This is a genomic window from Eremococcus coleocola DSM 15696, from assembly GCF_000428865.1.
In the GTDB taxonomy this organism is placed as follows: Bacteria; Bacillota; Bacilli; order Lactobacillales; family Aerococcaceae; genus Eremococcus; species Eremococcus coleocola.
The window spans coordinates 1-56347 of the sequence record NZ_AUAT01000005.1 but is presented as its reverse complement, the minus strand read 5'-3'; the positions used below and the strand labels follow the sequence as shown (position 1 = coordinate 56347).

Here is a 56347-nt window from a genome sequence, read left to right as displayed (position 1 = left end):
TTGAAAAGGTAATTGAGTTTCCGAATGCGGCTAAGGACCAACACGGACGTTTATTGGTTGCTGCCGCGGTTGGAATCACCAATGATACCTTTGAACGAGCTGAAGCTTTAGTTCAAGCTCAAGTGGATGCCATTGTTGTGGATACCGCTCATGGTCATTCTGCCGGAGTCCTCCGTAAAATTGCTCAAATTCGCAAAACCTTCCCAGAAGTAACCATTATTGCAGGCAACGTAGCCACTTATGAAGGCGCCAAAGCCCTATTTGAAGCAGGAGTAGATGTGGTTAAAGTTGGGATTGGTCCTGGTTCTATTTGTACTACCCGGGTAGTTGCCGGTGTTGGTGTACCACAATTAACCGCGGTTTATGATGCCGCCCATGCTGCTAAAGAATTTGGTAAGACCATTATTGCGGATGGTGGAATTAAATATTCTGGCGACATGGTCAAGGCTATGGCAGCTGGGGGTCATGCGGTGATGATGGGATCTATGTTGGCTGGTACCGATGAATCGCCAGGTGAATTTGAAATTTATCAAGGTCGGCGGTTCAAATCATACCGGGGCATGGGGTCTCTAGCAGCCATGGAAAAAGGATCAAGTGACCGGTATTTCCAATCACAAACTGAAGCCAATAAATTAGTTCCTGAAGGAATCGAAGGCCGGGTCGCTTATAAGGGAAGTGTCCAAGATATTGTCTTCCAAATGGTTGGGGGCATCCGGTCAGGTATGGGTTATGTGGGTGCGGCAAACTTAGCCGAGTTACGAGAAGAAGCTCAATTTATTCGGATGTCAGGAGCTGGACTCATTGAGTCTCATCCCCACGATGTTAACATTACCAAGGAAGCACCAAATTATTCACGTCAATAGATTTGGGAGCGGGCAAGCAGTAGAAAATCTCTGGTTTTCATGCGGTTTGCCCGCTTCTTTTTTGGAATTAAAGGCTAGATTTTGCCTTTTTATAACAATTTGAATAAAGCATGTTATGCTTTTGCAAAACATGCTACAATAAAAGTTAAGTAATTAGGAAAGAGAGGCTTGAAATGGCACGAATTTATCAATGGTTAACCCTTGTCAGTGTAATCATAACCATATTTATTTCCCCCCTTACAACATTTGCTCAAGCCCGATTTGATAACTTTAATGTGGACCAAGATCTATCTGCCATGGTCATTGAAGGCCATAATGGGCAGATACTTTTTGAACAAAACACAGATAAATTGGTTGAAGTTGGTGATTTAAGTAAATTATTAACTCTTTATTTGGTGTTGGATGCTGTCAAACAAGGGAATATTTCGATGGATACCGAGGTACCCATTTCTGATCAGGCATTTTATATTAGCCAAAATTACGATATTAACAATGTTCCCCTCCGTCAAGATTATCCATATAAGGTGGAAGACTTAATCCAAGCGGTGGTCATTCAGTCTGCAAATGGTGCCACCCTAGCTCTGGCCCAATTAATTGAGCCGGATGAGGGTAAATTTGTTGAATTGATGCGCCAGCAACTGAGTCAGTGGCATTTGAATGATTTTGAAATCTTCAATGCAACTGGTATGACCCAGACACAAATTAATGACTCGTATGCGCCTTATACAGATGACCGTGAGAAAAATAAAGAAGTCAATCGGATGTCGACCGAGGTCGTGGCGACGATTGTCTATCATTTGATGGATGTTTATCCTGATATCTTAAATTATAGTCAAAAAGATGTGGATGTCTTTGTGAAAGACAGTGATGATGCCTTTGATATGAATAATGCTAATTTACTGGTTTCGGGTGGTGAGTATAACTATGATTTGGCCGATGGTTTAATGGTGGATGACTCCCATGAAGCCCAAGCGTCAATAGTAGCCACTGCTGAAAAAGATGGCTTAAGAGTGATTGGAATCAGTTTAGGCCAAGAAGACCCAGTAGCTATGTATCAAGATATGATAGACCTATTTAATCAAAGCTTTTCAGCCTATCGTTTAGAAGCCATTGCGAAGGCGGGGGACCCAGCAGACCATATTAATCAGACTCGGGTCCAAGGTGGGGTCGAAACCACCACGGCTTTCAAATATGTCCAAGATTTTAATCTGGTGGTTCCAATTATTGATACAGCGCCTCAGTTAAGTTATGAATTTTTACCTGATTATCAATATTTTAATCCAGCTGGTTTCCTAGTCGCTCCGGTTAATCATAAAACCGTGGTAGGCCAGATGCAAGTCAAAGCCCAAAAGAGTGAGCCATTGGCTTCACTACCATCGGCTAAGGGAAATGCGACTGATATTGTGGTGGCAGAAGATATCGAAGAGGCCTCAGCTTGGATTAAATTCTGGCGGAGTTTGAAAGCTGGTTTTGATGACCTGATGCGGGAGCTGAGAGCCTTCTTCATTAACTTATTTAATTAGAGAGGATGATTTGATGAGTGACAAACAAGTTGCAATTTTTGCGGGAGGATGTTTTTGGTGTATGGTTCATCCCTTTGACCAATGGGATGGGGTAGAGTCGGTGCGGTCAGGTTATACCGGTGGCCATGTTGAAAATCCGACCTATGAACAAGTCTGTACGGGTAAAACAGGCCATACCGAAGCGGTAAAAATTGTCTATGATCCAGAAAAAATTTCCTATCAGACTATGTTAGATATTTATTGGTCGAGCATGGATCCTACCGATGCTGACGGTCAATTTGGGGACCGAGGCTCTTCTTACCGGCCAGTAATCTTCTATACCACCGAAGAACAAAAGGCCCAGGCTCAAGCTTCCAAAGAAGCCTTAGACCAAAGCGGACGCTATCAAAAACCAATTGTTGTACCGATTGAACTAGCCCAGCCTTTTTATGAAGCTGAAGAATACCATCAAAATTTCTACCAAAAAAATCGCGCCCATTACCAACGTTATTCCGTAGGGTCTGGTCGAGTTGACTTTATTGAACGTCATAAGGTAGATTAGGCTAGTTTATAGATTAATCATAAAAAGCCTTGACCAACAAGGCTTTTTAATTTATCATATATGAGTCGTAATTATTTAAGAGCTGTTAGCTCAGTTGGTAGAGCATCTGACTTTTAATCAGAGGGTCACAGGTTCGAGCCCTGTACAGCTCATTTGCTTTTTATATTACGCTTTTAAAATGAATGCCAACTTAGCTCAGTAGGTAGAGCAACGCACTCGTAACGCGTAGGTCACAGGTTCGATTCCTGCAGTTGGCATAAGTGACGACAAACACCTCTTCATAAAAGTGAAGGGGTTTTTTATTTGAGTTAGATTGGAGTCCCTAAATAAATTTATGAAAATTTTCCTTGACAATGATGATAAAAACCGTTAAATTTATAAGCATAAATTTAATATTTTTCTCATTGAAGAGATAAGTAGTTTAAGGCAACCTTTAGAGAGTCTGTGGTTGGTGGAAACAGATGGTGATAATTAAACGAAAATGGTCTTGGAGAGGTCATGCCTTGAGCTGCAGTAAAAGGTGTGCGGGTATTCCCGATATTGAATACGAGTATTAGCGATCTATGTATGATGGCAGTACTTAAGAAGGTTATAACAGTGATGTTATAATAAATTAAAGGTGGTAACACGAGAGATTCGTCCTTTTGGATGGGTCTCTCTTTTTATTTTCCACTTTTTGTTGTTTGTTGTTGAGAATAAAGAAAGAAGGATTAATATGAAAAAAATTATTTCATTTATTTGTAGTTTAGCTGTTTTAGTCTCAATTTTTGCGCCTGCCAGTGTCAAAGCAGCGGATAAAGAATTTGAGGGTCAAACCGTTAAAGTCGGTGTGGTAGGTGAACTGTACGAAGATATTTGGAAGTATGTCGCTGAAAAAGCTAAGGAAGAAGAAGGAATTAATATTGAGGTCGTATTATTAACTGACTATAATATTCCAAATACCGCCCTAACCGATGGATCAATCGATTTAAATGCCTTCCAACATGAAGTTTTCTTAGAAAATTGGAATAAAGAAAATGATGGTCATATCGTAACGATAGGTTATACAGTTGCGGTACCAACTCGGGTTTATTCAGAAAAATATCAATCCTTTGATGATCTTCCTGAGGGGGCAAAAATCGCTGTGAACTCTGCGCCAACTAGTCTAGGTTATAATTTACAAACCTTAGAAAGGGCTGGTTTAATTAGCTTAAAGGATAATGGGGAATTATTACCAACTGTGTCTGATATTGAAGAAAACCCTAAACATTTAGATATTATTGAATTAGATGGCGCTCAAATTCCAGCTTCTGTCCCAGATGTGGATGCAGCCTTTATTGATGATTCATTCCTATCAGCATCTAACTTTAAACCGAGTGATGCCATCTATGTTTATGGGGATACACCAGAAACTATAAATGTTGACCGGGTGAATATTATTGCAGCGCGGGAAGAAGATAAAGATAATCCCTTATATCAAAAAGTTGTTGAACTTTTCCAAACCGATGATGTGGCTAAGAAAATTGAAGAAGTTACCGAAGGTGGATCAATTGCGGCTTGGGATTTAGTGAAAGAAGTTCAAGAAAAGGCAGAATAAAAGCAAAATTACCTTAAATATATTTCTGTAATCTGCGAAAACTTATTGATTATTCAACGTAAATTGTTATAGTAATAGTGATAACTTTTATTGAGTTTAAGGAGATTACCATGAACCAAATTGCTATTTATCCATTTCCGTATGGGTTATTACAAATTGAATACACAGAGGATCAAATACTATCCATTGCGAATGTTGATAATTTTGATGGTTCTAGTCAAACGAGCTCCTTGTCTGATCAGGCTTTTATTGAGTTATCTGAATTTATGGAAGGAAAACGTAAAGAATTTAACCTACCTTACCTGTTAGACGGAACAGACTTCCAAAAGAAAGTATGGTCTGCTTTATTAGATATTCCCTACGGCCAAACAAAGACTTATCAAGAAGTGGCTGAAATAATTGGTCAACCCAATGCTGTTCGCGCGGTGGGTGCTGCTTGTCGGGATAATAAGCTATTGATGCTAATTCCTTGTCATCGGGTGGTTGGATCAAATGGTGATTTGAAGGGCTATGCTGGTGGGGTGCAAATGAAATCTGATTTATTAGCCATTGAAGGACCTAAATGTAAATGTTAGGCTAGAAGAGCTGGGCTTCCTTGTCCAGCCACAATTGATTTTGTTTTATTATTAATACTTTCTGATGGTGCATAAGCTTGGTAAAAGCAAGTTAAATGAATAAATTAAATAGACTTAAAGAGCTAGGGATAATGTATCCCTAGCTCTTTTTATATTACGAGTAAGAGCCTGAAAGTAAATTAGACTTCTAAAAATATTTTCCAAATTATTTATTAAATTTCAAGAAATTATTTTCATCAATTGTAAAGTATGGTATAGTATGAGTATCTTTGAAAGCGCTATTAAGAAAAGAGGTGGCGTATGGAAAATGAAGTGATTGAAAGTTTGAATACTGAGGGGAATAATCCGCGTTCGCGTGACCTAGATCAAATGACCAGTCAGCAAATCGTAGCCCTGATGAATCAGGAAGACCAGGCTGTCATCGATGCGGTCCATGAGGCCCAGGACCAGATAGGTCGTTTAGCTGAAGCGGCCTACCAAGCTTTACAGGCTGGGGGGCGGGTCTTTTATGTTGGCGCGGGTACCTCTGGACGGTTAGGTATTTTAGATGCTTCCGAGTGTCCGCCTACTTTTGGAGTGTCAGCTCAACTATTCCAAGGTGTGATTGCCGGGGGCAAGGAAGCGATTTTTAAAGCCAAGGAAGGCGTGGAAGACAGTCCCCAAGCAGGTCAAGAAGCTCTTCAGGCCAAAGGCATGACAGCTCAAGATATCGTCATTGGTATAGCAGCTAGTGGCCGAACCCCCTTTGTCCTAGGAGCCCTGTCTTATGCTAAAGAAGTGGGTGCTTCTACTGGATCAGTTTCCTGCGTGGCGGGAGCTAAAGTTTCAAGTTTGGTTGATTTCCCCGTAGAGGTTGTTACAGGTCCGGAAGTTTTGGCTGGCTCAACCCGGCTAAAGGCCGGTTCTGCGCAGAAAATGGTCTTAAATATGATTTCTACGGCAGCCATGGTTAGAAGTGGTAAGGCCTACCAGAATTACATGGTAGACTTAAAAACCTCCAACCAGAAACTTGAAAAGCGGGCCATTAATATTTTAAAAGCCCTGATTCACGAAGATATAGATTATAAGGCTTTACTAGAAGCAGCTGATTATCATGTTAAGACAGCCTTGGTTATGCATAAATTACAAGTAGATCGGGCCCAAGCCCAAGCTGAATTGGCGGCTAAAGACGGTCATGTTCGGTTAATTTTAGAAAATAGGTGAAAAAATGGAAGATATGGAATTAATTATTTTTGAAATTATTGCTAAGGGAGGGAACGCCAAAGGCTTGGTTTATGAAGCGATTGCTAAGTCAGAAGCAGGTGATTTTGCAGCTGCCGATAAGTTATTGGCTGAAGCTGATGAAGAGCTCAAGGGCGCCCATCAAATTCAAACCAATTTGATTCAAGAAGAGGCAGCCGGTAAACACCATGAGGTGACGGTCTTATTTGTCCATGCCCAAGACCATTTGATGACTTCTTTAGAAGTTAGATCTTTGGCTGAAAACATCATCAAGATGAACAAGCGTCTCTATGCCTTGGAGCAAGGACATGACTAAAAACACTGAGCCACAAGATAGGGCAAAAAATGAACTGCCACGTTTTTCTTATCAAAGTTCACTTTTAATGTTACTGTTTCTGATTTTAGCGGTTACCCTGGTGCCTTTGGCACTTAAACAAGTCACCTCAAATTATAATTGGTGGACGGTTATCCTAGGTGGCCTTTTGGCAGGGTTTGGAACAGTATTTAGTCAATACCGATTAGTATTAAAAAAGCCCTTAGATAAACAATTTTATCTGTTGGTTGGGGCGGCAAGTCTAGTGTGTGGTTTTATTTTATTTATCTTTGCCTTTGCGGGCATTATTATGTAGGAGGGATACAAATGAAGAAAGTATTATTAGCCTGTGCGGGTGGGATGTCATCTGCCATTGCAGCTAAATCGTTACAAGATGCGGCCCAAGCGGCCGGTAAGGATGTTGAAGTTCATGAAGCATCCAGTCAAGCCTTTGAAGATGAGATTACTAAGGATTATGTCTTAGCCTTAGTCGCTCCACAAATTCGCCATCGCTTTGATCATTTAAAAGAGTTGGCTGATCAAAATAATGTGCCAATTCTTCTTGTTGCCCCTAAGGGTTATACTCCAATTGGCGGCAAATTCTTATTAAAACAAATTACCGATGAACTCGGTGACATTTTAGATTAGGAGGAAAGTCAATGTTTGAAAAATTAGCAGATATTCTAGATTCTAAGTTTTCAACCCCGATGGCTAAGTTAGCGGAACAACGCCACCTTAGAGCGGTCCGGGATGGTATCGTCGCCACTTTACCTTTAATTATTGTTTCGTCTATGTTTATGGTTATCGCTTTCTTACCGAATTCATTACCGGCCGAGTGGGGTTTTACTCAATTTATTATGGAAAACCAATTTAAGATTCTTTTACCCTACCGGATGTCTATGTACATCATGACCCTTTATGCGGTCTTTGGCATTGGTTTCTCTCTATCACGCTCTTATGATTTGGATGGTCTTTCAGGTGGGATTCTTTCTGAACTAGCCTTCTTACTAACTATTATTCCTAAAATGAGTCCTGCTGTGACCGAAGGCATTACTAAATTAGCTGAGAATAACCAAGAGTTAGCTGATTTTGTGGCACAGGTGCCAGCTGGCTTAGTGATTCCGATGCCAAACCTAGGTTCAGCTGGGATGTTCATAGGGATTTTGGCGGCTTTCTTTGCGGTTGAAGTTTACCGACTTACGCAAACATCTGGCTTTAAAATTTCAATGCCACCGCAAGTACCAGCCTCTGTGGCGCGGTCCTTTGAATCTTTAACCCCAGCTGCAATTATCCTTTTAGTGGTTGCAACAATTACCATGTTCTTAGACATTGATGTGCATGGTATTGTGGCTAAGATAGTTACACCTTTAGTTCATGCCTCTGATACCTTGCCATCTGCCATCGTGATTGTATTCTTGACTACCTTCTTCTGGTCATTTGGGATCCACGGTGCTTCCATCGTAGGTTCGCTTGTACGTCCAGTTTGGCTCATTCTCTTAGATGAAAATATTCAAGCTTTTGCCGATAAAACAATGATTCCAAATATTGCCGCTGAACCCTTCTATCAATGGTTTGTTTGGATTGGTGGGGCTGGTTCTGCTTTAGGCTTGGCCATTCTCTTAGTCTTCATGGCCAAATCTAAATACTTGAAGACTTTAGGTCGGACAGCGATTGTGCCAGCTATCTTTAATATCAATGAACCAATTATCTTTGGTTTACCGATAGTTTTGAACCCAACCTTAATTATCCCATTTAACTTAGTACCCCTTGTTTCATTAGTTATTTCTTGGTTTGCCACTAAATTAGGTTTGGTGAATCCAGTGGTATCTAGTCCAGCTTGGACCTTGCCTGGTCCAATTGGGGCTTTCTTGGCAACCGGTACCGACTGGCGAGCCATTATCTTGAGTATCGTTTTAATTTTTGTATCCGTTGTTGGATACTATCCATTCGTTAAAATTTATGACCGTCAACTCTTAAAAGAAGAAGCCGGCCAAGATATCACGGCAGAATAAGCCGAGTAAGTTAATCGAAGTAAGAACGGGTATAAAAAGATAGTCCTAGACTCTTCTTTTCATTACCCGTTTTTTATCAAAAAGGAGTTTATTATGCGAAAATTAGGAATTTCAATTTATCCTGAAAAAAGTGAACCACAACGAGTGAAAGAGTATTTGGACTTAGCCGCCAAATATGGCTTTAGCCGGGTCTTTTCCTCCCTCTTACAAGTGGATGGTGATGTAGACCTTGTAAAAGCTAATTTTAAAGAAATTAATGATTATGCTAAGGCTAAGGGCTTTGAAGTGATTGTGGATATTGCCCCGCGGATTTTTAGTCAATTAGGGATTTCTTACCAAGATTTGTCCTTCTTTAAGGAAATTGGGGCGGATGGATTACGGTTGGATGCCGGTTTTTCTGGGGTGGAAGAGGCCATGATGACCTTTAATCCACAAGGGCTAAAAGTCGAAATAAATATGTCCAATGATGTTCATACGATTGATACGATTATGGATTTCCAACCTAATGCTTATCAATTGTACGGTTGTCATAACTTTTATCCCCATAATTATTCTGGTTTGGGACTAGATTTCTTTAAACGGACCAGCCAACGTTTCAAACACTATGGTCTGCGGACGGCTGCTTTTGTGACCAGTCAGGTAGAAAACAGCTTTGGTCCCTGGCCGGTGGAAGATGGACTACCTACTTTAGAAGGCCACCGTCATTTACCTTTGGATGTACAAGTAAAACACCTTTTAGCTATGAATGCGGTGGATGATATTCTGATATCTAATTGCTATGCTTCAGAGGAAGAACTAAAAGCAGTGGGTCAATTAGACTTGTCTTTGGTTACCCTCGATGTAGATCCCGTGGCTTCTTTAGGTGATATCGAAAGTAAGATTCTCTTTGATGAATTTCATTTCAACCGAGGTGATCAAAGTCAATACTTCTTACGGTCCACCCAAAGTCGAGTTAAGTATAAAGGCTATGACTTCCCTGTTTTTAACGCCGTGGATACCATTAAACGGGGCGATGTCATCATCGAAAGTTCTGAATACGGTCATTATGCCGGTGAATTACAGATTGCGCTGAAGGACATGCAGAATTCTGGTAAATCTAATGTGGTCGGTCATATTCGTCCTGAGGAAGTTTTTATTTTGGATGAAATCAAACCATGGCAGAAATTTAAATTGAAAAGAGCTTAGCTATGAAATATATCATTGGAGTGGATGGGGGCGGGACCAAGACTAAGTTTGTCCTCTATGATGTAATGGGGATTCCCCTAAAAACCTTTCAAAGTGGGTCTTGCCATTTAATGCAAGTGAGCCAAAATCAGGCCCGTCTCACCTTATATCAAGGCGTGCAAAACTTAATCAAAGATTTAGATATTTCACCGCAAGATTTATTTATCTCTTTAGGTTTAGCTGGTTACGGCAACCAAGTTATGAAGCGGGAACTTGAATTAGTTACAGCATCGGCTTTGTCTCCCTATTCTTATCATTTAGTGAGTGATGCTGAAATTGCCTTATATGGTGCTTTGGGTGGTCAAGACGGAATTATTGTCATTGCGGGTACAGGGTCAATCGCCTATGCCAAAGTCGGCCAAGAAATTTTAAGAGCCGGCGGTTGGGGATATTTCCTTGGCGATGAAGGTTCTTCTTATTGGATTGGCCAGCATTTGTTAGAACTTTTTAGCCAACAGTTGGATGGACGGCTAGAAAAAACGATTCTCCATGACTACTTATGGGATAAGTTTCAGTTGAATGAGCCTCTAGATTTAATTAAATACAGTAATGATCATTTTGTAGGTCATCGTAGTCAAGTTGCTCAACTCGCTAAAGATGCAGCCAAACTCGCTAAAGAAGGTGACCCACATATGCAAGACCTGTTTGAAAAAGCTGGTTTAGAACTGGGACGATTAGTCCAAGCCTTAGCCAGTCATTTTCCTCAGGGTTGTCCTGTCTCAACGGTTGGAGGACTTTGGGAAAGTAAAGACATCTTACGCCAAGCCTTTCAGACTAGTTTGGCGTCGAAATTTCAGTTACAAGCGCCATTACAAGCGCCTGAATATGGTGCTTATTTAATTGCTAAAGATTTAATTTAGGAAGGATGAGGCTGTTGAGCACAATTTACCGGATTAAACAATCCTATGATCAGTTGACAGAGACGGAAGTTAGAATAGCTGATTTTATTCTAGCTCAACCGAATCAAATCGTTGAGTCATCTTCAGCCGACCTTGCTCATCTAACGAGTACTTCTCCTTCAGCCTGGAATCGTTTTGCCCGCAAATTAGGTTATAGTGGCATTCGTGACTTAAAGATAGCACTCGCTCGTAGTGAACAAGTAAAGAATGATCCTGCTAATATGCTAGAAGCCAATGAATCGGTTACGAGTTTAATTCAAAAAGAGGGTCAATTAGTGGAGCAAAGTCTCCAAGGTACCTTATCCTTGTTAAACCAGAGTGACTTAGACCAAGCGATTACTTGGCTAGATCAAGCCCAACGTATCTATATGGTTGGGGTAGGCGGTTCCAGTGTGGTGGTGACAGATTTCTTGCATAAACTAACCCGCATGGGCAAACAAGTAATTCATAATCCAGACCATCATATCCTACTCGCTCAGTTTGCCCATATTAATCAGGATGATGTCTTGTTGGCGGTTTCTTATTCGGGTATGACCAATACAGTGACAGTGGCAGCTGACCAAGCTAAGGCTAAGGGAGCAAAAATAATTGCCGTGACGGGTTTCCATTTGAATTCTTATTTGGCTAAATTGGCTGATTGTTCCTTGTATATTCCAGCCAAGGAAGGTAATATTCGCTTAGGTGCCATTCAATCACGGTTTGCTTCCTTGATTATAACGGATATTTTATACTATGGATTAGTGACCCGGCATTTAGATGAGACTAAGGCCAGTTTACTAGCTAGTCGGGAAATCGTAAATAATATTAAGTGAGGTGACTTATGCTTGCTGCAGGGATTATGTCAGGGACATCCTTAGATGGCATCGATGTGGCTATCTGTGAGATTGAAGGTCTTGACCAAAAGACCCAGGTTAAGCTGCTGGCATTTGATACTATCGCCTTTGAACCACAAACTTTGGCTAACCTAAGCCAGGCATTAAATCGTGACCAAGTGTCCTTGGCTGATATCAGTCGGTTAAATGTTGAATTAGGACAAGTTTTCGGTCAAGCAGTCTTAAGGGTGTGTCAGCAAAATGACTTAGACAGTAAAAACTTAGATTTTATTGCTTCACATGGTCAAACCCTTTACCATGATACGTCTAATCAAAATAATATCCGCCATACCCTGCAATTAGGGGAGGCCAGTGAAATTGCGGCCTTGTGCCAGTGTCCCGTGATTAGTGATTTTAGGCCCATGGATGTGGCCTTAGGTGGTGCCGGTGCGCCCTTAGTTCCTTATGCTGAATGGGTCTTGTATCAGGATCCAAGTCGGACTCAAGCCTTACAAAATATTGGAGGAATTGGGAATGTAACGATTCTACCTAAGAGTGGGCGTTTATCGGATCTGGTGGCTTTTGACACAGGGCCGGGGAATATGGTGATTAATGAAGCCATGCAAATTTTATTTAATCAGACTTATGATAAGGATGGAAACCGGGCTAGCCAAGGTCAAGTACAAGAAGAATTAGCCCAGCATCTCATGGCGCATCCTTATTTGCAAGCCCCCTTACCTAAATCAACCGGGCGGGAGCTATTTGGTCGAGCCTTCACGCAAGAATTGATTGATGCTTTCCCTCAAATTAGTCCACTTGATTTTATTGCTACAGTAACTTGGTATAGTGCCGCTTGTATTGCTTTTCATTTAGATGGACATATTCCAGCGGTGCCTCAAGTTGACCGATTAATTGTGAGCGGTGGCGGTGCTTATAATCCGCAATTAATCCGGTATCTTAAAGAGCTAATGCCGAAAGTGGAAGTTATTCGGCAAGAAGACTTAGGTTATTCTTCTGAAGCTAAAGAAGCCATTGCCTTTGTGATTTTAGGTAACCAGACCTTCCATGGGCGGCCTTCGAATGTCCCATCGGTAACGGGAGCCAGTCAACCAGCTATCTTGGGCAAGATTACACCGTGGTTAGACCTCTCTAAAACAAAGAAATTTTCATAAAATTTATAGGTAAAGAATGGAAAAGATAGATGTTTTATATGCCTTTTCTATTCTTTTTTTGTGGAGGTTATCCTTGCCTTTAAACCATGAGTTTTGTTAAAAATAATTAGACAAGTCTTTGTTTTTTTTCTATTAAAATCCTGTTCTAAAGGAAGTTTGCTTGAAAGTGATTGTGAAAAAATTATACTTGTCTGCCTGAGTGGAAGTGCTATAATATGAGAGGAATTATTTATTTCATTATTTAAAAAAAGGAGGTAATTTGATGGTAGGAATTATCATCGCAAGTCACGGTGAATTTGCAGATGGCATTAAGCAATCTGGTTCAATGATTTTTGGTGAACAAGAAAATGTTGAATCAGTTACTTTTATGCCAAATGAAGGACCCGATGATTTGCAAAAGAAATTGTCGGAAGCAATCGACCGGATAGATGGTGACGAAATTCTGTTCTTAGTTGATTTATGGGGCGGCAGTCCTTTCAATCAAGCCAATATTTTATTTGAAAAAGATACAGAAAAACGTGCCATTGTCGCTGGTTTGAACTTGCCAATGTTAATTGAAGCCTATGCCAGTCGGTTCAGTATGAATACGGCCCATGAAGTTGCAAGTGCGATTCTTAAGACAGCGCGCGAAGGAGTTAAGGTAAGACCGGAAGCAATTGATGTGGTTGAGGCTGCCCCAGAAGCAGAAGTGGCTCAAGCTACAACAGCTGAAGGTGAAATTCCAGAAGGCACTGTTCTTGGTGATGGTCAAATTAAATTTGTCCTTGCCCGGATTGATACTCGTCTCTTACATGGTCAAGTTGCAACATCTTGGACAAAGACTACCAATCCAGACCGGATTATTGTGGTGTCTGACCGTGTAGCTCACGATGATTTACGTAAAAAGCTAATCGAACAAGCAGCCCCTGCAGGGGTGCATGCTCACGTTATTCCGGTCGATAAGTTGGTCCAAGTTTATAAGGACCCTCGTTTCGGAGCCACTCGTGCCATGCTTCTGTTCGAAACACCGCAAGATGCATTAGAAGCGGTAGAAAAAGGTGTTGAGATTCCAACGATTAATGTTGGTTCCATGGCCCATTCAACTGGTAAAGTCATGTTGAATAATGTTTTATCCGTTGATCAAGCTGACGTGGATACTTATAAGAAATTAAAAGACTACGGCGTTAAATTCGATGTTCGTAAAGTTCCAGCAGATAAATCAGGCGACTTATTCAAATTAATCGCTGATAAAGCTGGTTCTGGCTTAGCACTTTAGAAGGAGGATTAAAATGGACTTTAATTTACTATCCATTGTCTTAGTTTTAATTGTGGCCTTTTTAGCTGGGATGGAAGGGGTTCTTGACCAATTCCAATTCCATCAACCAATTATTGCTTGTTCTTTAGTTGGCTTAGCTACTGGTCATTTAGCTGAATGTATTATCTTAGGGGGCGCTTTACAATTAATCGCCTTAGGTTGGGCTAATATTGGTGCGGCAATCGCACCCGATGCTGCCTTAGCCTCTGTGGCTTCTGCTATTATTTTTGTTAAAGCGGGCGACTTCTCAGCTGATGGCCGGAATGTGGCCATTGCAGCTGCAATTACCTTAGCAACTGTTGGTTTAGTCTTAACTATGGTTGTACGGACTTTATCTGTGGTGATTGTTCACCAAGCAGACAAAGCGGCTGAAAAAGGTGATTTTAATGGTGTGTCTTTATGGCATTATATTGCTCTAGCATGTCAAGGTCTTCGGATTGCTTTACCTGCAGGTGCCTTGCTCTTCATTCCATCTGCTGCGGTTCAATCAGTTTTAGGTTCATTACCTGTATGGTTTACTTCTGGTATGACGATTGGTGGTGGGTTTGTCGTAGCGGTTGGTTATGCTATGGTTATTAACTTAATGGCAACCCGAGAAGTATGGCCTTTCTTCTTCTTAGGCTTTGCCTTAGCTCCATTAAATGAATTAACTCTAATTGCAACTGGTATTATCGGTCTCTGCTTGGCAATTATCTACTTAAACCTAAGCAAGAATAAAGGTGATGGCGGTAACGGTGGTTCATCTAACTCAGGTGACCCATTAGGCGATATTTTAAATGATTATTAAGGAGGAAAAGACAGATGACTGAAGAAAAACGTATTACTTTATCTAAAGCAGACCGTCGTAGCGTTATGTTACGTTCTCAATTCCTCCAAGGTTCTTGGAATTACGAACGGATGCAAAATGGGGGTTGGGCTTATGCTTTAATCCCAGCGTTAAAGAAATTATATCCACAACATGATGATGCAGTAGCGGCATTAAAACGTCACATGGAATTCTTTAATACTCACCCATACTTAGCTTCGCCAATCTTAGGGGTAACCTTAGCGATTGAAGAGGAAAAAGCAAATGGAGCTGATATTGATGATGCAGCCATCCAAGGGGTTAAAATCGGTATGATGGGTCCGCTAGCAGGTATTGGTGACCCAGTCTTCTGGTTTACCGTACGGCCAATTCTAGGAGCAATTGCCGCTTCTCTAGCAACCGGTGGATCTATTATTGCACCTTTATTCTTCTTTATTGCTTGGAACATTATCCGGATGGCCTTTTTATGGTATACCCAAGAATTAGGCTACAAATCTGGTTCTGAAATTACTAAAGATCTTTCTGGTGGGTTGCTTCAAACGATTACCAAAGGTGCTTCTATCTTAGGTATGTTTATCATGGGTATCTTGGTACAACGTTGGACCTCAATTAACTTCCCAATGGTAGTTTCCCGCGTGCCTTTATCTGAAGGAGCTTATGTTGAGTTCCCTGATGGTGCCGTGGATGGAGGTAAATTACAAGAAATCTTAGGTCAAGTTGCTTCTGGTATGTCTATTTCACCTGAAAAGGTAACGACCCTCCAAAATAACTTAGATCAATTAATTCCTGGTTTCGCAGCCTTACTACTAACCTTTGCATGTATGTGGTTGTTGAAGAAAAATGTTTCTCCAATCATTATTATCTTTGGTTTATTTGCCATTGGTATCTTAGGCCACTTAGTAGGTATCTTCTAGAAACTTCTCTATTCTATCAAAATCTCTTGTCGTCTGACTTCTTGGGTCAGAATGACAAGAGGTTTTCTTTCATTGAGGGATATTTAAATTAAACCAGGCCTATGCTAAAATAAAGCTTAGTAAAGGAGCATGATAATGGTACAATCTCTTAACCGAAAGGTCGATTTTAACACCAAAGCCAATCTTATGTCAGGGGGGGTTGGCAGTAAACATGGCGATATTTTAATTGGGGACCAAGCCTTTGAATTCTATAATGAACGTAATCCGGAATCCTTTCTACAGATTCCTTGGGTCAGTATTGAAAAAGTCAGAGCCCAATTATTCTTTGGCAACCGTTATATTCGAGGCTTCTTTATTGATACAGACCAAGGTGTCAGCTTCAACTTTATTGTGAAGGATGCCGGTAAAAGTTTGAAAGCTATGCGAACTTATTTAGGCAATGAGAAAATTGTCCGTAATGTTCCAGTTTTTTCTTTGAAACGTTTATTTAAACGAGGGCAAAAGTAAATTAAGGCATAAAATAAGCAAATAAATAGGGCGGGACTGGGCAAAAATGCCCAGTCCCGTTTATATACTTAAATATTAGATGTTTTAGCGCAGTGATGATGGTTATAACTGCTTTAAAAGACTGAGTCCTACTAATTAAGGATTAACCGCAATCATGGTCCCCTGGAATTGAAGCACTTGTTTGCCAGAGTCTAAATCAACCACATCGGCTTCTACAACGGAGACTTGCTTGCCCGCTTTAATCACTCGACCGGTGGCCAGAAACCGATCGCTGGCGGCAGGGCGTAACAAATTGACCTTGAACTCAATACTGAGAACCTCACAACCTTCAGGTAACATGGTCAGGGCGGCATACCCAGCGGCCGAATCTGCAATAGAAGTGGTTACACCGGCATGGAGGAAGCCTGTTTGTTGAGTCAAGTTTTCATTTTTTTCTAAATAGATTGAAACTTTTCCTTCCTCAACAGTATCCAATCGTGCCCCCATACTCTTTAAAAAGGTCTGACGGTCAAAGGATTCTTGGACGCGTGAAACAATATCCATATTACATATCTCCTTTCGAATATATCAAATTTTAGTTCACAAGTTGAAACTATTGTTATTGTAACTTGTAAGCGTTTTATGGTCAATAAAAAAGTGTTAAACCTGTATAAGGTAAGTTTATAGTTGTGAAACAAAACGCAATCTTGTATTGACATTATTCTCCAGATGAACCACAATATATATGTTATATAAAAAATAAAAACACAAGATATAGGGGTTTGCTAAGATGGAATTATTAGATAGAAAAGAAACTTACATGGGCTTAGCTTCAATGCAAGTGATTAAACGGGATAAGCGGCAGGTTGCCTTTGATGCGTCTAAAATTCAAGTGGCCATTGAAAAAGCTGTCACTGAAGTGGAAGGTCAAGTATCAAGCCAACGTTTGGTCGAGATTGAAGCCTTGGTGGCCCAAATTTTGACGACGATTCAAGAACGATTTACACGCGATATTAATATTTATGAAATACAAAGTATTGTTGAACAACACTTACTACAATCAAATATGCCTGAGGTGGCTCATGCCTATATTGACTACCGGGTTAAGCAAGATTTTGCCCGGGCTGATGCCACGAATATTAATCACCGTATCCAGTCTTTATTAGATCAAGATAAGACCGTGGTTAATGAAAATGCCAATAAGGATAGTCGGGTTTTTAATACCAAGCGCGACTTAACCGCTGGGATTACAGCCAAGGCGATTGGCTTACAAATGTTACCGCCCCATGTGGCTAATGCCCACCAAAAGGGTCAAATTCACTACCATGACTTGGATTATCATCCTTACATGCCCATGTCAAATTGTAGTTTAATCGATTTTAAGAATATGTTCGAAAATGGCTTTACGATTGGGAATGCGGAGGTTGAAACACCTAAGTCTATTCAAACGGCAACCGCCCAAATGGCCCAAATCATTGCCAATGTGGCTTCCAGTCAGTATGGTGGAACCTCAGCTAACCAGATTGATGAAGTCTTGGCTCCTTATGCTCAACTGAATTTAGAAAAAAACCGTCAATTAGCGCAAGAATGGATTGACGATCCAGAAAAACAAGAGGAATTTGCGGTAGCTAAGACCAAAAAAGATATTTATGATGCCATGCAGTCTTTAGAGTATGAAATTAATACTTTGTATACTTCACAAGGCCAAACGCCATTTACGACTCTTGGCTTTGGCTTAGGAACCTCTTGGATCGAACGTGAAATCCAAAAGGCGATTTTACAAGTCCGGATTAAAGGAATTGGTAAGGAAGCACGGACGGCTATTTTCCCTAAACTGGTCTTTACTTTGAAAGATGGGGTTAATTTATGCCCTAAAGACCCTAACTATGATGTGAAGCAATTAGCCTTGGAATGTGCCACCAAGCGGATGTATCCAGATGTCTTGATGTATGACAAGATTATTGATATTACCGGGTCATTTAAAGTGCCGATGGGATGTCGTTCTTTCTTACAAGGTTGGAAGGATGAAGAATGTCATGAAGTCAATGATGGCCGGATGAACTTAGGGGTAGTTACCATAAACTTACCGCGGATTGCCCTAGAAACTGCTTATGACCAAGCCGCTTTCTGGGACTTATTGGCAGAACGTTTGGATATTGTGGCGGATGCTATGGTTTACCGGGTCCAACGGGTTAAAGAAGCGACCCCTGAAATGGCTCCCATTCTTTATCAATATGGGGCCTTTGGCAAACGGCTCCGTCCTGATCAAGCCGTGGATGAACTCTTCAAGAATAAACGGGCTACTGTTTCTTTAGGTTATATTGGTCTTTATGAAGTGGCAACGGTCTTCTACGGCCCTGATTGGGAGCATAATCTCAAAGCCAAGGCCTTTACTTTAGAAATCATGAAACGGTTGAAGGCTAAAGCCGATGCTTTAGGGGACCAATATGGCTATCATTTCTCCGTTTATTCAACCCCATCCGAATCTTTAACCGACCGCTTCTGTCGTTTGGATACTGAATTATTTGGGAAGGTCAAAGATATTACCGATAAGGAGTACTATACCAATTCTTTCCACTATGATATTCGGAAGAACCCAACCCCCTTTGAAAAGATTGATTTTGAAAAAGATTATCCCCAATATTGTGGCGGTGGCTTTATCCATTACTGTGAATACCCTAATATGCGGCAAAATCCTAAAGCTTTGGAAGCCGTTTGGGATTATGCCTATGATAAGATTGGCTATTTGGGAACAAATACACCAATTGATCATTGTTATGAATGTGGCTTTGACGGGGACTTTACCCCAACAGAATTTGGCTTTAAGTGTCCACATTGTGGTAACCACAATCCTGAAACTTGTGATGTGGTTAAACGGACCTGTGGTTATCTAGGTAACCCACAAAAACGCCCAATGGTGCATGGTCGCCATAAAGAAATTTCATCCCGGGTAAAACATATGTCTTCTAGTCAAGTGACACAATTAAGAAATCAAAAAGCCAAAGAGGCTGATGATCATCGGACCCTATAGGAAGGAGCTGGCCTATGAATAATCCTAAACCAAAAGAATGGTTGGCCAGTGAACTCAGTATGGGCAAGATTGCTGATTATAAACCCTATAATTTCGTGGATGGCGAAGGCGTCCGGTGTTCTATTTATGTGTCGGGTTGTCCCTTTGCTTGTAAGGGGTGTTATAACCGGGTGGCCCAGAACTTTAATTATGGTAGGCCCTATACCTTGGAGTTGCAGGAACGAATCTTGGATGATTTAGGGGCTCCTTATTGTCAGGGTTTAACCTTACTGGGTGGTGAACCCATGTTGAATACCAATGTCTTGATTCCTTTATGCCGGGCGGTGCGTGACCGCTTTGGTGCTAGTAAAGATATTTGGTCTTGGACAGGTTATACCTGGCAAGAGTTGATGGTCGATTCTGAAGATAAGTTAGAGTTATTATCCTTGATTGATGTCTTGGTGGATGGTCGTTTTGAGATTGATAAGAAGGATTTAAGCTTACAGTTTCGGGGGTCATCTAATCAAAAGATTATTAATGTTCCTGAGAGCTTGCGGCAAGGGGAAGTTGTCTTGTGGCGGCAGGCGAATGGGGAGGCGTATTATTAGATAAATTGAAAAGCCAACCGAGTTGGCCAGCGGGGTGGGCTGGGACTTGGTTGGCTTATATTAATCAGTCTTCTTTATCTTTTTTTGGGAGAGGAATTATTTGTAATCTAGGATAAGGACTTCGTCGATTGAGAATGTATGGTGCAAAGACTGCAATATAGGTTTCTTCATCGAAATCAAGAATTTCACTTATACGGGTAACAATGTGATGATTAGGTAGATGCTTCTGATGTAAAATATTATAGAGTGTCTTATAATTGATATCTGTGTCGCGAGAAAATTGACTTAGAGAACCATATTCTTGTAGTATTTTTGTTCTGAGTAAAGCAAAATCGATAGAGTGACATGTATCATTATTCAAAGCAAAGACCTACTTTCATTTAAGGATATGATCGCTAGGATCGAATATATTATAATATGCTATTTTTTCCGTATCAATAATAATTATTATAATAATTTTGGATAGGCATTATAAGTACGACTAATATATATAGTTATATCAATTAATTGTTATAATTTTAAAAAATCTTATGAGTTAGATATGATATAGGATTTAATCTTTTTAGTGTATTTATTAGGTTGATAAATTAATACTTTAAAAAAATATCCTTTCAAGAAGCTTATGGTGACCCCAAAAGGTTGGAGCAGAGAGATAAGTAAATTTTGATGCACGTGTAGCTCACTGCGTTTCATATAATGTTAGTAAAGCAAAATAAAAAGACTCTATTGAGAGACTTTCCCAACAGGGTTTTAACAAGGAACCACGGCTAACCTGCATTTGCCCTGGAACTGAGTCTGTAACTCGCTAAAGCTAAAAGACCTCCTCAATTTTGAGGAGGTCTTTTTAATGAACCACGGCTCACCTACGTTTGCCTTGGCATTACTTACTTGCAACATCCACAATTGCTTGGATGTAGTTGCCGGTATCGGCTAGGGTTGCGCCTGAGACGATATCAGATACGTTACCGTCTTCACCTAGGCCTTTAACTTCTTCAGCTAAAGCTTTAGCTTCTTCAACAGTTTTACCTTTAACAGCGTCAGCGATTGCTTTGTGGTTGTCAGCATAAGCTACAGTAGATTGAGCTTTTTCAGTCATCAATTTAGAGTATTGTTCGCTGTTATCAATTTTAGAAATTAAAGTTTGGCCTTCTGGATAAGCTTTACCAAATTCACCGTCAGAGTTTGGTACGCCAGTCCAGCCATCACCTTCAACGAATTGGAATTCGTCGATGAATGAACCTACAATTGTGTCACCAGCCATTGCAACAGTTACTTGAGCGAATGATTTGTCGCCATGAGCAGCTGCTAAACCTTGTTTAAGGGTGATATCTGATCCTTCAGCGCCTTCATATGAACGGCCTTCTTTAACGGTATCCATAATTAATTGGATGTAACCACCTGTATCAGCTAAAGTAGAACCAGATACAACGTCAGAGACGTTGCCGTCTTCGCCTAAACCAGCTAATTCATCAACAGTTGCTTGTAATTCATCGATGCTTTTACCTTTAACAAAGTCATAGATCGCTTGTTTGTTATCAGATAATTTTTGAGTGGCTTGAGCTTTTTCGGCCATTAATTCTGAATATTTATCAGAGTTAGCATCTTTAGAAATTAAAGTTTGGCCTTCTGGAAAAGCTTTACCAAATTCGCCATCTGCATTAGGAACAGCAGTCCAGCCGTCACCTTCAACAAATTGATATTCGTCAATGTCAACGGCAACAATTTTATCACCTTGAACTGCTACAACAGCAGAAGCAAATGATTTGTCACCATGAGGGGCACCATATTTTTGGTATAAGGTAACTGGTCCTTCTTGAGCAGCAACAATACTAGTTCCAAATAGACCAGGTTGTACGACTACCATGCTAGCAGAAGCCATTGATAAGGCTGCCACACATGATAATGACACTTTTAAAAATTTATGCATAAAAAAAAACGCCTCCTAAAAATTTTGATAATTGAAGTATAGCACATTATGAGAAAATTTTCACTATAATTATGTCAGGATTTCCGAGAAAATAAACCGTTTTCGAAATAATTTCAAAATAATAAAACCAAGTATAACAATAAAGAGAATGCTTACATGAACCTTTAAGTATAGCTTAGAGAGAGTGAAAATTTATTAATAATTTCACGAATAATGGTCAAAAAATTAAGCACAAGACTTGTAATTAAGTTAGGGTTTGATATAATGGTCAAAGATAGTCAATGTTAGTAAGGAGGGTGCTTATGAGTCGGAATATGTCCGATATTATTGAGTTGTATTTAAAAGAATTTTTGAAGAATCAAAAAGAGCTTGAGATTAAGCGCAGTGATATTGCGGAACATTTTGATTGTGTTCCTTCGCAGATTAATTACGTCATTAATACGCGCTTTACCCAAGAGCATGGCTATGTGGTTGAAAGTAAACGGGGAGGTGGCGGTTATATCCGTATCCTCAAAATTCAATTAAGCGATGATGTGGCCCAATTAAATCGTATGATTGAATTAGTCGGAGATCGGATTAGTCACCGTAAGGCTGAGAATATGATTGAAACGCTAATCAAGCAAGAAATCCTGACCTCTAGAGAAGGACGCTTGGTTTTGACCCTCCTAGACAAGGCTACTTTACAACCCGTTACGCAACAGGAACAAGAAGTCAGGGCCTATTTTTTGAAACACGTTTTAGAAGAATTAAAATATACCTATCAATAAGAGGTGAAGAATATGTTTGAAGAATTATTTACAGAATCTGCCAGACAAGCCATGATTTTTGCCGCTGAGCAGGCTTATCTATTACGCCACCAAGCGGTTGGAACAGAGCATATCCTCTTGGGGCTAGCCCGAGAAGAGGATGGCATTGCTGGTAAAGTTTTACGGGAACAAGGGGCAACTTATGATGCCTTAGTCCGTGAACTAGAAATTATCCAAGGACAAACGGCCGTGCCGAGAATGCAAGGGGAAATTGTGATTCCTTATTCTCCACGGGCCAAGAAAATTATTATGAATGCCTCCAATGATGCAAAACGTTTAGGGGCTCCTAAAGTTGGGACTGAACACTTACTTTTAGGTATGTTGAAGGAAGAAATTTATGCAACAGTCCTCTTAAAGAACTTAGGCATTGATTTAAATGATTTACGTAAGAAAACCTACAACATGATTGGTTTAGATAAGACAGACCGTCGTTCAGTCAACAGCCATCGCCGTCAACAAGAAAAGGCCGAAGCTCAAAGTAAAACCCCAACCTTAGACGCTGTGTCACGTGATTTAACGGAATTGGCTCGCCAAGATAAGCTAGATCCGGTTGTGGGCCGTGATACTGAAATTAAACGGATGGTTCAAATTATTAGTCGTCGGACTAAGAATAATCCTGTTCTTGTGGGCGAGCCAGGTGTTGGTAAGACTGCCATTGCGGAAGGTTTAGCTGAACGCATGGTGGGTGGCCAAGTGCCTCAAGATATTGCTAAGAAACGTCTCGTTATGCTAGATATTGCTTCGCTCGTGGCTGGTACCAAGTATCGGGGCGAATTTGAAGAACGGATGAAGAAAATTATCGATGAATTAAATGAAGACAGTAATGTCATTCTTTTCATTGATGAACTCCATACCTTAATCGGAGCCGGTGGGGCTGAAGGTGCTATCGATGCATCGAACATCTTAAAACCAGCCTTAGCCCGGGGTGAAATTCAAGTGGTAGGTGCAACTACTCTCAATGAATATCAAAAATACATCGAAAAGGATGCTGCCTTAGAACGTCGTTTCTCTAAGGTTCAAATTGATGAACCAAGTGTGGATGAAAGTCTGCAAATTATTGCTGGTTTAAAAGAACGTTACGAAGACCACCATCATGTTAGTATTTCGGATGATGCCCTCCAAGCTGCGGTTAAATTATCTGTGCGTTACCAATCTGAACGCCGCTTACCTGATAAAGCCATTGATTTAATTGATGAAGCCGCCGCTAAGGTCCGGATTGATAATTCTGTGGCCGAATCTTCATACAAGGCCCTTGAAAAGCAATTGGCTGAGCTTTCTAAACAGAAAGAATCTGCCATCCTAGACCGTGATTTTGAGCGGGCTGCTAGCATTCGTCAAGAAGAACAAAACATTGAAACCCAGTTAGAAGCTGCCGCTGAAAAAGATGCTAGTGATGATAAAGATAATCGTCAAGTAGTTACTGCGGATGATGTCGCAGAAGTTTTAGCTCTTGCGACAGGTATTCCAGTTCAACAAATGAAGATGACAGAATCTAAACGTCTTGTACATCTAGAAGAAGAATTACACGAACGAGTGATTGGGCAAGAAGAAGCCGTATCTTCTGTTTCACGGGCCATCCGTCGGGCCTACTCCGGATTGAAAAATCCAAACCGCCCTATCGGCTCCTTCTTATTCCTAGGTCCAACCGGGGTCGGTAAGACCGAATTAGCCAAAGCCTTAGCTTCCGCTATGTTTGGTTCTCAAGATAATATGATTCGGGTTGATATGTCTGAGTACATGGAGAAACATACCGTGTCTCGGTTAGTGGGAGCCCCTCCAGGATATGTTGGTTATGATGAAGCGGGTCAATTAACTGAACAAGTTCGTCAAAAACCTTATTCTGTTATCTTGTTAGACGAAGTAGAGAAAGCCCATCCCGATGTCTTTAATATTCTCTTGCAAGTGTTTGATGACGGCCATCTTACGGATGGTAAGGGACGCAAGGTGGACTTTAGAAATACGATTATTATTATGACATCTAATATGGGAGCAACCGCTCTAAGAGATGATAAGTCAGTTGGCTTTGGAGTTTCAGATATATCACAAGATCATAAAGCAATGCAAAGTCGGATTATGGAAGAAGTGAAACGTGGATTTAGACCAGAATTTATTAACCGGATTGACGAAATTATTGTCTTCCATGCCTTGAATAAGGAAGAAATTCGTCAAATCGTTAAGTTACAAACCAAAGAAGTCATTGCTCGCTTGAGTGATTTGGAAATTGGTGCACGTATTACTGATACTGCAGTAGATATTATTGCTGAAGCTGGTTTTGACCCAGAATATGGTGCTCGTCCAATCCGTCGTGCTATCCAAAAACAAATTGAAGATTCATTAAGTGAAATGTTATTAAAAGGTGAAATTGAACTGGGGGATGCCATTACCATTGGTGGCCGCCAAGGCGAAATCAATATTAATAACCGATCAAAATAATTTAGTCATAAGAGTGGGTGAAATGCCCGCTCTTTTTTTATTGACCACTAAGTCGCTTCGCTCAACTACTGAGGCACTTAGTCGCTTTGCCCCGAGTGTCCCAGTAAAATGCTTCTGGTTCGCCTAGGGGTCGGAAGCTATGCTATAATAAAGAAAAGGAGTGAGAAATTATGAGTAAACGTTCAAATCAATTAGTTAGTATTTTTCTAGGTGCCACTGTTGTTATTGCAGGGGCTGCCCTATACTTGTATCTTGATGAATCTGCTCGTGAAAAAGTTGAAGGGGCGCTTAACCGTGAAAAAGCAAAATATTTTATTCGTAACAAATTAAATGGATCGCCAGCTTTAGTAAATGCGGTAGATAAATTATCGGATGCCGAAATTACTACCCTAGTGAAGTTGTCCGATTCTGCTACGGATGCTAAAGACGCTGCGGTAGATTCTTTAAGTGATTTTATTGACCGAGCTAAAGCAGCTGGTAATCAAGTATCAGATAAGGTCGCAGATTACTTTAAATAGTATATTTTAACTAACATGGGTGAGATTTAAAGGGTTAGGCTTGTTGCCGCTCTCTTGGTCTCACTCTTTTTATCTTAAATTGAAAGGGGGTTGCTTATGATTCATGTTGATCAGTTACTAGAAGCCGACCGAATTCACCATGAGACATGGATGCAAGAGGCACTAAAAGAAGCAGATAAGGCTTTGGTACTTGATGAAGTGCCTATTGGCGCGGTGCTGGTTTATCAAGGTCAAATCGTTGGCCGCGGTCATAATGTTAGGGAAAGTCAAGAACGTGCCTTGGGTCATGCTGAGTTAATGGCGATTGAGACAGCTAATCAGCAATTGGGCCATTGGCGACTTGAAGAGGCTAGTTTATATGTAACCTTAGAACCTTGCCCTATGTGTGCTGGGGCCTTGATGAATTGCCGAATTAAAGAAGTGATTTATGGCGCCAGTGATTTAAAGGCAGGCTGTGCAGGTACTTTAATGAATCTGTTAGAAGAAGACCGCTTTAACCACCGAGCCCAAGTTATTCAAGGTGTGTTAGAGCAGGAATGTAGTCATAAATTATCCCAATTTTTTAAAGACTTGCGCCAACGTAAAAAAATGGCCAAGGCCAGACAAACTGAACATAAAGAGTAAACCTGTGCATAAGTATAGGTAAACTTGTGTATAAGTATCCACTTGTGCACAAAGAATGCTAGTTTAAGGCTTAAATAGAAGCTGACTGACGTGAAAGGCCTCTCGGAAACCATGACTTGTCAACAAAAAAATTTTCTTGTATAATAAGGCATGGCAATGGTGGCGTTACGAATCGAGTCAGGACCGGAAGGTAGCAGCTATAAGTAACAAAGCCATGTGCCTTTATTTGTTTATTAAGTGGGGGTTGGACTAAAAGTCCAGCTCCCTTTCTTATTATTAAGATTTCTAGTGTTGCTTTTTACTAAAATAATTTATAATAAAAATAGTACACGCTATTGTCTAATTGAGAAGTAATGGTAGCTTTTTTTATCCACCAAATTCATCAATTTCTTAGCTTGAAAGTAAGATTCTAAATGACTAATTTGGTATAATGAAACTATTATTATTTTGGATCAAGTCTATTTATCATAGCTTATTTATATTGGAAGGAGTTATCATGAGTTATCAAGCCTTATATCGGGTTTGGCGGCCGCAAACCTTTGACGAACTGATTGGCCAAAATGTCATCCAACAAACCCTAAAAAATGCGGTCATGAATCAGCAGTTAAGTCATGCTTATCTGTTTACGGGTCCGCGTGGAACAGGGAAAACTTCAGCAGCTAAGATTTTGGCCAAGGCGGTTAACTGTCAAAATCCTCAAAATGGTAACCCTTGTAATGAGTGTGAAGCCTGTCGGTTAATTAATGAAGGTCAAATTTCAGATATTATTGAAATTGATGCGGCGTCTAATAATGGGGTCGAAGAAATTCGCGACTTAAGAGATAATGTCCGCTATGCAGCCAGTCAAGCAAAATACAAGGTCTATATCATTGATGAAGTCCATATGTTAACAACCGGGGCCTTTAATGCCTTACTAAAGACCTTGGAAGAACCCCCAGCGAATGTCTTATTCATTCTAGCGACAACTGAACCGCATAAAATCCCGGAAACGATTATATCACGGACTCAACGCTTTGATTTTCATCGGATTTCGGATAAAGACTTGATTGACCGGATGGCTTATATTCTCGATACCGACAAGATTGCCTATGACCAAGAGGCTTTAGAAATTATTGCTCGGGCTGCTAAAGGGGGCATGCGGGACAGTCTCAGTCTCTTAGACCAGGCCCTATCTTATAACCGAGACCAAGTTTCTGTGGAGAATGCTTTGCAGGTTTCAGGATCAATGGACCAGCAAGAATTTGTTAAATATTTAATGGCCGTTTATAGCCAGCAAGCTCAACATGCTTTAGAGCTTTTAGATCAACAATTGGCTCAAGGTAAGCAAGCCAATCGTTTTATTGAAGAATTGGTTGTTTTTGCTCGGGATATGCTCTTGAGTCTCCATACCAAGACCAATCAAACGCTTTTGAAAGCCGATGAACTTAAGTTAATTAAGGATACAATTCCTGTAGACTATTATTACCGGGTGATTGACCAATTAAATCAGGCCCAACAACAAATGCGGTTCTCAACCCAAGCGGATATTTTTTTACAGGTGATGACCGTCGAATTAGCCTATGGTCAGCCTCAAACCGCTAGTATTTCTACCGGAGAGACCAGCATTCCTAGTGACTTTCAACAAGCTTTTGATAGTCTCCAGGCTGAGTTTTCCCACTTACGTCAGGTGGTGAACGACCAAGCAGACTTGATTAAAGATTTAAGGGCTAAGTTAGAAGTCCGGGTTAATCCAATCAATGAAAACAAGTTAGCAGCTCAGGAAAATGTATCTCAGCCTAGTAAGCTGCGGCCGCGCCCAAGACCTAGAACGAGACAAAGTCAGTATCACTTAGATCTTTATTCAATCTACGGGGTTTTAAATCAAGCGACCCGGGAAGCCATTGAGGCGATTAAAGAGCAATGGAATCAAATTATTCAAGATTTGTCTCCTCAGGATCGGGTTCCACTTTTAAATTCAAAACCTTTAGCGGCCAATGACCACGCGGTCTTGATTAGTGTTGAAAATGAAGAAAATAGTGGTTTATTGCAACATAATGCTCATTTAGCTGGTCAATTACGGGCGGGAATCCAACAAACCTTGCAGATGACTTTAGATTTAGTCTTTATTAAGCAAGCAGATTGGCCGACCACGCGGCGAAATTATACGACTATCTTAGCTAGTGCTAAGGATAAACAAGTGGATTTAAGTCCTTATAAGGATCAAAAATTAACCATTGAATATGAGATGCCTACCAGTGCGACGAGTTCGGTTGCTCAAATTACGTCGTGGACGGATGTTTATACTGATCAAGCCCTTCAAGTAAATCAAGAAGCTAAGTCAGCGCAAGACAGTGACTTGTCTGGACAAGATCATTTGCAGTTAGACCAAAATGATCAAGGATCTAGTAGTCAAGAATCGATTGCTGAAACAGCCAGTGAAGTAAAAGACCAGGCTAAACCAGAACCAGCTGCGCCACTACCCGCGTCGGTTCAAAAAGCTATCGATATTTTTGGGGAAGACAATATTAATATTATTTATGATTAAAAGCAGGAGGTGACGACCAATGATCTATGTATTTTTAGTGATTGCCATCGGGGTATTTGCCTGGGTTAATTATGACTTAAGAAGGCGGGGTCGCCAAATGGAGATGGATTCTAGTGAGGACTGGTATTTACAACGGTCTTATTTTGGTCGCTTACTGGCTAAGAATAAAAAAGAAAATACGCGGGCTTTGCGGGAAGACCGGCAAAGCTTCCAGTATGACCCTTATGAGGATTACCAAGCAAGTGAGATGAATTATCAAGCTTATGAAGCAGCCCGGAAAAAACGGACGCAAGAAAGTCAACAGGATAAGTCTTAGTTGGGATTTCATGTTATAATTAGTTATAGATTAAGAAGAATTATCATATTAGAGGAGGACTACCATGAAAGGTATGCCAAATATGGGAAACATGCAAGGCATGATGAAACAAATGCAAAAGGTGCAAAAAGAAATGCAAGCCGAACAGGCTAATCTCGAAGCTTCAGTCTTTGAAGCCCAAGATACCAACCGATTAGTACAGGTAAAAGTAAATGGTAAGAAAGAAATTATAGAATTAAATATTGCAGCAGATTTAGTTGATCCAGATGATATTGATATGTTGCAAGATTTAGTCATTGCGACAGTAAACGACGCCTTAGGACAAGTGGACCGAGCGACCGAACAAAGAATGGGTCGGTTTACCCAAGGCTTAAACTTACCTTTTTAGACCTTAGAAAGCAGGGGGATTATGCAGTATCCAGCACCAATTGCTAAATTAATTAATTCCTTTACTAAGCTACCAGGTATTGGGTCTAAAACAGCTGCCCGTCTAGCTTTTTATGTGCTTGATATGCCAGAACGGGATGTCTTAGAGTTTGCCCAGAATTTAATCAATGTGAAACGTGAACTGACCTATTGTAGCGTTTGTGGCAATATTACTGATTCAGATCCGTGTCCTATTTGCCAGGATCCTGGTCGATCTCATAAGGAGATTCTGGTGGTTGAAGATGCCCGCGATGTCATGTCTATGGAAAGAATGCAAGAATATAATGGACTATACCATGTTTTACATGGTGTCCTGTCACCGATGGAAGGAACAGGGCCCGATGATTTGAATATAGCTTCTTTAATTAAACGCCTTGAAGATCCAACCATTGAAGAAGTGATTATTGCAACCAATGCCACAGCTGAAGGTGAAGCCACGGCGATGTACCTAGCCCGCCTAATTAAGCCTGCCGGTATCAAGGTAACTCGTTTAGCGCATGGCTTGGCTGTGGGCTCTGATATTGAATATGCCGATGAGATGACCCTATATCGAGCGATTGAGGGACGTCGGGAGTTGTAAGGCTTAAGACAGGGAGGGTGTGAGTAAGTGCCAAAAAATGGTTTATTTATTAGTATTGAGGGCCCGGATGGCTCTGGTAAATCATCTGCCATTCAAGGACTAGCAACCCGGTTAAGCCAAGATGGTTTTGACCTAGTTTTAACCCGGGAACCTGGGGGTTCGCCCATTGCTGAACAGATTCGTCAAGTGATTTTAGATGTGAATAATACCGCCATGGATCCCATGACCGAAGCACTCTTGTATGCAGCTGGGCGACGACAACACTTAAAAGATACAATTTTACCTGCTTTAGCAGCTGGTAAAGTTGTAATTTCTGATCGCTTTGTGGATTCCTCCTTGGCCTATCAAGGGGTCGGACGGAATTTGAGTCAGACGGATATTTGGAATATAAACCAATATGCCATCCAAGGTCACTTACCCGATATTACCTTGTTGTTAGATGTCCCAGCAGAAGTTGGACTCAAACGCATTTATCAAGCACGTAATCAACGGCAGTTTGACCGCCTAGACCAAGAAGATCTAAGCTTTCATAATAAGGTTCGACAGGCCTTTCTTGATTTAGCCGCAGACCAAGACCGAATTCATGTGATTGATGCGCGGCAAGCGGTTGACCAGGTAGTAGAAGACGCCTTTCAAGTACTTAAGAGCTCAGGTTTATTATATTAAAGGAGTGAGTAGGATGAAATTAATTATTGCAATTGTTCAAGATCAGGATGAATCTATCTTAGGCTCTGCTTTCCGTGAAGCTAATGTTCGTGCAACTAAATTATCAACTACAGGAGGATTTTTAAAATCTGGCAATACTACCTTCTTAGTGGGTACTGAAGATGATAAAGTGAAACATGTTTTATCCATTATTGAAGATAACTGCCGTCAAAGAGAACAATATGTGGCAACACCCGCCAATTATGATATTAACTTAGATATGACTGCTTCTTTTCCGGTGAAAGTAGATGTCGGTGGTGCGATTGTCTTTGTAATGCCAATTGATGAATTTCACCGTTTCTAAGACTTAAGGAGGAACTATGTTAGATGCATACTTTAGCCAGTTAATTGCCCAACAAAATTTAGCCCATGCTTATGCATTTGTTGGTTTGGCCTATGAGGAAAAATCTGACTTGGTTCGTCACATTCTAAAAGAATTAGTCAATGCTGATTTTTCCGACCCTGATCAAGTTGCCAGTTTACATGCGCGGATTGATCAGGGTCAGTTTGCGGATTTTTATCAATTAAGTCCGAATGGGCGTAATATTCAAGTTGATCAAGTACGTGAGTTAAAGCAATGGCTTTCCCTCTCACCTGTTGAAGTTGATTTCAAGTTGGCCGTGGTAGACCAGGCACAACTCTTAAATGCTTCTTCTGCTAATGCTATGTTGACTTTCTTGGAAGAACCTTTAGACCAAGTGTATATTATTTTATTTTGTCAACAATTTGAGGATTTACTGCCAACAATTCAATCGCGAGTCCAAGCAATTTATTTCCAAGAAGAAAGTGGGTCTACCAAGCAAGTCAAGTGGTTAGCGCCTGGTATTCAAATAGACCACGCAGCTTTATTAGCCCGACTCAGCCCTCAATTTGATGAAAACTTTGTAGCTGCTTATGAAGCCAATGACTTCGAGAAATGGTTGAAGCAAGTCCATTATTATTATAAATCACTCCTCTTGAAAGACCGACGAGCCTTTGTTCAAGTTGAAACTGGTCTAAAGCCTTTTATCAATAAACGGAATGATTCCTTGAATTATCGTAGGGCACTATTAAGTGCGGATTATTTATTGCTCTTAAATCATGCTTTAATTATGTTAATGACCAATCCGGATTGGGCAGATCAACAAGACCTAGTTGGGACCTATATGTTAAAGTCTTGGCTCAAGGAAGAGAAATTCTCTCTGCAGGCACTTTTTCGAATGAATCGCTTAATCTTAGATTTAAAAGAAAAAATACAAGCAAATGTGAATCCACAATTGGCTTATGAATATTTAGCCCTAGCAGCAGGACAGCCGATATAGAAGGAGGGGAGTCCATGGATAATCAAGCAATAATTAATTTATTAGATGAGGCCGAGAACGATTTAATTCGTTTAAATGATAAGGTTGCTCAATTAAGAAAGGCCATTGATGACTTAAACGCTGAAAATAATCAATTAAGGATGAGAAACCATGCTTTGAATGACCAACTCATAGAAGCCAAACAAAATGATTTAAATCCAGAACAAAATAATCAAGAACTAGCTGACTTATCGGTAGGGGATACTCAACCAGCGGCTCCGGCGATTAATGGTAAAGCCCGACTACAATCCTTTTATGATGAGGGAATCCATATTTGCCATTTGTATTTTGGCTCACCGCGTCATTCGGATGAATCTTGTATTTTTTGTCAGACCGTTTTAGATAGTCTTGAGGAGCAATAACACTTATGGCTCTTCAAAAGCAAGTCCCATTAAAAGACCAAGAACGGTTAGATTATTTTAAACGGGAGAATATTCATCTTATCCAAAGTAAGGCTTACTTTGCTTCTTCCTTAGATGCAGTCTTATTAGCTGACTTTATTAAACTACCTCATAGTCGTCCCTTTCATTATATTGACTTTTGCAGTGGCAATGGGGTGATTCCCTTACTCTTAGCGCGTAAGAGCCACTCTCCTTTGACAGGTTTGGAAATTCAATCTGAACTAGTGGATATGGCCAGACGGTCAGTTGCATTAAATGATTTAGGCGATAAAGTCTCTTTTATTGAAGGGGACCTCAAGGATTTTACGCGCCCACTAGGGATTCAATATGACATTGTATCCTGTAATCCACCCTATTTTATTGTGGCTAACTCACAAGAAGTTCATCATCAGTCTAGTCATGCTATCGCCCGCCATGAAATTCTCTTAACCATGGATGACTGGGTACTTAAGGCTAAGCAAGTGATGCGTGACCGGGGTAAACTCTATATTGTTCACCGGCCAGACCGGCTCGACGATTTGTTTACGACCCTTTTAAAATATGGCTTTGCGGTCAACCGGTTACGGTTTGTCTATCCCAAAGTAGGAAGTCAGGCAAATATTATTCTAATTGAAGCGATTTACCAAGGGGGCCGTCATGGTGTCAAAGTTGAGCCTGGTCTAATTGTTTATCAAGCTCCCAATGTTTATAGTGAAGAAATGCAGGCGATTTATTATGGCTGATCAGGGCCGCAGTTTTTATTTTTATGTCTTGTTATGCCAGGACCAGAGTTTATATGCAGGCTATACGGTTGATTTAGATGCCCGCCTATTAAGCCACAATCAGGGTAAGGGGGCAAAATACACCCGTTTGCAAAGTCGTCGTCCGGTTACCATGGTCTATGCGGAAGAATGGGCGACCAAGTCACTTGCCATGCAAGCAGAGTATTATTTTAAACAAAAAAGTCGCCCACAGAAACTAGCTTATTTAGCCCAGCATGGCCAAAGGGATATCAACAGTGGTCAGCGTATTTTTGTCTCAAGACTTAAGGAGACAGCCTATAAGGAGGAAGTCAATGCAGATTCAACAAAGTTATAAAGACTTGTCCCGTGGGTGCTTATATTTAGTCCCGACTCCAATAGGTAATTTAGCCGACATGACCTATCGAGCTGTAAAGATACTCAAGGAAGTCGATTATATTCTTGCTGAAGATACCCGGCAAACGATTAAGCTTTTACAGTATTATGATATCGAAAAGCCCCTAAAAAGTTTCCACGATCATTCGAGCGAGGACCGGGTTGCAGCTATATGCCAGGAAGTTGGCCAAGGTAAACGTTTAGCGCTCGTATCTGATGCTGGAATGCCTTTGATTAATGATCCGGGTCACCCTTTAGTCCAGGCCTTGCTAGCAGATGATTTGCCAGTGATTGCACTACCGGGTCCCAATGCAGCTTTAACTGGGCTAGTGGCCTCAGGACTTGAGGCGGCGAGTTTTACCTATTGGGGTTTTTTCCCACGCCATCAGTCAGATCAAGTCCGGGTCTTAGAGGCAGTGGGTCAGGCTCAAGCAACGGCTATTTTTTATGAGTCACCTTACCGGGTCAAAGACCTTGTAAAACAAGTTGGCCAAGTTTTAGGACCGCAAACCAAAATGGTGATTGCGCGAGAATTGAGTAAATTATATGAATCTTTCTTACGGGGAACGCAGACTGAGTTAGCGACTTATCTAGACCAAGAAAGTCTAAAAGGCGAAATAGTGGTCTTGATTCAAGGGGGGCACTTAGCCAATCAAGTCTCAGACCAAGTATTATTACCCTATAAAGAGCAAGTGGAGATGTTGATGGCTCAAGAAGGCTTATTAGCTAAGGATGCAATTAAAAAAGTAGCTAAACAAAGACAGGTTAAAAAACAAGACGTTTATAACGCCTATCATCAAATTGAGGATTAGTAAGCGAGGTGGAGAAGATGATGTATTATGGATTAGCAGTCATCTTCTTTGGTCTGGCTTTCTTTTTTTACCGTAAAAAACAAGGTCCTTATCCTGATATGGTGTGGATTTTCTATGGCTTAACGAGTCTCTTAACTGGTTTTATGGTGACTTCATCGATGCGGTTTTTTGCCACAATTCGATTGTTTGTCTATATTGCCTCTGGTTTTGTGATTGCCTTTCTTCCTATCTTTTTGGTGGTTCTTTTAGGGACTCTCTTTAAGGATATGCAGGAAAAACATGAACAAGCATGGTATCGAGTAATTACGGGCCTGATGGTTATGCTTTTAAGTGCAGCTATAATTTTTATGGTTTGGGGAGCTTTTAACTTACAAGAAATTCGCTTTGAAAATTATATTGATATGGTCATTGAAATTACCCTTTATTTTATTGCTAATTTTCTTGCTTTTTGTTTATTGAATTGGGTTCTACAAGTCTTTCCCTTGAAAGTTAAGGGTCAAGTCTTAATGGTCTTGGGGCAAAAAATTGATAATCCCCAACAGTTTCCGCGGCTATTAGCCCGTCGGCTTGACCAGGCTTTGGCCTACTACATTGCCCAGCCCTTGTCAGACCAAAATAAGATTTATTTCCTTGTTACAGGGGGTCCCATTGCTTGGGGAGACACCAGCGAAGCAGCAGAAATGCGCGATTATCTAATAGAACGTGGGGTAGCGGGCGATAAAATTATTCTTGAGCCTTTGGCTCATAATACCTTTCAAAATTTTTATTATGGGCGCGAGCTACTAGTGGGTCCTTTAAAAGCTGCCCCAGTCATTGTTTTTACCAGTCGTTTTCATGTACTAAGGTCCTATTGTTACGGCCAAGCGAGTGGGATGAAGGCTACTTATCGTGGTACGCGGGTAGCTTGGTACTTATGGCCTTATTATTTAATTCGTGACTACTTAGGTTTTCTCCTGGTGGTTAAACATTTGAATTATCTGTATTTATTATTAATATTTCTGGTATGGCTGTATCAAATTATCTACGGTATTTATTAAGGAGGAAAAGGATGCATCGGTGTAGTTGGGTAGAAGGGAAGCCTGATTTCTATATAGCTTACCATGACCAGGTTTGGGGGAATCCCTGCCATAATGATCATGATTTATTCAAATGGCTCTTATTAGAAATGTTTCATACAGGTCTTTCTTGGCAACTTGTTTTAAGCAAGGAAGCCAATTTTAGACAAGCTTTTGATAATTATGATTATCAAGCTATCTCCCAATATGATGTAACTAAACTAGAAGAACTTTGTGATAATCCTAAGATTATACGGAACCGCCGCAAGATTGAATCAGCGGTTTTGAATGCCCAAGCTTTCTTAAAGGTTCAAGCGGATTATGGCAGTTTTGACCGGTTTATTTGGTCCTTTAGCCGGGAAAAAGTGGTTAAACGTCAGACAGGTACACTTGTTCCTAAGCGGACACCTTTAAGTGACCAGGTGACCCAGGCTTTGAAGAAATATGGTTTTAAACAAATTGGGTCAGTCACAATTTATTCTTATTTACAAGCTATTGGGGTGGTTAATGACCATGACCTAGCTTGCGATTTTAGATAAACAAATAGAATCAGCTATTTTCGTAAAAAAAAGCCCTGAGCACAAAGATGCTCAGGGCTGAAAATTTTTATTAAATTATTTATTTTTTAATTCAAGTAAAATTTGTTCTAATAGTTCACTTTCACTTGGGCCAGCTGGTTCTTCATCTGGTGCAATTAATTTCTTACCTTGAGCTTTTTCTAAAGCTTTAAGGGTAAGGAATAGTAAAGAAGCAATTAAGATAAAGTTAATAATTGCTTGTAAGAATAAACCAATACCGATTTGGGTGTTACCAATAGTTAAGGCAATTCCAGTTACATCAGCCTTACCAGTTAGGGCAGCAATGATTGGCATAAAAATATCTTCAACTAAACTTGTAATAATAGCAGTGAATGCGGAACCCATGATGATACCAACCGCCATAGTTAGTACATTATCATTAGCGATAAAATTACGAAACTCTTTAAACATTAAATTTCCTCCTTCTTCTTATTATGAACCTTCGTCCACTAGTCAATATAGCAAATATCGAGGGGAAAGTATAATTAAATACATTATGAAAACGTTATTTAAATAATTTTTAAAGTTTTTGAATATAAGCTTCAATTGGATAAGCGGTAGTGTCAATATCCCACTTACCTTGACTTACCAGTTTAGCCCATTGATAACCTAAGTAAGGACCAGAGGTTAAACCAGAAGACCCTAATCCTGAAACGGTCCACACTTGGTTGAGACCTGGAACCTGCCCCAGAACTACTGAATAATCTTGTGATTGGGCTCGAGTCCCAACCTTATATGTTTGGATAGGATAGGCTGCGAGGTCAGGGGCAATTTGACTGACATGTTGACGCAGCGCTTCGAGTTGAGAAAGGTCGGGGTCTAAATTATAGGCTTGGTCCTCTTCATGGGTGGCGCCAATAATGATCCGGCCATCATTGAAGGGAATGATATCCCCTAAGCCGGGCGGCATGACCACGGGCCAATGTTGATTTTTAAAGTTAGCATCCTGGATAATATAGAGCTGCCCCTTTTGGGGGTGAATCTTAACCTGATAATTTAAGGGTTCTAATAGTATAGGTAACCAAGCACCCACTGCTAGTAGGACCTGGTCGTATGTTTTGCTTTGACCCTCAACTTGTATTTCTAAACCATTATTCCTCTGGTTCAAGTTGACTGCTTGATAGTGGATTGTCCCACCGAGATCTTGAATGGCACGGTGAAGAATTCGAATCAGTTGCTCACCGTCAACCCGGCCACCCCCCTCAACATAGGTTGCTTTTAAATCATCTTTTAGGAAAGGAAAATAATCTCTAGCCTTAACGGTTTTAACCTGACCAATGGCGGGCCATAGGGGGAGTTTTTCCTGGGCTTGCTTTAAATCTCTGGCATATCCCTTATCAGAATGACGAATCATGAGGGCGCCATCAACTTGGAAAATTGCCTGGTGGGGATAGCCATCTTGTTTGAGGTCTTCCATAAATTGACGGTAGAATTCAGCCCCATGGGCAACTAATTGGAACCAAGCCTGATTACGCCTTAAAGAAAACCAGGGATTGATGATTCCAGCGGCTGCCTTAGTCGCTTGTCCTTGTCCCCAATCATATAGGACGGGTTGATAACCTTGGCGGGCTAAGTAATAGGCCGCAGTTGCCCCGACAATCCCGCCGCCAACAATGGCGATTGATTTTTGGGTCATGGGAATTCATCTCACTTTCTATTGATTGCTTTGTAGGTAAGCGTCTTGAAATTGAGTGAGCCGATCTATCAGTAAATGTAGGTTTTCCATGCTAGCTGCATAAGAAATTCTAAAGTAACCTTGTCCAGCTTCTCCAAATGAAGAACCAGGGGTTAAGCCCACGGCAACCTTTTGGGCGACTTGTAAGCAGAAGTCATAGTCTGTTCCTTTAAACCAGTCAGGCACCTTGACAAAGAGATAAAAGGCACCTTGGGGTTCCGTTGCGGCAAAGCCTAAAGGAGCAAGAGCCTTGAGGAGATAATCGCGTCGCTTGCGGTAGGCTTGCACCATGGCTTGAATGTCTTCATCACACTGGTCATAGGCGACTATGCTTGCTTTTTGAATGGGTGTGACGGGTGTATTAATGGAAGCTTGTTGTACTTTAAAGATTTGATCTAAGTAAACTTTTGGTCCGGCGATAATCCCCATTCGCCAACCCACCATGGCGTGGGATTTAGAAGCGCCATTAATGAGGATTGTTTGGTCAGGTAAGAGTTCAGCCATGGAGATATGGGCATGGTCATAGGTCAATTGGGCATAAATTTCATCGGAAACGACTAATAAGTCATGCTTTTGAATCACTTGGGCAAGGGCTTGTAACTCTTGGCGGTTATAAGTTACTCCAGTCGGGTTAGACGGGTGATTTAAAAGGATCAGCTTGGTTCTGGGATGGGCTTGGATGGCTGTCTCTAAATCGGCTGGAGTTAAGCGGAAGTTGTTTTGGCTGGTATCTAAAGGAATAAACTCAGCGCGATTTAATTCTACTTGGGTTTTATAAGCGACATAGTAAGGCGCCGGAGCAATCACTTGGTCGCCTTGATTTAAGAGGGCAGTTAAGGTTGAAAAAAGAGCGCCTGTGGCACCGTGGGCCACAATAATTTCATCTTCGGGCCGGTAATGGGTATGGTAGTGTCGTTCTATATACCGACTGATGGCTTGGCGTAATTCGAGGGTTCCTCGAGAATGGGTGTAGGAAGAGAGGTCATCTTCGACTGCTTGGATGAGAGCTGCTTTGACCTTTGCTGGCACGGGGTAGTCGGGCTCACCTAAAGAGAATTTAACTAAGTCTTTAATCCCAGCGATTTCCTCATTGAAGGCTCGGATGGGACTGCCTTTAGCAGCGGCGACTTTTGAATTGAATGGATAAGACATGATGCATCACCTTTCTAGGATCATAGGATAAGGGTCAACAAAATTTATGATATAATTTTAATAATTATGGTTGACAATTATCATATTTACAGTAATATTAACACATAAGTTATATCGAAACGCAATGAAATGGAAAGTAAATAAGGATTCTTTTTTAAGAGAGTTCACATCTGCTGCAAGTGAACATGAGAAGCTTATTGAAAATGGCCATGGAGCGGTCACTATGACAAACTTGAAATAGTGAACGGGAGCCCCCGTTAGTTGGGTCGCAGTATAGTTTTTGTACTGGTTGAGGTTATAGTTAGCGATAACTATAGCAAATTAAGGTGGTAACACGAATTCACGTCGTCCTTTTTAGGAGGACGCTTTTTTTATTTAAATAATTGTAAGGAGTTCAGAACATGATTGAATTAAAAGATATTGATGTGCTTTTCCATAGTGATAAGCGCGTTGTCTCTGCAGTTAAAGATGTATCAATTGATATTCAAGCGGGGGAAATATTTGGTATAGTAGGTTATTCTGGGGCAGGAAAATCAACCTTAGTCCGAACCATTAATCTCTTACAAAGACCGACTAAGGGCAGTGTGAAGGTGAATGGCCAAGATATGTTAGCCTTATCCGCCAGTGAATTGCGCCAAGCTCGTAAAAAAATCGGCATGATTTTCCAACATTTTAATTTAATGGAGTCACGGACCATTGCTGAGAATGTGGCTTTTCCTTTAAAAGGTTCAAGTTTAAATAAGCAAGAAAAGGCGGCCAAGGTGGCAGAATTGTTGGATTTAGTTGGCTTAAGAGATAAGTCAGATGCCTATCCGAGTCAGTTATCAGGCGGACAAAAGCAAAGGGTGGCCATTGCCCGAGCTTTGGCCAATGATCCAGATATATTACTCTGTGACGAGGCTACTTCGGCTTTGGACCCTAAAACGACTTCTTCTATCTTAGAGTTACTAAGAGAACTAAACCAACAATTAAATATTACAATTGTGATTATTACCCATGAAATGAATGTGGTGAAGGACTTATGTGACCGGGTAGCAGTCATGGAGGATGGGCGCTTATTAGAACAAGGAACAATTGTAGAAATCTTTACCCAACCCCAAGAAGCTTTAACCAAGGAGTTTATTAATACTGCTACACATTTGGACCAAGAATTAGCCTTGGTTATTGGGCACGAATCGACCAATCGCTTACGTGAACAAGGTCAGTTAGTTCGTTTGTCTTATGTCGGGGATACAACGACTCAACCCTTTATTACTAAGTTAGTCCAAGACTATCATGTCCAGGTTAATATCTTGTTTGGCCATGTCGAAATTCTAAAGGACATTCCCGTAGGTAATCTTTTTGTCGGTATTACCGGAGCCGACCAAGATATTAAGGCTTCCTTAATTTACTTAGAAGAACATGGTGTGGGTATTCAGACCCTATCTGAATTAATCGAGGCTCAAGCCTTAAAGGAGGATAAAATCTAATGACATCCTTATTCTTATTTTCAGAGAGCTTTAATGCTAAAATGACAGAACTATTGCCTTATGCTTGGGAGCTCCGCGAAGAGTTTGTGCAAGCCACTTGGGAAAGTATCTATATGCTTTTACTTACCATTCTCTTTGGCGGTGGCCTCGGGCTCATTCTGGGTATTATTATGACGGTGACCGGTCCGAGCGGAATTTTAGAATCCAAACGATTCTATAAATTCTTAGATGCCTTGGTTAATATTTTCCGGTCGATTCCTTTTATTATTCTACTTGCCTTATTGATTAAGGTGACTCGGGGGATTGTTGGGACCACGATTGGTCCAACCGCGGCTGTTGTTCCAATTGTGGCCTCAACTATTCCTTTCTTTGCCCGCCAAGTTGAGATTGCCCTTTTGGAAGTCGATCGTGGGGTGGTCGAAGCTGCTGAAGCCATGGGACTATCACCTTGGGATATTATCTTCCGAGTTTATCTCAGAGAAGGTTTGGCTGCCTTATTAAGAGTATCTGCCTCTACTGTTATTTCAGTGATTGGATTGACCGCCATGGCAGGCTCTGTCGGTGGGGGTGGCTTGGGAACCATGGCTATTGCCCGTGGTTATCAACGGAGTCGGATGGACATTATCATTGTTTCCACGATTCTTATTTTGATTATTGTATTGGTGAGCCAAGTTATTTTTAACCTCTTAATCCGGCGGACCCAGCATAATAAATGAGATTAGGCTCATTTAAACTGGATTAAAATTAAAAATAAATAATAAAAATTTCATAAAAACTTTGACAAATACCAAAGCATGCTTTATTATATAAAATATAGATAAATAAACACGATGATGTGGAAAGTAAATCAAAGGGCCCAGATAGAGAGCTTACGGTTGGTGGAAGTAAGTTGGAGAATGCGATTGAAAATGGCCACGGAGTGGTCAAGCTGAATGCTTCGGCAATAAGTTTGAACGGTTGCCCCCGTTAGTCTGGCCCCGCTATTGTTAATGGAGAAAAGTTAACTGCAGCGGTTGAGGTTGTCCTAGTGATGGGGCAACAAATTAAGGTGGTAACACGAAGTTCAACTCTCGTCCTTTTGCTTAGGACGGGAGTTTTTTATTGGGTGACGATCCAATAGATAGAATAAGTTACTCCCCTGGTTGTTGTTTGGTTGCAAAAAAAGAAAAGGAGACATTATCATGAAAAAATTTTTAGCAAAGTTTATTAAAGTATCTGCCGCTGGTTTATTAGCCGCTGGCTTATTAGCCCCTTCCACTTTGGCTCAAGAAGAAAAAGTCTTTGATGGTGAAAAAGTATCCGTAGGGGTTGCTTCTGAATATGAAGAAGATGTCTGGAAAGTTGTGCAAGAAAAGGCCAAAGAAGAAGGCATTGATTTAGAAATCGTCTTATTTACCGATTATGTTCAACCCAATGTAGCCCTCCAAGATGGGTCGATTGACTTAAATGCCTTCCAACATATTGCCTTTTTAAATGAATGGAATCAATCAAATGAAGGTGACTTGGTTCCCTTAGCCTTTACTTATGTTGCCCCTCTCCGTGCTTATTCTGAAAAAATAAAATCTTTAGATGAATTAGCTGAAGGCGATACTGTTGCGATTCCAAGTGATCCAACCAATGGTGGCCGGGCCTTGCTAGCCTTAGAACAAGCTGGTGTGATTGAAGTCGATGATGCCGCTGGGGTTTTACCAACTATTAAAGATGTCACCAAGAATGATAAGAAAATTGAATTTGAAGAATTAGATGCGGCCCAATTAGCCGCAGCCCTACCTGATGTAACCGCAGCTTTCATCAATAATAACTTTGCCTTGGATGCGGGTCTGTCAGTGGATGATGCGATTTTCTCTGACGGTGATGATATCGAAAGTTTAGCGGCTGATTATAAAAATGTGATTGCGACTCGGTCTGCTGATAAAGATAATGAGCTTTATAAACATGTAGCCGAATTGTATCATTCACAAGAAGTAAGCGATAAATTAGCTGAAGTTTCTGATGGGGCTGACTTACCAGCTTGGACTGAAAATGATGAATATCCTTTGAATTTAGACCAAGACCAAGCCGGTGATGAGTCTGCTAGTCAAGCAGAAGAAAGTCAAGAATCTTCTAGTGAAGAATAATTAAGTGTAAAGCACTTACCTTAATTTCTATCTAATAAGAAACTTGATAAAAAATAGTGACTCTCAAAACTTGGACATTTTTCCAAGATTTGAGGGTCACTTTTTATTTGTTCTAGGTACTGATTTAAACAGTTTAGTTCTAGAATAGTCGTTGTTGAATATGGTAAGTTACATCGTTACTTTCTTCCAAGTGAGCTTGGAGGATTTTGGCTTGGTTAGCATCATGGCTGGCTGGGTCGGCAGCTTGAATGGCATGCAAGACTTCACGTGGGAAGTAGAGCCGGTAATCGCCCCGTTCCCGTCCAGCGAGTGATTTAACAATGGCAGAAACCTGGGAAAGTTCGACCACTTGGTTATTCTTGGTGATTAATTCAATTGGTGACTTTTGGCTATTGGTCTTATAGGGTTGGAAATAATCATATGGTAGGTCATAGGATGAATTTTCACCTAAGTAATATTCTGGGTCATAGCCTTTGGCCACGAGTTCTTTTTGCAAGGCAGTCATGAGTTCATCCCGGTCTTCTTGACTCACTAAGAGTGACTTAAAAGGATGTCGGTTGAGAAAACGATAGGCTAAATCTTTTAAGATTGGATCGTTTTCTTCTAACCATTGGGTAAAATAAGCAGACATGAGATGATCATCTAATTTAAGATAATCATCCAGGGTCCATGTGTCATTAAGGAATGGTACCAAGAAATTAATCGAGAATTTCATTTGGTCAGCCTTGTGGCTGTAACAATATTTGGCTCGTTGGAAAAGATTTTGTAATATCTCTTCCATTCCGCGGGAAACGGGGTGGAAGTAAACTTGCATATACATTTGATAGCGGGAAACAATATAATCTTCCACCGCATGCATGCCCGAGAAGTCAAAAATAATCTTGTTATCATAGGGACGGATGACCCGTAAAATCCGAGTTAAATCATACTGTCCATAAGAAACACCGGCATAATAAGCATCCCTGAGTAAATAATCCATTCGGTCAGCATCAATCTGACTCGAAATCAGTTGAACCACTTGTTGATTGGCATAAGTTTTGTTGATTACCTGGGCTACTTTTAAAGGGAGGTCAGGGTCAAAGCTGGCTAGAATTTGGTTAACTTCAGTGGTAGGGGAAGTGATGATTTCTTGGGTTATGGCTTCATGATTGGTGTTAAAGATACCCTCAAAGGTATGAGAAAATGGTCCATGACCAATGTCATGGAGTAGGGCTGCACAGAGGGCGACCATTCGTTCAGAGTCATCCCAAAGTCCATCACCAGGTTCTTGGGTAGGATAGTTGCGCACAAAATTATTAATAATCCGACGGGTTAGTTCATATACTCCTAAAGAGTGGTTAAAGCGGGTATGTTCGGCACCATGGAAGGTATAAGAGGAAGTGCCTAATTGTTTAATCCGGCGGAGGCGTTGAAATTCCCGACTATTAATGAGGTCTAAAATAATGCTGTCACGAACATGAACATAATCATGAACCGGGTCACGGAAGACTTTTTCACGGCTTAATTCATTCTTAGTTTTTTGGATGTGATCCATAGCATACTCCTTTACTGGTTAACCGAGTTGATTGCGTTTAAGGGCTTGTTGGTAACGGTATTGATAGATTTCTTCAAGGCTGGGATGATTAAAGTTTCCCGTTGTTAAATTAACTTTACTTTGAAAAACTTGGTCTAGCCAAGCGGTATATTGGGCTAGGCTGATGTCTAGTCCCAGAACTTGGCTAAGACTGGTCATACTATTGAGATTGACTTGGGGATAAGAAAGGTCAGCCTGGCTACGGGCATAAAACTCTTTAATATCAAGACTGCGTTGGTCTTGGTTGCCCCCAACAGAGATATAGGCCGCGACGGTGGTACCTGAGCGGAAGCGACGTTGGGCAATTCCTCCGATTTTTTGGCCAGCGACCACGATATCGAATTTACCAGGACAGTAGGAGTCGACAATTTCATAGGCTTCGATTTTAATGTGAGCATAGCCTTGTAAGTTTAATGAAACTTGGACTAGGTCAATCATCAGTTGATAAGCATTGTCAATGGTTAAATCAATATAATCTTTATCTAAGACCATGGCAATATTGAGGACTTGTGGGTCATTCACCACTGCTAGTCCGCCATGAGGCCGAACAACGACGCGGTAACCCAAAGATTCAAGATAATTAATACCTGCCTGAAGCTGAGGGAGACGGGTATCTTTACCACCTAGGAGGACGGCTTTTTGGTTATAAGGATAGTAGTGTAGAATGGCTTGAGGCTGGTTTGGCTGAGCCTGGTTGATTTGGGGGAGGTAACGGATAAAGGCATCTTGATAGGCTAGACCACTATTAGGGTCGTCCTTTTCCGGATTATCAAAATCATGGAATCTTTGCCATTCAAAAAGTTTGATTGTTTTAAAAAAATTAAGTGCCATTCTAGGCCTCCTCATTTTCTTTTGCCCTAACTTAGGGTATGATTGAATTATAGCAAATATTTGATAGTAATATTAGTCTAAATCAGGGCTGGGAGAAGATTTTATGCAGAAAAAACAAATTGCCATTCTGGTACAACAAGATATTCGTTATGCTGAACAAGCGGGTGGTGACCATTTTCAACATCAAACCCAGGCAGATTATTATCAATTGTCAACCTATTCTAAGTTAAGCTATCAAGATATAAATGGCTTAACGGTCCATTTAAAATGGCAAGATAAGGCAGACAAGAATTATAGCTTGGAGATGAGACAGACTCAAGGACGGATGGTCTTTGATCCAAGTGAAAAAAAACGGGTGACCTATATGTCTCCAGCCGGTGCCCTAGGGTTAGAAATCCAAACCGACCATTTGCAAATAGTGGAGGTGGCCGATAAAATTCAGGTAGTCTTAAAGTATCGGATATATAATCAGGGACATTTAATAGGAAATTATGACTATCAATTGATTTATCAAGGATAAATAGGTAATATATAAGGGTATGTAAGGAAGGAAGTGCAAGATGGAATTGCAAGCGTTTAAAGGTGAAAACTTGAATGAATTATCCATGGTGGAAGTAGCTTATGCAATCTTAGAGGAAACTAGTGATGTTCATGAATTTACCAATTTACTCATTAAAATCCAAGATTATTTAAACTTATCTGAAAGTGAATTAGAAGAAAAAATGGCTCGGTTCTATACCGATTTAAATATTGATGGTCGTTTTATCTCTCTAGGAGAAAATCGTTGGGGCTTACGAGCTTGGTATGCGATTGATGCGATTGACGAAGAAATTGTCAATTCATTAGATGATGAAGATTTACCACGTCACCGTCGTCGTAAGAATAAGAGCAAGTTGAATGCCTTCTCTGATGATGAAGATATGATTGATTATAATGATGATGATCCTGAAGATGTGGATGATATTTATGATCAAATCGATGAAGATGAAGTCTATGAAACCAATGACGATGATGAAGAAGATGAAGCAGATGAGATTAGTGATAATTTAACAATTGTTGCTGATGAAGACCTTGAAGATGAAGATACTGAGTTAGGTGCCTATGCATCTGATTTAGATGAGCTCGGTACTGATAATGAAGAGATCGATGATGACTTTGTAGCTGAAACGGATGAAGACTTCGATGACGAGTATGATGAAGAAGACGAAGAAGAAGAGTACGTAGATGAAGAAGTGGAAGAAGATTAATTTATTCTTTAGCTTCCATTGATAAAAATAAACTTATAAAGTCAGGTTATTGGTATAATAACTTGGCTTTTTTAGTGGTTAAATTTGATCTAAATACTTGAAATAAATTTTTTGCTAACATGGACATTTTGTGTCCAGATATAAAAAGAGATCCTCTATTTTTAATCAATTTGAAAGATTGAATAAGTCTAATATAGTAGAACTTATTAATATAAAATAAAGATTAGTTTTCAATGGGTTTTTCTAGCTATCTTATAAGGTTTAAGCTATAATAAGAAATGTAGTAAGAAAAAATTTTAAGGGGGACTTTATCAATGAGTCGTTTAGTAAGTATGACGGAAATGTTAAATAAAGCCAAAGAAAATGGATATGCAGTCGGTCAATTCAATATTAATAACCTTGAATGGACACAAGCTGTCCTAACAGCTGCCCAAGAAAACAATTCACCAATTATTTTGGGTGTATCTGAAGGTGCTGGTAAATACATGGGCGGACCTAAAGTGGTCGCAGCGATGGTTAATGCTTTATTAGAAACAATGAATATTACTGTGCCAGTTGCTTTACACTTAGATCATGGTTCTTCTGTTGAAAGTGCTAAAGAATATATTGATGCAGGTTTCTCATCTGTTATGTTTGACCACTCTCACTTCCCAATTGATGAAAACGTCGAAATGACCAAAGAAATTGTTGAATATGCTCATTCTAAAGGCGTTTCTGTGGAAGCTGAAGTTGGTACTGTTGGCGGTGTGGAAGATGGCGTAACGGGTGGTGTAAACTATGCTGACCCTCAAGAATGTTTACGTATGGTTAAAGAAGGTGGCGTTGACTGTCTAGCCGCTGCCTTAGGTTCAGTTCATGGTAACTACGTTGGTGAACCTGTTTTAGGTTTTGATGAAATGTCAGAAATTTCTGAATTAACAGGTGCTCCATTAGTATTACACGGTGGATCTGGTATTCCTGAATATCAAATTAAAGAAGCTATTAAACGTGGTCATGCTAAAATCAATGTGAATACTGAATTACAACAACAATGGACAAAAGCAGTGCGTGAAAAATTAAATAACGATGCTGATGTTTATGATCCACGTAAAATTATCAAACCAGGTTTTGATGCGATTGTTGCTAAAACTAAAGAAACCATGGATATCTTTGGTTCTTCAAATAAAGCTTAATAGCTTTAGTAATTATTAAATGATAGGGAAGGAACTAGTCTTAGTCGACTAGTTTCCTTGCCTATTTTTTTGTTATTTTTAAAATTTTAGGAGTAAAAGTTAATTTATGGCTAAGAGTTTACAAAGTTAAATATCATGGTACACTAGAATCATTATGAAAATGTCATAGATAAGGAGTAACTATGAATAAACGGTTAGTATTTAGTTTTTTAGGAAATATTGCCTATTTAGAAGCAGGCTTGTTAGTTTTCCCAATCATTGTAGGCTTAATTTATCGTGAAAGCTTGGCAAGTTTATCCGCCTATGTTTGGGTGCAAGCAATCCTTATTCTGCTTGGCTTTGCTCTTAGAAAACTTAGTCCGGATCAGGCTATATATACTTTTGTAGATGGTCTAGCCATTACTTCACTTGCTTGGCTTTTTCTTTCTTTTTTTGGGGGCTTACCCCTTTATATCTCAGGTCAAATTCCTTCTTTAGTCGATGCTGTTTTTGAAATGGCTTCTGGCTTTACGACCACAGGAGCTAGTATATTAATTAATGTTGAAGCTTTAAGTCAATCTGCCTTGTTTTGGCGTTCATTCTCCCATTTGGTGGGGGGGATGGGTCTCTTAGTCTTTGCTTTTGCCTTCGTACCGCAAAAAGGTCAGGGTACGGTTAATATCATGCGGGCGGAAGTACCGGGACCAAAATTCGGTAAATTAGTTGCTAAGAATGAAAATTATGCCTTTATGCTTTATAAGATTTATTTAATAATGACGGCTGTTTTAGTCTTAATTTTAATGATGACAGGAATGTCTTTATTTGACTCCTTAATTTATGCTTTTGGGGCTGCAGGGACCGGTGGTTTTGCTAACAAAGCGGAATCCGTGGCCTACTTTCATAATCCGGCAGCTGAGTATGTCCTATCGATTGCTATGATTCTGTTTGGTTTTAACTTTAATCTTTATTATTTTATGATGCTGGGTCGAATCAAGGATATTTTTGAAAATGAAGAATTAAGATTATTTCTCTTAATTATAGGATTGGCCATAATCGGAATTATGATTAGCTTATCGGGTTCTTATGATAGCTTGGAAGTATTATTCAGAGATACCTTGTTTACAGTCTCTACAATTATTTCTACTACTGGTTATGCCACTGCGGATTTTGCCTTATGGCCACTCTTCACCCATGTGATTCTATTGATTTTAATGTTTTCCGGGGGTATGGCTGGTTCGACGGCAGGTGGGTTAAAAGTCTCACGTTTATTGATTTATGGCAAAACCATAATTAGAGAATTACGCTTGAATTTACAACCGCGGCGGGTTTTACCCATCACGATTGATGGGGAGATTCTTTCGGAATCTTATGTTAAACAAACATTCTTTTATTTCGGCTTATATGGTTTAATATTCATTATCGGCGTCCTTGTTGTTTCAGTTTCCCAAGGTCCTTTCCTGACCGCCTTCTCAGCAGTTTCGGCGACCTTGAATAATATAGGGCCGGGCATGGGTGTGGTCGGACCGACAGGTTCTTATGCTGGTTTTACTGTGATTAGTAAAATTGTACTCACTTTCTTAATGATTATTGGCCGTTTGGAAATATACCCTGTGCTAATTTTGTTTAATTATAAAGTCTGGACCAAAGGATAAGGAGTGAACCATGAAAATTGTAATCTGTGGTGGTGGCCAGGTCGGCGCTGCGATTTGTGAGTCTTTATGGCAAGTGGCCAATATTGTTTTGATTGACCAAGATGATATGGTGGTCGAAGACTTGTATTCAACCTATGATATTCAAGGCATCGTAGGTTCGGGCACTTCCTTACGGGCTATGCATGAAACTGGCATGGATACCGCTGACTTGTTTATTGCGGTGACCTCTTCTGACGAAACCAATATTATATCAGCCATGATGGCCGAAAAATTTGGGGTACCACATGTCTTTTGTCGAGTGCGGAACCCTGAATATTTAGAGGATGTTAAATTTATGCAGTCAGCCATTGGTATTTCAGAAATGATTAACCCTGAGATGGATGCGGCTAAATTAATTGATCAAATTCTAACTTATCCTACTGCTAATAGTATTGAGAGTTTTGCTAAGGGCAATATTCAATTAGTTGGTCTAACCGTTAAAGAGAAAAGTGTGATTCAAGGCCAAACTTTAAATGAGTTCAATAGTAGCTTCAAACACGCTATGTTGGTTTGTATGGTGAAACGCGATAATCAAATTATCATTCCGGATGGATCTTTTCGAATTCAAAGTGGGGATGAAATCCATGTGACGGCAGCCCGCAAAGATTTAAAAGACCTATATAATACCCTTAAATTTAATAAGAAAACCGCTTCAAGCGTCCTTATCATCGGGGGCGGGCAATTAACTTATTTCTTATTGGAACAATTAAGTAAACGGAAGAAAGCAATAAAAGTTATTGAAAATGATTTAGAAAATTGTCAACGGCTCGCTTTGGCTTTCCCAAAGGTAGAGGTGATTCACGCTGATAATACTGACCAAAAAGTCTTAGATGCCGAAGGAATCGACCGTTATGATGCCGTAGTCTCCATTAATCAGAACGACGAAGAAAATATGATTGTTTCTCTTTATGCTAAGTCACGTCAAGTTCCTAAGGTTATTACTAAAATTGATCGACCATACTTACTTAAGCCTCTATCCTACTTAGGATTGGACACCATTATCACACCTAAACAATTGGTGGCCGATCGGATTATTCGCTTAACCCGATCCTTAAAAGCGACTCAAAATTCATCGGTGGTCAACTTGTATAAATTAGTAGATGAAGATCAACACGTTGAGGCCATGGAGTTTGAGGTCTTGCAAGAGGCTGAGATTACGCGAGCTCGATTAATGGATTTAGATCTCTTGGATAATACTTTAATTATGGGGATTTATCGCCAAGGAAAAATAATTATCCCTTCAGGACTTGATCAAATCCAAGTAGGCGATTATGTCACAATTATTACGGAGCATCAAAATATTTCTGATATAAATCAGTTAATTAAAAAATAAAGCAAAAGAGCGGATCTACTTGTTGAAAATCAGCGATTTTCAGGTAGTAGGTCCGCTTTTATCTATATTATTTAGTGTTTATAGTTAAAGCTAATACTTTTTCTTAGGGTGACGGTCAATAACGTCAGGGTTACTATCTAAGGCTGTTTGGCCTTTTTCTGTGAGGGCTAAGCCACGAACGGTAAATTCTTGATCAAGCTCTGCCTCTGTGATTTCTGCTTGTAAGAGCTGATCAAGTTGGTCACGTTTTAATTTAGAATACCCTTTAATGCCATGTTTTTTTAGTATATTCTTAACTTCAGCAGCAGTGATGTGGTCTAATGACTGGAAGGGGCTTTCGATATAGGCGTAGCCTTGGTCAAGCAAATTCTGTAAATGACTAGGAGCATCGATCCCATAATCATATTCAAAGTATTTAGGAAACCAAGATTTATTGGTAAAAGTACCAAAGGCAATTCGCCAGAGTAAAATAAGGTCGCCGGGTAAAAGGCCGTCAGGAGTCGTTTCCATATTGCGTTTAGGAACCAGTTTGGCCTTACCGATTTTTAGGTCCTTGAGCCAAGTATTGAGGTCCCTCTGGGGATTAACATAAGGGATTTGCGGATAATTTTGATAGATTTTTTTAATTTCCGGATGCATTAAATCACACTTTCTAAAAAATAGTTGAGAATGACTGGGAAAACTTGCTAAAATAGGCGGTGGGTTCATCCACTCGAATTCAAGTCTTAATTATAGTATCATAGATATTACTAAGATACAGTTGAGGTGACCAGATTGGGACATATAAAAGAAGAAAATTTAGGACTCTTAGACTATTTATTAGACCAGCATGACTATGCAATGCTAGTTAAACTCTTGCAAAAAGAAGGAGCCCCCGCTAGCTTACAAGCTTTTGCCCGCTTAGGCCAGGCCTTGGTCCAAGGCAACCTAGCAGTCATTGATAAACTTGCCCAGGAACTAGACCAAGACCAACTCTTACGCCCTGAGGCATTAGAACAAGCGACTTATGCGGCTTACCGTGCTTTACAGATTCAACTGAAACGACAAGAATATGGCGATTATTTCCGTGCCTTAACCCCAATTTTGGTTAATATTTTTCGTTTAATTTTTGAAAAACGAGTGATGCCACAATTAGATCAGTTCATTGAACCTATCAAGAAAGAGGATATCGATGGTCGCCACCTATACCGAGGTTTGCAGTGGAAACAGAGTCGGGTAGAAGCTTCTGATAATATCGTTAATCAAACTTTTCATAGATATTATGGTGACCATTTTAACTATGACCAATATCTTTCCTCAAGTCATCTGCTAAAACTAATCACCGACCATAGCCAAGATAAGGATCTTGTTGCTAAGGCCACCCGGATGCGGGCGGTGGAAAAATATGTACGTAACTTATCAGCCCATGAAGTTGTATTTGTGGATCAAGCTTGGGTTAAAGAACGTGGTCAATTATCGCTTGAGGAAATTAATCATTTGTTAGGTGAGTTAATGACCCTAGCCGATTTAAAAGACCAAGATCAATTAAATGCTTTATCAAAGATTAATAAAGAAATTAAGCAAGGCCTAGGGGTCTAAATAAAGATAGGAGAAATTATATGCAAAAATTACGTATCCGTGGTGGTAAGAAATTACAAGGGGAAGTAACAATTAATGGCGCTAAGAACTCTACGGTTGCTTTAATTCCCGCTGCTGTTCTTGCCGATTCTGAGGTAGTGCTTGAAGGCGTACCGGATATACAAGATGTGTATTCTTTGCTTGATATCTTAAATGATTTCAATGTAAAAACAGAATTTAACGATGGTACCTTAAAAATTGATCCGACCCACATGGTTTCAATTCCAATGCCAACGGGTAAGATTCAATCACTTCGTGCTTCTTATTATTTCATGGGAGCGACTTTAAGTAAGTTTGGTCATGGTGTGATTGGCTTACCGGGAGGTTGTTTCCTTGGCCCACGTCCAATTGACCAACATTTAAAAGCCTTCCGTATGTTAGGCGCTGACGTGACTGAAGAATATGGGGTAGTAACGCTTAAATCAGACCAAGGCTTAAAAGGGGGTCGGATTTATATGGATGTGGTTTCAGTGGGGGCCACCATTAATGCAATCCTAGGATCAGTTTGTGCCAAGGGTAAAACAGTCATTGAAAATGCCGCCCGTGAACCGGAGATTATTGATGTAGTGACCCTCTTAAATAAGATGGGCGCTAAAATCAAAGGGGCAGGGACCAATGTGATTCGGATTGAAGGGGTTGACCAATTACATGGGACCAACCATACGATTATTCCAGACCGGATTGAAGCCGGCACCTATATTACTGCGGCTGTGGCCATGGGCCGGGGAGTTAAGGTAAATAATGTCTTATATGAACACATTGAATCCTATATTGCTAAATTAGATGAAATGGGCGCTAAATTGGAAATTGGGGAAGATTATGTTTTTGTTCATCCCCAAGATACTTTAACCATGCCAACCATCAAGACCCTACCTTATCCAGGTTTTGCGACAGACTTACAGCAACCAATTACCCCGCTCTTACTGTTAGCAGAAGGTCGAGGTTCTATCACTGATACAATTTATCCGCAACGAGTCAAACATATCCCTGAATTAAATCGGATGGGGGCTAATATTAAAGTGGATGGTGATATTATTCGCTTAGAAGGTCCATGTAAATTATCAGGTGCCCCAGTTGAAGCTTCTGATTTACGAGCCGGTGCTTGTTTAGTGATTGCTGGTTTAATTGCTGAGGGTGAAACCACAATTTCAGGTGTGACCAATATCCTCCGCGGCTATGCTAATATTGTTAGCAAGCTCCAAGCACTCGGAGCGGATATTGAGATGATTGAAGATTAGCCTTGAATAGTCAGTAAAGAAGGAAAAGAATGTCTAAAAAACATAAAACTAATGTGATGCGGGTCTTAGATCAACATAAGATTGATTATGAACCTATTGAATGGGATTCAGAAACTATTAAGAAAGACCATGCTCAGCCTGATGTTTTTAAAACCTTGGTGACGGTTGGCAAAAGTGGTCAGAATTATGTTTTTGTGGTGCCGGTCGACCATGAATTGGATTTAAAAAAGGCGGCTAAGGCTGTATCAGAAAAAAATATACAAATGATTAAAGAAAAAGAACTTCTCCCCTTAACCGGGTATGTCCATGGCGGCTGTTCACCGATTGGTATGAAAAAATTACTCACGACGGTTTTTGATCAATCGGCCTTAGAATTTGAGACCATTAAGTTTTCGGGTGGCCGTCGAGGTTTTTCAGTCCAGGTGGCGCCCCGGGCAATTGAACAAGTAATTCCGGTGACTTTCCAAGATTTAAAAACTCAGGACTAGGAGGTAGAATTATGGCAGATTTTAGCTTTGAAATTGAAGAGCATTATGGTCAATTATCAACCAATGCCAAGGGTTGGGCCAAGGAACTCACTAAGGTGGCTTGGAATGGCCGTCCAGCTAAGTATGATATTCGTGACTGGGACCCAGATTATGAAAAAATGGGCAAAGGCCTTACTTTTACTCATGAAGAACTTAAGATCCTACGGGATTGCTTGAATAAAATGGATTTAGACTAAAAATCTTTTGCATTCTTTAAACATTCGTGGTATCATCATTGTGTTGCACATTGCGCAGAATAACTGTGAGCTAGCAAATAGCTTACGGCAGAAAGGAAGTATTAGTATGAAACAAGGAATTCATCCAGACTATCATCCAGTTGTCTTCATGGATACAACAACCGGTTTTAAATTCTTATCTGGTTCAACCAAATCTTCTCAAGAAACAGTTGAATGGGAAGACGGTAATTCATATCCATTAATTCGGATGGAAATCACTTCTGATTCACATCCATTCTATACTGGACGTCAAAAATTCACGCAAGCCGATGGCCGTGTGGACCGTTTCAACAAAAAATACGGTTTCACCAACAAGGACTAAGCTTAAAGAAGTTAAAGAAAAAGGGACTGGGCAAAAAAGCCCAGTCCCGCTTTTTCATTTTAAAATTATAATAATACAACGCAGTAGTTGACTGGATGGAAGCAGCGTCGCAATGCGACTTGTTCCGTCCTAGTCAACTGTGGAGAGCGGGCAGACGAAGCGAAAATCACAGATTTTCTACTTCTTGCCCGCTCCCTTTTTTTGGTTAGAATTCCAATTAATTTAGGTTTAACCTGCAATACTGATGACAATTGGAGCTAAAATACCTGCTAGGATAACTGAGGCAATAGAGACGGTGACAAAACCAGCAATCAGCATTTTTGGAGCAATTTCATGAAGGAGTGGATCATGCATTTGGTATGCATATTTAGTATCTTATTCCTACAGGTAAGGTGGCAGTCAACCTAGGACCCTTCATGACCGCCGCAGATGTTTTCAAAATTACTTTTATTGGTAAAGGCGCCCATGCTTCTGAACCGCAAGCAGGCGTTGATTCAGTCGTCATGGCCGGACAATTTATTAGCAATGCGCAGAGTATTGTGTCACGGGCCGTGGATCCGCAACAACCAGCCGTTTTAACCATTGGTAAGGTGAATACTGTGGATGGGCGTTTTAATGTGGTCTGCGAGGAAACGGTCTTGGAAGGGACCGTCCGGACTTTCCATAATGAAGCCCGTGATAAGGTGGAAGCGGCCGTAGCGGCTTATGCTGACCATATTGCCGCCATGCACGGGGGGCAAGTTGAAGTTGACTATACCCGCTTACTGGATGCGGTCCACAACCAAGCTCAAGGATCTGAATTATTAGGTCAAGTGGTGACCGACCTTTATGGCGCAGATACCCTTTATCCAAGCAAGGCTATTATGGCCTCTGAAGACTTTGGCTATTATTCGCAAGCAGGAAATGGCTTATTTGCTGTAGTAGGCTGTGGGAATGCTGCTAAAGCGACTAATTATTCTCACCATAATGCCCACTTTGATATTGATGAAGATGGTTTAGATTATGGTGCGACCCTATATGCGACCTATGTCTTAGCTTACCTAAATCAAGCTAAATTTTAGAAAAATATGTTATTATTAAATAAAGGAGTGTGATAGTTTGAAACAATTTATCGTTAACCCATCTTATTGGGACCTATTTCCAGATGCAGTGATTAACATTCTAGTCTTAGAAGGTATTGACAATCATTACCAAGGTAACGAAGCTGAATACGAAGCCCTTCTGAAAGAAGGTGGAAAAGCAGCTCAAGCCCATTTAACCGAAGATACCTTCTCACAAAACCCATCCGTTGCTATTTGGCGGGAAGCCTTTAAAACCTTTAAAACCAAAAAAGGAGCGCGGTCTTCAATTGAAGCCCTCTTAAAACGGATTAGCCAAGGGCATGAATTCTCACCTATTATTCCCTTAGTCGATATCTATAACTATGCTTCCCTTAAATATGGCGTGCCAGTGGGCGGTGAAGATATTGATAAAATGGCGGGTGATATCCATTTGGGTACAGCCCAAGGCGGCGAAGCCTTTTTACCTCTCGGTGCTGAGGAAGATGCCCCAGCCTTGGAAGGTGAAGTGATTTATTATGATAGTGAAGGCGCCATCTGTCGGTGCTTGAACTGGCGCGAAGCGCAACGGACCATGTTGACGGAAGATACGACCAATGCGTTTATCATTGTAGACAATGCTTCAAGCCAACAGGCTGAAGCAGCCGGCCAGGCAATTGCCGAGATTCAAGCCTTGGCTGAGAAACTATTAGGGGTTAAGGGTAAAATTCAGACCTTAACCAAAGAAAATCCCCAAGCAGATTTAATGTAAAAACAAAAGAAGAGGCTGGGCAAAAAGTCTCAAAAATAACCGACAAACATTTCAAAAAGATGAGATGTTTCTCGGTTTTTATTAATTTTAATAAAATATAAGAAAAGAAAAGAGGTCCCCTTCCTTTTCTTCTTATCATTTCTGCTAATCTGGTTAAATTCATTGCCATTAACAGGATTCCAATATCATTTGAAACCCCAATTTTTCCTCTTACATGAACTCTTCGTACACCAAAATTGCGCTTCATTTGACCAAAAACAGGCTCAACTTCTATTTTACGTTGAGCATATAGTTGGCAACCTGAATCGCTTTCTAAGTATTCTTTGGCTTTACTTTTATAATAGTCCCATA

At 40.4% G+C, this 56347-nt stretch carries 62 protein-coding genes, 2 tRNA genes, 1 other RNA gene and 3 other annotated features (1 of these 68 cut by a window edge); of the genes, 55 read left to right on the top strand and 10 right to left on the bottom strand.

Annotation, left to right across the window (positions count from 1 at the left end; genetic code table 11):
* From guaB to G396_RS0101660, 20 genes are all read left to right on the top strand, one after another.
* Positions 1 to 863: the 3' portion of an IMP dehydrogenase gene (gene guaB, locus G396_RS0101755; protein ID WP_006418757.1), read on the top strand. Its footprint begins 619 nt before the window's first position; only the last 863 of its 1482 coding nucleotides appear in the window; the start codon falls outside the window, past its left edge; it ends in the stop codon at positions 861 to 863.
* A 173-nt stretch (positions 864 to 1036) separates the two neighbouring features.
* Complete coding sequence (locus G396_RS0101750) at positions 1037 to 2386, top strand: D-alanyl-D-alanine carboxypeptidase family protein (protein WP_006418949.1); 1350 nt, start codon at positions 1037 to 1039, stop codon at positions 2384 to 2386.
* Between the two features lie 13 nt (positions 2387 to 2399).
* Positions 2400 to 2927: a peptide-methionine (S)-S-oxide reductase MsrA gene (msrA, locus tag G396_RS0101745; RefSeq protein ID WP_028124855.1), complete on the top strand. Its 528-nt coding sequence runs from the start codon at positions 2400 to 2402 to the stop codon at positions 2925 to 2927.
* A 79-nt stretch (positions 2928 to 3006) separates the two neighbouring features.
* Positions 3007 to 3079, top strand: a tRNA-Lys gene (locus G396_RS0101740).
* 32 nt (positions 3080 to 3111) lie between these two features.
* Positions 3112 to 3184: transfer RNA gene (locus G396_RS0101735), tRNA-Thr, on the top strand.
* 138 nt (positions 3185 to 3322) lie between these two features.
* Positions 3323 to 3574, top strand: a binding site (T-box leader).
* Between the two features lie 68 nt (positions 3575 to 3642).
* Positions 3643 to 4503 carry a MetQ/NlpA family ABC transporter substrate-binding protein gene (locus G396_RS0101730; protein WP_028124854.1) on the top strand — a complete coding sequence of 287 codons (861 nt, stop codon included), beginning with the start codon at positions 3643 to 3645 and terminating at the stop codon, positions 4501 to 4503.
* 110 nt (positions 4504 to 4613) lie between these two features.
* Entirely contained in the window at positions 4614 to 5078 is a 465-nt protein-coding gene (locus tag G396_RS0101725; RefSeq protein ID WP_006418723.1) for a methylated-DNA--[protein]-cysteine S-methyltransferase, read from the top strand.
* Between the two features lie 300 nt (positions 5079 to 5378).
* A complete protein-coding gene (gene murQ, locus G396_RS0101720; protein WP_006418852.1) occupies positions 5379 to 6281 on the top strand; it encodes an N-acetylmuramic acid 6-phosphate etherase in 903 nt (300 codons plus the stop codon).
* Positions 6282 to 6294: 13 nt separating this feature from the next.
* Positions 6295 to 6615 (top strand): PTS lactose/cellobiose transporter subunit IIA, encoded by a 321-nt coding sequence (locus G396_RS0101715; protein WP_248623895.1) that lies wholly within the window; start codon positions 6295 to 6297, stop codon positions 6613 to 6615.
* Positions 6608 to 6928: a hypothetical protein gene (locus tag G396_RS0101710; RefSeq protein ID WP_028124852.1), complete on the top strand. Its 321-nt coding sequence runs from the start codon at positions 6608 to 6610 to the stop codon at positions 6926 to 6928. The genes G396_RS0101715 and G396_RS0101710 overlap by 8 nt, the downstream gene beginning before the upstream one ends.
* An 11-nt stretch (positions 6929 to 6939) precedes the next feature.
* Entirely contained in the window at positions 6940 to 7260 is a 321-nt protein-coding gene (locus G396_RS0101705; protein ID WP_028124851.1) for a PTS sugar transporter subunit IIB, read from the top strand.
* Between the two features lie 11 nt (positions 7261 to 7271).
* Complete coding sequence (locus G396_RS0101700; RefSeq protein WP_028124850.1) at positions 7272 to 8624, top strand: PTS sugar transporter subunit IIC; 1353 nt, start codon at positions 7272 to 7274, stop codon at positions 8622 to 8624.
* A 93-nt stretch (positions 8625 to 8717) separates the two neighbouring features.
* The gene (locus G396_RS0101695) at positions 8718 to 9809 is read left to right on the top strand and encodes a DUF871 domain-containing protein (RefSeq protein WP_028124849.1); all 1092 of its coding nucleotides are present in this window, start codon (positions 8718 to 8720) and stop codon (positions 9807 to 9809) included.
* A gap of 2 nt (positions 9810 to 9811) precedes the next feature.
* On the top strand, positions 9812 to 10708 hold the full coding sequence (locus tag G396_RS0101690; protein WP_028124848.1) for an N-acetylglucosamine kinase: 897 nt from the start codon (positions 9812 to 9814) through the stop codon (positions 10706 to 10708).
* 14 nt (positions 10709 to 10722) lie between these two features.
* Positions 10723 to 11559: a MurR/RpiR family transcriptional regulator gene (locus G396_RS0101685; protein WP_028124847.1), complete on the top strand. Its 837-nt coding sequence runs from the start codon at positions 10723 to 10725 to the stop codon at positions 11557 to 11559.
* Between the two features lie 8 nt (positions 11560 to 11567).
* Positions 11568 to 12731, top strand: coding sequence for an anhydro-N-acetylmuramic acid kinase AnmK (gene anmK, locus G396_RS0101680; RefSeq protein ID WP_028124846.1), 1164 nt, complete (start codon positions 11568 to 11570; stop codon positions 12729 to 12731).
* Positions 12732 to 12993: 262 nt separating this feature from the next.
* Positions 12994 to 13986, top strand: a complete 993-nt coding sequence (locus tag G396_RS0101675) for a mannose/fructose/sorbose PTS transporter subunit IIA (protein ID WP_006418823.1) — start codon at positions 12994 to 12996, stop codon at positions 13984 to 13986.
* 13 nt (positions 13987 to 13999) lie between these two features.
* Complete coding sequence (locus G396_RS0101670; RefSeq protein ID WP_006418850.1) at positions 14000 to 14812, top strand: PTS mannose/fructose/sorbose transporter subunit IIC; 813 nt, start codon at positions 14000 to 14002, stop codon at positions 14810 to 14812.
* 14 nt (positions 14813 to 14826) lie between these two features.
* Positions 14827 to 15744: a PTS system mannose/fructose/sorbose family transporter subunit IID gene (locus G396_RS0101665; protein ID WP_006418927.1), complete on the top strand. Its 918-nt coding sequence runs from the start codon at positions 14827 to 14829 to the stop codon at positions 15742 to 15744.
* 135 nt (positions 15745 to 15879) lie between these two features.
* Positions 15880 to 16251: a DUF956 family protein gene (locus G396_RS0101660; protein ID WP_028124845.1), complete on the top strand. Its 372-nt coding sequence runs from the start codon at positions 15880 to 15882 to the stop codon at positions 16249 to 16251.
* Positions 16252 to 16386: 135 nt separating this feature from the next.
* On the opposite strand, the gene G396_RS0101655 is transcribed toward G396_RS0101660, so the two are convergent.
* Positions 16387 to 16794, bottom strand: a complete 408-nt coding sequence (locus tag G396_RS0101655; RefSeq protein WP_006418980.1) for a PaaI family thioesterase — start codon at positions 16792 to 16794, stop codon at positions 16387 to 16389.
* A 226-nt stretch (positions 16795 to 17020) separates the two neighbouring features.
* Here G396_RS0101655 and nrdD point away from each other — a divergent pair, with 226 nt between their 5' ends.
* Together nrdD and nrdG are read left to right on the top strand one after the other, a co-directional pair.
* Positions 17021 to 19261, top strand: coding sequence for an anaerobic ribonucleoside-triphosphate reductase (gene nrdD / locus G396_RS0101650; protein ID WP_028124844.1), 2241 nt, complete (start codon positions 17021 to 17023; stop codon positions 19259 to 19261).
* Between the two features lie 14 nt (positions 19262 to 19275).
* Positions 19276 to 19848, top strand: a complete 573-nt coding sequence (gene nrdG / locus G396_RS0101645) for an anaerobic ribonucleoside-triphosphate reductase activating protein (RefSeq protein WP_006418801.1) — start codon at positions 19276 to 19278, stop codon at positions 19846 to 19848.
* A gap of 880 nt (positions 19849 to 20728) precedes the next feature.
* On the opposite strand, the gene G396_RS09855 is transcribed toward nrdG, so the two are convergent.
* Positions 20729 to 21775 carry a hypothetical protein gene (locus tag G396_RS09855; protein ID WP_006418920.1) on the bottom strand — a complete coding sequence of 349 codons (1047 nt, stop codon included), beginning with the start codon at positions 21773 to 21775 and terminating at the stop codon, positions 20729 to 20731.
* Positions 21776 to 22077: 302 nt separating this feature from the next.
* Between G396_RS09855 and G396_RS0101630 the strand changes: the two genes are divergently transcribed.
* From G396_RS0101630 to G396_RS0101550, 18 genes are all read left to right on the top strand, one after another.
* Complete coding sequence (locus tag G396_RS0101630; protein WP_006418791.1) at positions 22078 to 22542, top strand: CtsR family transcriptional regulator; 465 nt, start codon at positions 22078 to 22080, stop codon at positions 22540 to 22542.
* Positions 22543 to 22554: 12 nt separating this feature from the next.
* Positions 22555 to 25014 (top strand): ATP-dependent Clp protease ATP-binding subunit, encoded by a 2460-nt coding sequence (locus tag G396_RS0101625; RefSeq protein ID WP_028124842.1) that lies wholly within the window; start codon positions 22555 to 22557, stop codon positions 25012 to 25014.
* Positions 25015 to 25184: 170 nt separating this feature from the next.
* Positions 25185 to 25532, top strand: coding sequence for a hypothetical protein (locus tag G396_RS0101620; protein WP_028124841.1), 348 nt, complete (start codon positions 25185 to 25187; stop codon positions 25530 to 25532).
* Between the two features lie 96 nt (positions 25533 to 25628).
* The gene (gene tadA, locus G396_RS0101615; protein WP_034907395.1) at positions 25629 to 26156 is read left to right on the top strand and encodes a tRNA adenosine(34) deaminase TadA; all 528 of its coding nucleotides are present in this window, start codon (positions 25629 to 25631) and stop codon (positions 26154 to 26156) included.
* 143 nt (positions 26157 to 26299) lie between these two features.
* An RNA gene (gene ffs / locus G396_RS11135) (signal recognition particle sRNA small type) lies at positions 26300 to 26394 on the top strand.
* A gap of 258 nt (positions 26395 to 26652) precedes the next feature.
* Positions 26653 to 28680: a DNA polymerase III subunit gamma/tau gene (gene dnaX / locus G396_RS0101610; RefSeq protein ID WP_028124839.1), complete on the top strand. Its 2028-nt coding sequence runs from the start codon at positions 26653 to 26655 to the stop codon at positions 28678 to 28680.
* Between the two features lie 19 nt (positions 28681 to 28699).
* Positions 28700 to 28996, top strand: coding sequence for a hypothetical protein (locus tag G396_RS0101605; RefSeq protein WP_006418979.1), 297 nt, complete (start codon positions 28700 to 28702; stop codon positions 28994 to 28996).
* A 73-nt stretch (positions 28997 to 29069) separates the two neighbouring features.
* Positions 29070 to 29384, top strand: a complete 315-nt coding sequence (locus tag G396_RS0101600) for a YbaB/EbfC family nucleoid-associated protein (RefSeq protein WP_028124838.1) — start codon at positions 29070 to 29072, stop codon at positions 29382 to 29384.
* Between the two features lie 21 nt (positions 29385 to 29405).
* Entirely contained in the window at positions 29406 to 30002 is a 597-nt protein-coding gene (recR, locus tag G396_RS0101595; protein ID WP_006418767.1) for a recombination mediator RecR, read from the top strand.
* 27 nt (positions 30003 to 30029) lie between these two features.
* Entirely contained in the window at positions 30030 to 30668 is a 639-nt protein-coding gene (gene tmk / locus G396_RS0101590) for a dTMP kinase (protein ID WP_006418887.1), read from the top strand.
* A gap of 13 nt (positions 30669 to 30681) precedes the next feature.
* Positions 30682 to 31011, top strand: coding sequence for a cyclic-di-AMP receptor (locus tag G396_RS0101585; RefSeq protein ID WP_006418956.1), 330 nt, complete (start codon positions 30682 to 30684; stop codon positions 31009 to 31011).
* 16 nt (positions 31012 to 31027) lie between these two features.
* A complete protein-coding gene (locus G396_RS0101580; RefSeq protein ID WP_028124837.1) occupies positions 31028 to 32008 on the top strand; it encodes a hypothetical protein in 981 nt (326 codons plus the stop codon).
* Between the two features lie 14 nt (positions 32009 to 32022).
* Positions 32023 to 32409: an initiation control protein YabA gene (locus G396_RS0101575; protein ID WP_028124836.1), complete on the top strand. Its 387-nt coding sequence runs from the start codon at positions 32023 to 32025 to the stop codon at positions 32407 to 32409.
* Between the two features lie 5 nt (positions 32410 to 32414).
* On the top strand, positions 32415 to 33170 hold the full coding sequence (locus G396_RS0101570; RefSeq protein ID WP_006418937.1) for a tRNA1(Val) (adenine(37)-N6)-methyltransferase: 756 nt from the start codon (positions 32415 to 32417) through the stop codon (positions 33168 to 33170).
* Entirely contained in the window at positions 33163 to 33525 is a 363-nt protein-coding gene (locus G396_RS09850; RefSeq protein ID WP_051221053.1) for a GIY-YIG nuclease family protein, read from the top strand. The genes G396_RS0101570 and G396_RS09850 overlap by 8 nt, the downstream gene beginning before the upstream one ends.
* Positions 33503 to 34375 (top strand): 16S rRNA (cytidine(1402)-2'-O)-methyltransferase, encoded by an 873-nt coding sequence (gene rsmI, locus G396_RS0101560; RefSeq protein ID WP_028124835.1) that lies wholly within the window; start codon positions 33503 to 33505, stop codon positions 34373 to 34375. Before G396_RS09850 ends, rsmI begins: the two co-directional genes overlap by 23 nt.
* A 17-nt stretch (positions 34376 to 34392) precedes the next feature.
* On the top strand, positions 34393 to 35412 hold the full coding sequence (locus G396_RS0101555; RefSeq protein ID WP_006418880.1) for a YdcF family protein: 1020 nt from the start codon (positions 34393 to 34395) through the stop codon (positions 35410 to 35412).
* An 11-nt stretch (positions 35413 to 35423) separates the two neighbouring features.
* Positions 35424 to 35969 carry a DNA-3-methyladenine glycosylase I gene (locus G396_RS0101550; RefSeq protein WP_028124833.1) on the top strand — a complete coding sequence of 182 codons (546 nt, stop codon included), beginning with the start codon at positions 35424 to 35426 and terminating at the stop codon, positions 35967 to 35969.
* A gap of 75 nt (positions 35970 to 36044) precedes the next feature.
* Here G396_RS0101550 and mscL read toward each other — a convergent pair whose 3' ends face one another.
* From mscL to G396_RS0101535, 3 genes are all read right to left on the bottom strand, one after another.
* Positions 36045 to 36419, bottom strand: coding sequence for a large conductance mechanosensitive channel protein MscL (gene mscL, locus G396_RS0101545; protein WP_006418747.1), 375 nt, complete (start codon positions 36417 to 36419; stop codon positions 36045 to 36047).
* A gap of 109 nt (positions 36420 to 36528) precedes the next feature.
* Positions 36529 to 37644, bottom strand: a complete 1116-nt coding sequence (locus G396_RS0101540; protein ID WP_028124832.1) for an NAD(P)/FAD-dependent oxidoreductase — start codon at positions 37642 to 37644, stop codon at positions 36529 to 36531.
* An 18-nt stretch (positions 37645 to 37662) separates the two neighbouring features.
* Positions 37663 to 38835: an aminotransferase class I/II-fold pyridoxal phosphate-dependent enzyme gene (locus G396_RS0101535; protein WP_006418788.1), complete on the bottom strand. Its 1173-nt coding sequence runs from the start codon at positions 38833 to 38835 to the stop codon at positions 37663 to 37665.
* A gap of 115 nt (positions 38836 to 38950) precedes the next feature.
* Positions 38951 to 39191: a binding site (T-box leader), on the top strand.
* A gap of 45 nt (positions 39192 to 39236) precedes the next feature.
* On the opposite strand from G396_RS0101535, the gene G396_RS0101530 reads away from it, so the two are divergent.
* From G396_RS0101530 to G396_RS0101520, 3 genes are all read left to right on the top strand, one after another.
* On the top strand, positions 39237 to 40304 hold the full coding sequence (locus G396_RS0101530) for a methionine ABC transporter ATP-binding protein (protein ID WP_028124831.1): 1068 nt from the start codon (positions 39237 to 39239) through the stop codon (positions 40302 to 40304).
* Entirely contained in the window at positions 40304 to 41020 is a 717-nt protein-coding gene (locus tag G396_RS0101525; protein ID WP_034907393.1) for a methionine ABC transporter permease, read from the top strand. Before G396_RS0101530 ends, G396_RS0101525 begins: the two co-directional genes overlap by 1 nt.
* A gap of 105 nt (positions 41021 to 41125) precedes the next feature.
* Positions 41126 to 41385: a binding site (T-box leader), on the top strand.
* A 100-nt stretch (positions 41386 to 41485) separates the two neighbouring features.
* Entirely contained in the window at positions 41486 to 42421 is a 936-nt protein-coding gene (locus tag G396_RS0101520; protein WP_006418945.1) for a MetQ/NlpA family ABC transporter substrate-binding protein, read from the top strand.
* Positions 42422 to 42560: 139 nt separating this feature from the next.
* Here G396_RS0101520 and G396_RS0101515 read toward each other — a convergent pair whose 3' ends face one another.
* A complete protein-coding gene (locus tag G396_RS0101515) occupies positions 42561 to 43955 on the bottom strand; it encodes an HD domain-containing protein (protein WP_006418870.1) in 1395 nt (464 codons plus the stop codon).
* A gap of 18 nt (positions 43956 to 43973) precedes the next feature.
* Entirely contained in the window at positions 43974 to 44825 is an 852-nt protein-coding gene (locus G396_RS0101510) for a lipoate--protein ligase family protein (RefSeq protein ID WP_051221051.1), read from the bottom strand.
* A gap of 103 nt (positions 44826 to 44928) precedes the next feature.
* Between G396_RS0101510 and G396_RS0101505 the strand changes: the two genes are divergently transcribed.
* From G396_RS0101505 to trkA, 5 genes are all read left to right on the top strand, one after another.
* The gene (locus tag G396_RS0101505; RefSeq protein WP_006418775.1) at positions 44929 to 45345 is read left to right on the top strand and encodes a YwiB family protein; all 417 of its coding nucleotides are present in this window, start codon (positions 44929 to 44931) and stop codon (positions 45343 to 45345) included.
* 40 nt (positions 45346 to 45385) lie between these two features.
* A complete protein-coding gene (gene rpoE, locus G396_RS0101500; RefSeq protein ID WP_028124828.1) occupies positions 45386 to 46072 on the top strand; it encodes a DNA-directed RNA polymerase subunit delta in 687 nt (228 codons plus the stop codon).
* 314 nt (positions 46073 to 46386) lie between these two features.
* Positions 46387 to 47244 (top strand): class II fructose-1,6-bisphosphate aldolase, encoded by an 858-nt coding sequence (fba, locus tag G396_RS0101495; RefSeq protein WP_006418899.1) that lies wholly within the window; start codon positions 46387 to 46389, stop codon positions 47242 to 47244.
* Positions 47245 to 47426: 182 nt separating this feature from the next.
* A complete protein-coding gene (locus tag G396_RS0101490; protein ID WP_028124827.1) occupies positions 47427 to 48875 on the top strand; it encodes a TrkH family potassium uptake protein in 1449 nt (482 codons plus the stop codon).
* Between the two features lie 10 nt (positions 48876 to 48885).
* The gene (trkA, locus tag G396_RS0101485; RefSeq protein ID WP_028124826.1) at positions 48886 to 50247 is read left to right on the top strand and encodes a Trk system potassium transporter TrkA; all 1362 of its coding nucleotides are present in this window, start codon (positions 48886 to 48888) and stop codon (positions 50245 to 50247) included.
* Positions 50248 to 50337: 90 nt separating this feature from the next.
* Here the strand turns inward: trkA and G396_RS0101480 are convergent, their stop codons facing one another.
* Positions 50338 to 50886 (bottom strand): hypothetical protein, encoded by a 549-nt coding sequence (locus G396_RS0101480; RefSeq protein ID WP_028124825.1) that lies wholly within the window; start codon positions 50884 to 50886, stop codon positions 50338 to 50340.
* Positions 50887 to 51021: 135 nt separating this feature from the next.
* Here G396_RS0101480 and G396_RS09845 point away from each other — a divergent pair, with 135 nt between their 5' ends.
* From G396_RS09845 to G396_RS0101455, 5 genes are all read left to right on the top strand, one after another.
* Positions 51022 to 51825, top strand: coding sequence for a hypothetical protein (locus tag G396_RS09845; RefSeq protein WP_051221049.1), 804 nt, complete (start codon positions 51022 to 51024; stop codon positions 51823 to 51825).
* Between the two features lie 20 nt (positions 51826 to 51845).
* Positions 51846 to 53102 (top strand): UDP-N-acetylglucosamine 1-carboxyvinyltransferase, encoded by a 1257-nt coding sequence (murA, locus tag G396_RS0101470; RefSeq protein ID WP_006418728.1) that lies wholly within the window; start codon positions 51846 to 51848, stop codon positions 53100 to 53102.
* A 29-nt stretch (positions 53103 to 53131) separates the two neighbouring features.
* The gene (locus G396_RS0101465) at positions 53132 to 53590 is read left to right on the top strand and encodes an aminoacyl-tRNA deacylase (protein ID WP_006418941.1); all 459 of its coding nucleotides are present in this window, start codon (positions 53132 to 53134) and stop codon (positions 53588 to 53590) included.
* An 11-nt stretch (positions 53591 to 53601) separates the two neighbouring features.
* Entirely contained in the window at positions 53602 to 53826 is a 225-nt protein-coding gene (locus G396_RS0101460) for a YdbC family protein (protein WP_006418847.1), read from the top strand.
* A gap of 106 nt (positions 53827 to 53932) precedes the next feature.
* Positions 53933 to 54187, top strand: a complete 255-nt coding sequence (locus tag G396_RS0101455; RefSeq protein WP_006418782.1) for a type B 50S ribosomal protein L31 — start codon at positions 53933 to 53935, stop codon at positions 54185 to 54187.
* 228 nt (positions 54188 to 54415) lie between these two features.
* Here G396_RS0101455 and G396_RS11905 read toward each other — a convergent pair whose 3' ends face one another.
* Complete coding sequence (locus G396_RS11905; protein WP_006418859.1) at positions 54416 to 54541, bottom strand: hypothetical protein; 126 nt, start codon at positions 54539 to 54541, stop codon at positions 54416 to 54418.
* A 23-nt stretch (positions 54542 to 54564) separates the two neighbouring features.
* Here G396_RS11905 and G396_RS09840 point away from each other — a divergent pair, with 23 nt between their 5' ends.
* Together G396_RS09840 and G396_RS0101445 are read left to right on the top strand one after the other, a co-directional pair.
* Complete coding sequence (locus G396_RS09840; protein WP_282705423.1) at positions 54565 to 55248, top strand: M20 metallopeptidase family protein; 684 nt, start codon at positions 54565 to 54567, stop codon at positions 55246 to 55248.
* A gap of 37 nt (positions 55249 to 55285) precedes the next feature.
* Positions 55286 to 55996: a B3/B4 domain-containing protein gene (locus tag G396_RS0101445; RefSeq protein ID WP_028124824.1), complete on the top strand. Its 711-nt coding sequence runs from the start codon at positions 55286 to 55288 to the stop codon at positions 55994 to 55996.
* On the opposite strand, the gene G396_RS11320 is transcribed toward G396_RS0101445, so the two are convergent.
* Positions 55941 to 56347: transposase (locus tag G396_RS11320; RefSeq protein ID WP_034907389.1), on the bottom strand; the 407-nt coding region annotated here is incomplete at its 5' end. The two genes, G396_RS0101445 and G396_RS11320, sit on opposite strands and share 56 nt — an antisense overlap.

Coding starts and splice junctions, on each gene's coding strand:
- G396_RS0101690 (WP_028124848.1), top strand. CDS start 9,812: ATGAAATATATCATTGGAGTGGATGGGGGCGGGACCAAGACTAAGTTT.
- G396_RS0101695 (WP_028124849.1), top strand. CDS start 8,718: ATGCGAAAATTAGGAATTTCAATTTATCCTGAAAAAAGTGAACCACAA.
- G396_RS0101530 (WP_028124831.1), top strand. CDS start 39,237: ATGATTGAATTAAAAGATATTGATGTGCTTTTCCATAGTGATAAGCGC.
- G396_RS0101725 (WP_006418723.1), top strand. CDS start 4,614: ATGAACCAAATTGCTATTTATCCATTTCCGTATGGGTTATTACAAATT.
- msrA (WP_028124855.1), top strand. CDS start 2,400: ATGAGTGACAAACAAGTTGCAATTTTTGCGGGAGGATGTTTTTGGTGT.
- G396_RS0101550 (WP_028124833.1), top strand. CDS start 35,424: ATGCATCGGTGTAGTTGGGTAGAAGGGAAGCCTGATTTCTATATAGCT.
- G396_RS0101605 (WP_006418979.1), top strand. CDS start 28,700: ATGATCTATGTATTTTTAGTGATTGCCATCGGGGTATTTGCCTGGGTT.
- G396_RS0101675 (WP_006418823.1), top strand. CDS start 12,994: ATGGTAGGAATTATCATCGCAAGTCACGGTGAATTTGCAGATGGCATT.
- G396_RS0101520 (WP_006418945.1), top strand. CDS start 41,486: ATGAAAAAATTTTTAGCAAAGTTTATTAAAGTATCTGCCGCTGGTTTA.
- tadA (WP_034907395.1), top strand. CDS start 25,629: ATGATTCATGTTGATCAGTTACTAGAAGCCGACCGAATTCACCATGAG.
- G396_RS0101525 (WP_034907393.1), top strand. CDS start 40,304: ATGACATCCTTATTCTTATTTTCAGAGAGCTTTAATGCTAAAATGACA.
- G396_RS0101585 (WP_006418956.1), top strand. CDS start 30,682: ATGAAATTAATTATTGCAATTGTTCAAGATCAGGATGAATCTATCTTA.
- G396_RS0101505 (WP_006418775.1), top strand. CDS start 44,929: ATGCAGAAAAAACAAATTGCCATTCTGGTACAACAAGATATTCGTTAT.
- G396_RS0101480 (WP_028124825.1), bottom strand. CDS start 50,886: ATGCATCCGGAAATTAAAAAAATCTATCAAAATTATCCGCAAATCCCT.
- G396_RS0101620 (WP_028124841.1), top strand. CDS start 25,185: ATGAGTAAACGTTCAAATCAATTAGTTAGTATTTTTCTAGGTGCCACT.
- G396_RS0101555 (WP_006418880.1), top strand. CDS start 34,393: ATGATGTATTATGGATTAGCAGTCATCTTCTTTGGTCTGGCTTTCTTT.
- G396_RS0101630 (WP_006418791.1), top strand. CDS start 22,078: ATGAGTCGGAATATGTCCGATATTATTGAGTTGTATTTAAAAGAATTT.
- G396_RS0101655 (WP_006418980.1), bottom strand. CDS start 16,794: ATGGATATTGTTTCACGCGTCCAAGAATCCTTTGACCGTCAGACCTTT.
- G396_RS0101665 (WP_006418927.1), top strand. CDS start 14,827: ATGACTGAAGAAAAACGTATTACTTTATCTAAAGCAGACCGTCGTAGC.
- nrdG (WP_006418801.1), top strand. CDS start 19,276: ATGAATAATCCTAAACCAAAAGAATGGTTGGCCAGTGAACTCAGTATG.
- fba (WP_006418899.1), top strand. CDS start 46,387: ATGAGTCGTTTAGTAAGTATGACGGAAATGTTAAATAAAGCCAAAGAA.
- nrdD (WP_028124844.1), top strand. CDS start 17,021: ATGGAATTATTAGATAGAAAAGAAACTTACATGGGCTTAGCTTCAATG.
- G396_RS0101710 (WP_028124852.1), top strand. CDS start 6,608: ATGACTAAAAACACTGAGCCACAAGATAGGGCAAAAAATGAACTGCCA.
- rpoE (WP_028124828.1), top strand. CDS start 45,386: ATGGAATTGCAAGCGTTTAAAGGTGAAAACTTGAATGAATTATCCATG.
- G396_RS0101660 (WP_028124845.1), top strand. CDS start 15,880: ATGGTACAATCTCTTAACCGAAAGGTCGATTTTAACACCAAAGCCAAT.
- trkA (WP_028124826.1), top strand. CDS start 48,886: ATGAAAATTGTAATCTGTGGTGGTGGCCAGGTCGGCGCTGCGATTTGT.
- rsmI (WP_028124835.1), top strand. CDS start 33,503: ATGCAGATTCAACAAAGTTATAAAGACTTGTCCCGTGGGTGCTTATAT.
- G396_RS0101570 (WP_006418937.1), top strand. CDS start 32,415: ATGGCTCTTCAAAAGCAAGTCCCATTAAAAGACCAAGAACGGTTAGAT.
- G396_RS0101515 (WP_006418870.1), bottom strand. CDS start 43,955: ATGGATCACATCCAAAAAACTAAGAATGAATTAAGCCGTGAAAAAGTC.
- murA (WP_006418728.1), top strand. CDS start 51,846: ATGCAAAAATTACGTATCCGTGGTGGTAAGAAATTACAAGGGGAAGTA.
- G396_RS0101465 (WP_006418941.1), top strand. CDS start 53,132: ATGTCTAAAAAACATAAAACTAATGTGATGCGGGTCTTAGATCAACAT.
- G396_RS0101625 (WP_028124842.1), top strand. CDS start 22,555: ATGTTTGAAGAATTATTTACAGAATCTGCCAGACAAGCCATGATTTTT.
- G396_RS0101705 (WP_028124851.1), top strand. CDS start 6,940: ATGAAGAAAGTATTATTAGCCTGTGCGGGTGGGATGTCATCTGCCATT.
- G396_RS0101730 (WP_028124854.1), top strand. CDS start 3,643: ATGAAAAAAATTATTTCATTTATTTGTAGTTTAGCTGTTTTAGTCTCA.
- dnaX (WP_028124839.1), top strand. CDS start 26,653: ATGAGTTATCAAGCCTTATATCGGGTTTGGCGGCCGCAAACCTTTGAC.
- G396_RS11905 (WP_006418859.1), bottom strand. CDS start 54,541: ATGCATGATCCACTCCTTCATGAAATTGCTCCAAAAATGCTGATTGCT.
- G396_RS0101575 (WP_028124836.1), top strand. CDS start 32,023: ATGGATAATCAAGCAATAATTAATTTATTAGATGAGGCCGAGAACGAT.
- G396_RS09855 (WP_006418920.1), bottom strand. CDS start 21,775: ATGCATAAATTTTTAAAAGTGTCATTATCATGTGTGGCAGCCTTATCA.
- G396_RS0101750 (WP_006418949.1), top strand. CDS start 1,037: ATGGCACGAATTTATCAATGGTTAACCCTTGTCAGTGTAATCATAACC.
- G396_RS0101540 (WP_028124832.1), bottom strand. CDS start 37,644: ATGACCCAAAAATCAATCGCCATTGTTGGCGGCGGGATTGTCGGGGCA.
- recR (WP_006418767.1), top strand. CDS start 29,406: ATGCAGTATCCAGCACCAATTGCTAAATTAATTAATTCCTTTACTAAG.
- G396_RS0101670 (WP_006418850.1), top strand. CDS start 14,000: ATGGACTTTAATTTACTATCCATTGTCTTAGTTTTAATTGTGGCCTTT.
- anmK (WP_028124846.1), top strand. CDS start 11,568: ATGCTTGCTGCAGGGATTATGTCAGGGACATCCTTAGATGGCATCGAT.
- G396_RS0101510 (WP_051221051.1), bottom strand. CDS start 44,825: ATGGCACTTAATTTTTTTAAAACAATCAAACTTTTTGAATGGCAAAGA.
- murQ (WP_006418852.1), top strand. CDS start 5,379: ATGGAAAATGAAGTGATTGAAAGTTTGAATACTGAGGGGAATAATCCG.
- G396_RS09850 (WP_051221053.1), top strand. CDS start 33,163: ATGGCTGATCAGGGCCGCAGTTTTTATTTTTATGTCTTGTTATGCCAG.
- G396_RS0101490 (WP_028124827.1), top strand. CDS start 47,427: ATGAATAAACGGTTAGTATTTAGTTTTTTAGGAAATATTGCCTATTTA.
- G396_RS0101580 (WP_028124837.1), top strand. CDS start 31,028: ATGTTAGATGCATACTTTAGCCAGTTAATTGCCCAACAAAATTTAGCC.
- G396_RS0101460 (WP_006418847.1), top strand. CDS start 53,602: ATGGCAGATTTTAGCTTTGAAATTGAAGAGCATTATGGTCAATTATCA.
- G396_RS0101715 (WP_248623895.1), top strand. CDS start 6,295: ATGGAATTAATTATTTTTGAAATTATTGCTAAGGGAGGGAACGCCAAA.
- G396_RS0101700 (WP_028124850.1), top strand. CDS start 7,272: ATGTTTGAAAAATTAGCAGATATTCTAGATTCTAAGTTTTCAACCCCG.
- G396_RS0101600 (WP_028124838.1), top strand. CDS start 29,070: ATGCCAAATATGGGAAACATGCAAGGCATGATGAAACAAATGCAAAAG.
- G396_RS0101455 (WP_006418782.1), top strand. CDS start 53,933: ATGAAACAAGGAATTCATCCAGACTATCATCCAGTTGTCTTCATGGAT.
- mscL (WP_006418747.1), bottom strand. CDS start 36,419: ATGTTTAAAGAGTTTCGTAATTTTATCGCTAATGATAATGTACTAACT.
- G396_RS0101535 (WP_006418788.1), bottom strand. CDS start 38,835: ATGTCTTATCCATTCAATTCAAAAGTCGCCGCTGCTAAAGGCAGTCCC.